This is a genomic window from Geobacillus lituanicus, assembly GCF_050994965.1.
Taxonomy (GTDB): Bacteria; Bacillota; Bacilli; order Bacillales; family Anoxybacillaceae; genus Geobacillus; species Geobacillus stearothermophilus.
On sequence record NZ_CP194773.1, the window covers coordinates 2,325,657 to 2,381,364 of the forward strand.

Annotated in this window: 63 protein-coding genes and 1 pseudogene (2 of these 64 only partly in view); 8 read left to right on the forward strand and 56 right to left on the reverse strand. The window is 56.0% G+C overall.

Features of this window, described 5'->3' with window-relative positions:
* Positions 1–43 carry the beginning of an IS701 family transposase gene (locus ACR1UW_RS11765; protein ID WP_498933466.1) on the reverse strand. Its footprint begins 1,139 nt before the window's first position, so the window shows 43 of its 1,182 coding nt (coding positions 1–43); its start codon is at positions 41–43; its stop codon lies off the left edge, out of view.
* Between the two features lie 325 nt (positions 44–368).
* Positions 369–494: a hypothetical protein gene (locus ACR1UW_RS11770; protein ID WP_256385281.1), complete on the reverse strand. Its 126-nt coding sequence runs from the start codon at positions 492–494 to the stop codon at positions 369–371.
* A 255-nt stretch (positions 495–749) separates the two neighbouring features.
* On the opposite strand from ACR1UW_RS11770, the gene ACR1UW_RS11775 reads away from it, so the two are divergent.
* On the forward strand, positions 750–1,214 hold the full coding sequence (locus tag ACR1UW_RS11775; protein WP_033014031.1) for an Hsp20/alpha crystallin family protein: 465 nt from the start codon (positions 750–752) through the stop codon (positions 1,212–1,214).
* Positions 1,215–1,298: 84 nt separating this feature from the next.
* On the opposite strand, the gene ACR1UW_RS11780 is transcribed toward ACR1UW_RS11775, so the two are convergent.
* Positions 1,299–1,439, reverse strand: coding sequence for a hypothetical protein (locus ACR1UW_RS11780; protein ID WP_162839628.1), 141 nt, complete (start codon positions 1,437–1,439; stop codon positions 1,299–1,301).
* A gap of 115 nt (positions 1,440–1,554) precedes the next feature.
* Between ACR1UW_RS11780 and ACR1UW_RS11785 the strand changes: the two genes are divergently transcribed.
* Together ACR1UW_RS11785 and ACR1UW_RS11790 are read left to right on the forward strand one after the other, a co-directional pair.
* Positions 1,555–1,740: a hypothetical protein gene (locus tag ACR1UW_RS11785; protein ID WP_237420474.1), complete on the forward strand. Its 186-nt coding sequence runs from the start codon at positions 1,555–1,557 to the stop codon at positions 1,738–1,740.
* Positions 1,740–1,994: a sigma-G-dependent sporulation-specific acid-soluble spore protein CsgA gene (locus ACR1UW_RS11790; RefSeq protein WP_033011258.1), complete on the forward strand. Its 255-nt coding sequence runs from the start codon at positions 1,740–1,742 to the stop codon at positions 1,992–1,994. Before ACR1UW_RS11785 ends, ACR1UW_RS11790 begins: the two co-directional genes overlap by 1 nt.
* A gap of 35 nt (positions 1,995–2,029) precedes the next feature.
* On the opposite strand, the gene ACR1UW_RS11795 is transcribed toward ACR1UW_RS11790, so the two are convergent.
* Positions 2,030–2,374 carry a YppG family protein gene (locus ACR1UW_RS11795; protein ID WP_050367440.1) on the reverse strand — a complete coding sequence of 115 codons (345 nt, stop codon included), beginning with the start codon at positions 2,372–2,374 and terminating at the stop codon, positions 2,030–2,032.
* A gap of 196 nt (positions 2,375–2,570) precedes the next feature.
* Between ACR1UW_RS11795 and ACR1UW_RS11800 the strand changes: the two genes are divergently transcribed.
* Complete coding sequence (locus ACR1UW_RS11800; RefSeq protein ID WP_033011260.1) at positions 2,571–2,771, forward strand: YppF family protein; 201 nt, start codon at positions 2,571–2,573, stop codon at positions 2,769–2,771.
* A gap of 84 nt (positions 2,772–2,855) precedes the next feature.
* Positions 2,856–3,026, forward strand: coding sequence for a hypothetical protein (locus ACR1UW_RS11805; protein ID WP_162839627.1), 171 nt, complete (start codon positions 2,856–2,858; stop codon positions 3,024–3,026).
* A gap of 53 nt (positions 3,027–3,079) precedes the next feature.
* On the opposite strand, the gene ACR1UW_RS11810 is transcribed toward ACR1UW_RS11805, so the two are convergent.
* Positions 3,080–3,322, reverse strand: a complete 243-nt coding sequence (locus tag ACR1UW_RS11810) for a hypothetical protein (RefSeq protein WP_498933470.1) — start codon at positions 3,320–3,322, stop codon at positions 3,080–3,082.
* Positions 3,323–3,534: 212 nt separating this feature from the next.
* On the opposite strand from ACR1UW_RS11810, the gene recU reads away from it, so the two are divergent.
* On the forward strand, positions 3,535–4,140 hold the full coding sequence (recU, locus tag ACR1UW_RS11815) for a Holliday junction resolvase RecU (protein ID WP_237420476.1): 606 nt from the start codon (positions 3,535–3,537) through the stop codon (positions 4,138–4,140).
* 33 nt (positions 4,141–4,173) lie between these two features.
* On the forward strand, positions 4,174–6,831 hold the full coding sequence (locus ACR1UW_RS11820; RefSeq protein WP_498933472.1) for a PBP1A family penicillin-binding protein: 2,658 nt from the start codon (positions 4,174–4,176) through the stop codon (positions 6,829–6,831).
* A gap of 102 nt (positions 6,832–6,933) precedes the next feature.
* On the opposite strand, the gene nth is transcribed toward ACR1UW_RS11820, so the two are convergent.
* The 17 genes from nth to ACR1UW_RS11905 form a co-directional block, all read right to left on the reverse strand.
* The gene (nth, locus tag ACR1UW_RS11825) at positions 6,934–7,605 is read right to left on the reverse strand and encodes an endonuclease III (protein WP_033010102.1); all 672 of its coding nucleotides are present in this window, start codon (positions 7,603–7,605) and stop codon (positions 6,934–6,936) included.
* A gap of 87 nt (positions 7,606–7,692) precedes the next feature.
* Positions 7,693–8,397 (reverse strand): DnaD domain protein, encoded by a 705-nt coding sequence (locus ACR1UW_RS11830; RefSeq protein WP_498933474.1) that lies wholly within the window; start codon positions 8,395–8,397, stop codon positions 7,693–7,695.
* A 64-nt stretch (positions 8,398–8,461) separates the two neighbouring features.
* The gene (asnS, locus tag ACR1UW_RS11835; RefSeq protein ID WP_033010100.1) at positions 8,462–9,754 is read right to left on the reverse strand and encodes an asparagine--tRNA ligase; all 1,293 of its coding nucleotides are present in this window, start codon (positions 9,752–9,754) and stop codon (positions 8,462–8,464) included.
* Between the two features lie 161 nt (positions 9,755–9,915).
* Positions 9,916–11,097, reverse strand: coding sequence for a pyridoxal phosphate-dependent aminotransferase (locus tag ACR1UW_RS11840; RefSeq protein WP_049624833.1), 1,182 nt, complete (start codon positions 11,095–11,097; stop codon positions 9,916–9,918).
* Between the two features lie 21 nt (positions 11,098–11,118).
* Positions 11,119–11,598 (reverse strand): cell wall elongation regulator TseB-like domain-containing protein, encoded by a 480-nt coding sequence (locus ACR1UW_RS11845; protein WP_033010097.1) that lies wholly within the window; start codon positions 11,596–11,598, stop codon positions 11,119–11,121.
* Between the two features lie 5 nt (positions 11,599–11,603).
* A complete protein-coding gene (locus ACR1UW_RS11850) occupies positions 11,604–11,774 on the reverse strand; it encodes a YpmA family protein (protein ID WP_064502496.1) in 171 nt (56 codons plus the stop codon).
* 306 nt (positions 11,775–12,080) lie between these two features.
* Positions 12,081–14,834, reverse strand: coding sequence for an ATP-dependent DNA helicase DinG (dinG, locus tag ACR1UW_RS11855; RefSeq protein WP_050367444.1), 2,754 nt, complete (start codon positions 14,832–14,834; stop codon positions 12,081–12,083).
* A gap of 50 nt (positions 14,835–14,884) precedes the next feature.
* Positions 14,885–15,268, reverse strand: coding sequence for an aspartate 1-decarboxylase (gene panD, locus ACR1UW_RS11860; protein ID WP_033010095.1), 384 nt, complete (start codon positions 15,266–15,268; stop codon positions 14,885–14,887).
* A 14-nt stretch (positions 15,269–15,282) separates the two neighbouring features.
* Complete coding sequence (panC, locus tag ACR1UW_RS11865; protein WP_033010093.1) at positions 15,283–16,152, reverse strand: pantoate--beta-alanine ligase; 870 nt, start codon at positions 16,150–16,152, stop codon at positions 15,283–15,285.
* The gene (panB, locus tag ACR1UW_RS11870) at positions 16,152–16,988 is read right to left on the reverse strand and encodes a 3-methyl-2-oxobutanoate hydroxymethyltransferase (protein WP_033010092.1); all 837 of its coding nucleotides are present in this window, start codon (positions 16,986–16,988) and stop codon (positions 16,152–16,154) included. Before panB ends, panC begins: the two co-directional genes overlap by 1 nt.
* A 265-nt stretch (positions 16,989–17,253) precedes the next feature.
* Positions 17,254–18,243, reverse strand: coding sequence for a bifunctional biotin--[acetyl-CoA-carboxylase] synthetase/biotin operon repressor (locus ACR1UW_RS11875; RefSeq protein ID WP_044742801.1), 990 nt, complete (start codon positions 18,241–18,243; stop codon positions 17,254–17,256).
* Positions 18,201–19,415: a CCA tRNA nucleotidyltransferase gene (locus ACR1UW_RS11880; RefSeq protein WP_498933479.1), complete on the reverse strand. Its 1,215-nt coding sequence runs from the start codon at positions 19,413–19,415 to the stop codon at positions 18,201–18,203. The genes ACR1UW_RS11875 and ACR1UW_RS11880 overlap by 43 nt, the downstream gene beginning before the upstream one ends.
* Complete coding sequence (gene bshA, locus ACR1UW_RS11885) at positions 19,415–20,548, reverse strand: N-acetyl-alpha-D-glucosaminyl L-malate synthase BshA (RefSeq protein WP_063210376.1); 1,134 nt, start codon at positions 20,546–20,548, stop codon at positions 19,415–19,417. The genes ACR1UW_RS11880 and bshA overlap by 1 nt, the downstream gene beginning before the upstream one ends.
* Entirely contained in the window at positions 20,545–21,255 is a 711-nt protein-coding gene (gene bshB1, locus ACR1UW_RS11890) for a bacillithiol biosynthesis deacetylase BshB1 (protein ID WP_063210378.1), read from the reverse strand. The genes bshA and bshB1 overlap by 4 nt, the downstream gene beginning before the upstream one ends.
* Positions 21,256–21,260: 5 nt before the next feature.
* Positions 21,261–21,695: a methylglyoxal synthase gene (mgsA, locus tag ACR1UW_RS11895; protein ID WP_033014018.1), complete on the reverse strand. Its 435-nt coding sequence runs from the start codon at positions 21,693–21,695 to the stop codon at positions 21,261–21,263.
* A gap of 31 nt (positions 21,696–21,726) precedes the next feature.
* Positions 21,727–22,524 carry a 4-hydroxy-tetrahydrodipicolinate reductase gene (gene dapB, locus ACR1UW_RS11900; protein WP_049626441.1) on the reverse strand — a complete coding sequence of 266 codons (798 nt, stop codon included), beginning with the start codon at positions 22,522–22,524 and terminating at the stop codon, positions 21,727–21,729.
* Complete coding sequence (locus ACR1UW_RS11905; RefSeq protein WP_033010114.1) at positions 22,521–22,856, reverse strand: nucleotide pyrophosphohydrolase; 336 nt, start codon at positions 22,854–22,856, stop codon at positions 22,521–22,523. The genes dapB and ACR1UW_RS11905 overlap by 4 nt, the downstream gene beginning before the upstream one ends.
* A 159-nt stretch (positions 22,857–23,015) precedes the next feature.
* On the opposite strand from ACR1UW_RS11905, the gene ACR1UW_RS11910 reads away from it, so the two are divergent.
* Positions 23,016–23,888, forward strand: a complete 873-nt coding sequence (locus ACR1UW_RS11910) for a YitT family protein (RefSeq protein ID WP_033014057.1) — start codon at positions 23,016–23,018, stop codon at positions 23,886–23,888.
* Between the two features lie 115 nt (positions 23,889–24,003).
* Here ACR1UW_RS11910 and ypjB read toward each other — a convergent pair whose 3' ends face one another.
* The 34 genes and pseudogenes from ypjB to ACR1UW_RS12080 all read right to left on the reverse strand — a co-directional run.
* Positions 24,004–24,792 (reverse strand): sporulation protein YpjB, encoded by a 789-nt coding sequence (gene ypjB / locus ACR1UW_RS11915; protein ID WP_033014016.1) that lies wholly within the window; start codon positions 24,790–24,792, stop codon positions 24,004–24,006.
* A gap of 89 nt (positions 24,793–24,881) precedes the next feature.
* Positions 24,882–25,505 (reverse strand): lipoprotein heptaprenylglyceryl N-acetyltransferase LhaT, encoded by a 624-nt coding sequence (gene lhaT, locus ACR1UW_RS11920; protein WP_498933483.1) that lies wholly within the window; start codon positions 25,503–25,505, stop codon positions 24,882–24,884.
* A gap of 78 nt (positions 25,506–25,583) precedes the next feature.
* The gene (locus tag ACR1UW_RS11925) at positions 25,584–26,348 is read right to left on the reverse strand and encodes a menaquinol-cytochrome c reductase cytochrome b/c subunit (RefSeq protein ID WP_063210386.1); all 765 of its coding nucleotides are present in this window, start codon (positions 26,346–26,348) and stop codon (positions 25,584–25,586) included.
* 49 nt (positions 26,349–26,397) lie between these two features.
* A complete protein-coding gene (gene qcrB, locus ACR1UW_RS11930; RefSeq protein ID WP_011231676.1) occupies positions 26,398–27,072 on the reverse strand; it encodes a menaquinol-cytochrome c reductase cytochrome b subunit in 675 nt (224 codons plus the stop codon).
* A 3-nt stretch (positions 27,073–27,075) separates the two neighbouring features.
* Positions 27,076–27,585 (reverse strand): menaquinol-cytochrome c reductase iron-sulfur subunit, encoded by a 510-nt coding sequence (qcrA, locus tag ACR1UW_RS11935; protein WP_063210387.1) that lies wholly within the window; start codon positions 27,583–27,585, stop codon positions 27,076–27,078.
* 144 nt (positions 27,586–27,729) lie between these two features.
* Positions 27,730–28,185 (reverse strand): YpiF family protein, encoded by a 456-nt coding sequence (locus ACR1UW_RS11940; protein ID WP_498933486.1) that lies wholly within the window; start codon positions 28,183–28,185, stop codon positions 27,730–27,732.
* A gap of 85 nt (positions 28,186–28,270) precedes the next feature.
* The gene (locus ACR1UW_RS11945) at positions 28,271–28,804 is read right to left on the reverse strand and encodes a ReoY family proteolytic degradation factor (RefSeq protein WP_033010081.1); all 534 of its coding nucleotides are present in this window, start codon (positions 28,802–28,804) and stop codon (positions 28,271–28,273) included.
* A 56-nt stretch (positions 28,805–28,860) separates the two neighbouring features.
* Complete coding sequence (locus ACR1UW_RS11950; protein WP_047818596.1) at positions 28,861–30,117, reverse strand: tetratricopeptide repeat protein; 1,257 nt, start codon at positions 30,115–30,117, stop codon at positions 28,861–28,863.
* 329 nt (positions 30,118–30,446) lie between these two features.
* A complete protein-coding gene (gene aroA / locus ACR1UW_RS11955; protein WP_033014008.1) occupies positions 30,447–31,736 on the reverse strand; it encodes a 3-phosphoshikimate 1-carboxyvinyltransferase in 1,290 nt (429 codons plus the stop codon).
* A gap of 28 nt (positions 31,737–31,764) precedes the next feature.
* Positions 31,765–32,868: a prephenate dehydrogenase gene (locus ACR1UW_RS11960; RefSeq protein ID WP_047818598.1), complete on the reverse strand. Its 1,104-nt coding sequence runs from the start codon at positions 32,866–32,868 to the stop codon at positions 31,765–31,767.
* 89 nt (positions 32,869–32,957) lie between these two features.
* Positions 32,958–34,055, reverse strand: coding sequence for a histidinol-phosphate transaminase (hisC, locus tag ACR1UW_RS11965; RefSeq protein WP_033014006.1), 1,098 nt, complete (start codon positions 34,053–34,055; stop codon positions 32,958–32,960).
* 32 nt (positions 34,056–34,087) lie between these two features.
* Positions 34,088–34,897, reverse strand: coding sequence for a tryptophan synthase subunit alpha (gene trpA / locus ACR1UW_RS11970; RefSeq protein WP_171698129.1), 810 nt, complete (start codon positions 34,895–34,897; stop codon positions 34,088–34,090).
* Positions 34,878–36,092: a tryptophan synthase subunit beta gene (gene trpB, locus ACR1UW_RS11975; RefSeq protein WP_064213408.1), complete on the reverse strand. Its 1,215-nt coding sequence runs from the start codon at positions 36,090–36,092 to the stop codon at positions 34,878–34,880. Before trpB ends, trpA begins: the two co-directional genes overlap by 20 nt.
* Positions 36,093–36,201: 109 nt before the next feature.
* Positions 36,202–36,825: pseudogene (locus ACR1UW_RS11980) on the reverse strand (phosphoribosylanthranilate isomerase); the annotation flags it as partial.
* On the reverse strand, positions 36,812–37,588 hold the full coding sequence (gene trpC / locus ACR1UW_RS11985) for an indole-3-glycerol phosphate synthase TrpC (RefSeq protein ID WP_053532478.1): 777 nt from the start codon (positions 37,586–37,588) through the stop codon (positions 36,812–36,814). The gene trpC and the pseudogene ACR1UW_RS11980, both read right to left, overlap by 14 nt.
* A complete protein-coding gene (trpD, locus tag ACR1UW_RS11990) occupies positions 37,581–38,600 on the reverse strand; it encodes an anthranilate phosphoribosyltransferase (RefSeq protein WP_063330384.1) in 1,020 nt (339 codons plus the stop codon). Before trpD ends, trpC begins: the two co-directional genes overlap by 8 nt.
* Positions 38,594–40,120: an anthranilate synthase component I gene (gene trpE, locus ACR1UW_RS11995; RefSeq protein WP_094238880.1), complete on the reverse strand. Its 1,527-nt coding sequence runs from the start codon at positions 40,118–40,120 to the stop codon at positions 38,594–38,596. Before trpE ends, trpD begins: the two co-directional genes overlap by 7 nt.
* A gap of 230 nt (positions 40,121–40,350) precedes the next feature.
* Complete coding sequence (gene aroH, locus ACR1UW_RS12000; protein WP_033010070.1) at positions 40,351–40,731, reverse strand: chorismate mutase; 381 nt, start codon at positions 40,729–40,731, stop codon at positions 40,351–40,353.
* Positions 40,728–41,828 (reverse strand): 3-dehydroquinate synthase, encoded by a 1,101-nt coding sequence (gene aroB, locus ACR1UW_RS12005; protein ID WP_063210395.1) that lies wholly within the window; start codon positions 41,826–41,828, stop codon positions 40,728–40,730. The genes aroH and aroB overlap by 4 nt, the downstream gene beginning before the upstream one ends.
* A 2-nt stretch (positions 41,829–41,830) precedes the next feature.
* A complete protein-coding gene (gene aroC, locus ACR1UW_RS12010) occupies positions 41,831–42,997 on the reverse strand; it encodes a chorismate synthase (protein ID WP_033014001.1) in 1,167 nt (388 codons plus the stop codon).
* Positions 42,998–43,097: 100 nt separating this feature from the next.
* Complete coding sequence (locus tag ACR1UW_RS12015; RefSeq protein WP_498933493.1) at positions 43,098–43,868, reverse strand: CheR family methyltransferase; 771 nt, start codon at positions 43,866–43,868, stop codon at positions 43,098–43,100.
* Between the two features lie 72 nt (positions 43,869–43,940).
* Positions 43,941–44,390, reverse strand: a complete 450-nt coding sequence (gene ndk, locus ACR1UW_RS12020; RefSeq protein WP_033009742.1) for a nucleoside-diphosphate kinase — start codon at positions 44,388–44,390, stop codon at positions 43,941–43,943.
* Positions 44,391–44,488: 98 nt separating this feature from the next.
* Positions 44,489–45,451, reverse strand: a complete 963-nt coding sequence (hepT, locus tag ACR1UW_RS12025) for a heptaprenyl diphosphate synthase component II (protein ID WP_237420485.1) — start codon at positions 45,449–45,451, stop codon at positions 44,489–44,491.
* 15 nt (positions 45,452–45,466) lie between these two features.
* Positions 45,467–46,171, reverse strand: a complete 705-nt coding sequence (menG, locus tag ACR1UW_RS12030; protein WP_033009739.1) for a demethylmenaquinone methyltransferase — start codon at positions 46,169–46,171, stop codon at positions 45,467–45,469.
* A gap of 4 nt (positions 46,172–46,175) precedes the next feature.
* Positions 46,176–47,006, reverse strand: a complete 831-nt coding sequence (locus ACR1UW_RS12035) for a heptaprenyl diphosphate synthase component 1 (protein WP_094238882.1) — start codon at positions 47,004–47,006, stop codon at positions 46,176–46,178.
* A 302-nt stretch (positions 47,007–47,308) separates the two neighbouring features.
* Positions 47,309–47,533: a trp RNA-binding attenuation protein MtrB gene (mtrB, locus tag ACR1UW_RS12040; RefSeq protein WP_033013997.1), complete on the reverse strand. Its 225-nt coding sequence runs from the start codon at positions 47,531–47,533 to the stop codon at positions 47,309–47,311.
* A 13-nt stretch (positions 47,534–47,546) separates the two neighbouring features.
* The gene (folE, locus tag ACR1UW_RS12045; protein ID WP_033013996.1) at positions 47,547–48,113 is read right to left on the reverse strand and encodes a GTP cyclohydrolase I FolE; all 567 of its coding nucleotides are present in this window, start codon (positions 48,111–48,113) and stop codon (positions 47,547–47,549) included.
* Positions 48,114–48,245: 132 nt separating this feature from the next.
* A complete protein-coding gene (locus ACR1UW_RS12050) occupies positions 48,246–48,518 on the reverse strand; it encodes a non-specific DNA-binding protein Hbs (protein ID WP_008879623.1) in 273 nt (90 codons plus the stop codon).
* A gap of 513 nt (positions 48,519–49,031) precedes the next feature.
* A complete protein-coding gene (gene spoIVA, locus ACR1UW_RS12055) occupies positions 49,032–50,510 on the reverse strand; it encodes a stage IV sporulation protein A (protein ID WP_094238883.1) in 1,479 nt (492 codons plus the stop codon).
* 169 nt (positions 50,511–50,679) lie between these two features.
* A complete protein-coding gene (locus ACR1UW_RS12060; RefSeq protein WP_237420491.1) occupies positions 50,680–51,402 on the reverse strand; it encodes a YphF family lipoprotein in 723 nt (240 codons plus the stop codon).
* A gap of 18 nt (positions 51,403–51,420) precedes the next feature.
* A complete protein-coding gene (locus ACR1UW_RS12065; RefSeq protein WP_049624816.1) occupies positions 51,421–51,624 on the reverse strand; it encodes a DUF2768 domain-containing protein in 204 nt (67 codons plus the stop codon).
* Positions 51,625–51,804: 180 nt separating this feature from the next.
* A complete protein-coding gene (locus tag ACR1UW_RS12070; protein WP_237420492.1) occupies positions 51,805–52,836 on the reverse strand; it encodes an NAD(P)H-dependent glycerol-3-phosphate dehydrogenase in 1,032 nt (343 codons plus the stop codon).
* Positions 52,837–52,881: 45 nt separating this feature from the next.
* Positions 52,882–54,192, reverse strand: a complete 1,311-nt coding sequence (gene der, locus ACR1UW_RS12075; RefSeq protein ID WP_053532294.1) for a ribosome biogenesis GTPase Der — start codon at positions 54,190–54,192, stop codon at positions 52,882–52,884.
* Positions 54,193–54,565: 373 nt separating this feature from the next.
* A protein-coding gene (locus ACR1UW_RS12080) for an ISLre2 family transposase (RefSeq protein WP_498932867.1) crosses the window boundary here: on the reverse strand, positions 54,566–55,708 show its 3' portion. It continues 222 nt past the right edge of the window; the window shows 1,143 of its 1,365 coding nt (coding positions 223–1,365); its start codon lies beyond the right edge, outside the window; its stop codon occupies positions 54,566–54,568.

Below are 55,708 nucleotides of genomic sequence, written 5' to 3' on the forward strand. Positions count from 1 at the left end.
TGAAAAACTTGTGAATTCCTTGATGATGTGCTAATCTATTCATGAGACATGAACCTCCTTGTGGATAGTTGTGGCACATCTATTCTAACCAAGGAATCGGGTTCATGTCTTCTTTTTTGTTTGGTTGTAAATTTATGTTAGTAAATTTGCTCATCTACAGTTAATAAAATCCGTCCGTTCACGGTCTCCGTCCCCTTTCTTGCTTCTAGTTCTTGTCCTCCATCCCGGAGCAAGGACCCGCCTTGCGCCGCTTCCACACTTTCATTTTACTACAGGCAAAGAAAAAGCCAATCGCCAACGGGGCGATCAGCAGCCAAGCGAAAGCGGACGCCGCCCCGCAAGCTTCCCGCACATCCAAAGGCAGCCGCTCACGAGTGGCGGTCCACAAACCAGTCGACAATCGCCTGAACAATTTCAAACGCTTGGTACGAAAGAAGCGATACAGCCGTTCCAGAAAAAAACAACATCACCAGCCAATGAATCCAATGCATCACGCCATCCCTCCTCGCGCTGCCGGTGGGCGGCAGCGGTATTTGTGTGCATGACCATAGATGGTGGTGTCATTATATTCCAAACGGGTTAAAACCGCATGAGAAATCGCTAAAAAAAGCGGAAAGTGACTTTTTTTCCCGTCCGTACATACATTGACAATAAAGCGGATCGCCTCTATGGCTGCCGGCCGTCCAAGCGGCGGAAACGGCGGGCGGAGGAACCTTGCCACTTTGCGGAATGGAAAGAGAGGGAGTGCAATGAACGGACCGTTTCAACCGCCTGCAAACGGAGACGGCAATCACCCGTTCCATCATTTGCGGAAACTCGTGAACCAATGGTTCGATGAACGACCATTGCAAAAACTGTTTGAAACGCTTGACGATTACTTCGCCCAAACATTTGCCGCAGCGTACATCCCGATCGAGGTGAAAGAAACGAAGCGCGACTATCAAATCATCGTCCGTCTGCCGGACATCAAGCGGGATCAAATTAGCCTGCAGTGGCATGAAGATGGGTTGCAACTTGTCATCGATCACCATGAAACGATCGAATCGTCCGACGACAGCGGCCATGTATACGAACGGCGCCAGCAGCGGCGGCGCGTGGCGAGGATGATTCCGTTTCCGTATCCGGTGGCCGAACATGAAGTGAAAGCTTCATTCCAAAACGGTACACTCGTCATTCGCCTGCCGCAAAAACGGAAATACATCGGTATCGATTAAAATCCAAAGAAGCGCCTTCCGTCCACCCAAGCCATTAAAAAGGCCGTTCCCCATGTCGGGAGCGGCTTTTTTCCTATCGGGCTTCTATTGTTTATGCGAAGGGCTTCCATACCGGTTGTTGTGTTCCGGCGTCGGATCTTTTTGGATGTCCCATTCCTTGGCGATTTCTTCACGATTGTGTGGATACTTATTTTTCCGTTCCCGGTTGTCGTTGCGGTTGGTCACTGTCTGTCACCTCCTTGCCGTCTGCGATTAGGTTGCGCGTTTTTTCGGAACATAACCGCGCCATACATACTTTCGACACTGCTAAGCTACGCTACTGTTAGGAGGTGCAAAACGAATGGCCAAACTGCCCGATTTCAAACAGTTGAACGACCGGCTGATCAATGAGCCGTCCGCTGAGCCGCGGCTTGTCATCAAAACGAATCTCGATCCAGACCGCATCACAGAAGAAAACCCGTATGCGGAAGGCAAACCAAACGTCAGTCGAACGTTTGTCTCGTTTTTTGAAGGGGGCGGATCGTGATGGAACAAACGCTCGCCTATTTGCGGGAAATTTTGTCCAATTATTTGGACTGCCATGATGAGACGCCAAAGCGTATTTACAAAAAGCTGATCAGCAAACCGTACCGGGGCGAGGGCGAGTTTGTTCGCGACTTGACGCAAGAAGAGAGCGCCTTTTTGGATCGCATTTTGCCCCATGAAATCCGCTACGCGATGGATGAGCGCGATTATGAGCGCGTCTACCAGCTGAATGAAGTGTACGAGCTGCTCATTTGACAGGGCAAAGCCGCTCCGCTGGGGGAGCGGCTTCGTTACTCTTTAAACGTGCTGAGCAGCCCTTTTAACATGCCGTTGACTTGATTGACGACATTGATCATCTGCCCCATCGTGTTCATCATTTTGTTAATATCATACGTCCCGTCACTGTTTTTTAACTGGGCGAGAAAAGACGGGCGCGGCGGCGGCAGCAGCGGCCCTGGTTTCGGGTATGGCATCGGGTGCGAAGGCGCGGCAGCGTGGAATGGCGAAGCATATGGCCAATGAATGGGCGCCGACGGAAGGTGGAAGGGCCAGCCGTATGAGTAGGGCCAATGGCCGCCGAAGCTGTATGGTCCGTGGGCGGGCGGCGGCGAAATTTGTCGCGGATAACGGTGCATGTGTGTCCTCCCCCATCTTTGATCATCGATTCCCCCAGCGAAAACAGGGGATCAGCTGCCACTAATATATGTGTGTATACTGGGCCGCGTGCGCGCGGACATGTAACCTCTTGTCGGAAGTTTTAATTTTCGGAAATCGCCCTTTCCTCCTATTTTCATGGTACGATGTAAAAAAGGGGAAGGGGGAAAAGCATCAATGAGCATCACGGAATTGAAACATAAGTTCATGGCGGTCAAACATTGCGAGCCGGCTGAGGCGAACGAACTGCTCGATTTCGCCCGTCGCCTTTATTTGCGCGGGGAAATTTCGCTTGCCCAATATCGCGACTTAGTGCGCGAGCTGGAACAAGCCGGCGCCTGTCAGCCGGACGAAACGGAAGAATACGCTGGACTTTAGGTCTCGAGGGAGTTTTTCCCTTCTTTTTTTTGCATACTTTCGGCCTGAAATCCCCATCGTAATAAGCAAGGGGGGTGTTGGGCAATGGGCCGAGGCGTCCATTTCAACCATAAATTGAAAGGACATGACCACGAAAAACCGAAACATGGCGAGCCGGCGCCGCCGAAGCATACCGAGCGGGTCGAATATGAAATCAACACAGTCGCGACGGCTGAAGGCGGCCCTGTCTCGATCACAACAGGAAAAGATACGTAAAAGGAAAACGCTGTCCCCGCAGCCGAGGGGACAGCGTTTCTGCCGCCGGCTGTTTACACAAAATACAGTTTTGACGGCAACGGCCGCTCCGCGTTCGCTTTTTTCCCATCAAGCCGCCGTTCGACGCCGGCGATCCGCCCTTCAAGATGCGCGAGGTGCTTTTTGTTTTGGGCGTACCGCTCCTCAATGACATCCGCGATCACCCTTTCCATTTTCGCGTCCACCTGCTCGATGAGCGCGACGATTTCCTGAAGCTGCTTTTCAATCTCTTCTTTTTTCACTAGCCGTTTTTCCATTTCCTCTCCCCCATTTCTGGCGTGATGATATTCCATTCGCGTCCAAGGGGATCACTCCCTGCTGCAGCGACAAAAGTAGAACAGATTCGGCAAAGAAAGCGGGATGCGGCCGCCATTCGACAACAAGAGCAGGCGCAGCCGTAGGGAAGAAAAAAGGCGCATCTTTTCCGAGCGTATGGTATAATAAAAACCATTCAAAGGAGATGAACGCGATGGCACTCAAATATCCAGGAGGAAAAGAATACCGCGGAAACGGAACGAGCGCGGTGCGACCGCCGGCGGCAGCCGGCTATGCCAACCGCGGCATGACGCTCGAAGACGACTTAAACGCGACGAATGAATATTATCGGGAGCACGGCATCGCCGTCATCCATAAAAAGCCGACTCCGGTGCAAATCGTCCGCGTCGATTATCCGAAACGGAGCGCCGCCGTCATCAAAGAGGCCTATTTCCGGCAGGCGTCGACGACCGACTACAACGGCATCTATCGCGGCAAATACATCGACTTTGAGGCAAAGGAGACGAGAAACAAAACGTCGTTTCCGCTGAAAAATTTCCACGCTCACCAAATCCGCCATATGGCGCAAGTCATGGCCCACGGCGGCATTTGCTTTGCGATTTTGCGTTTTTCCCTGCTCAATGAAACGTATTTGCTTGACGCCTCCCACTTAATTGCCCGCTGGAATGAGCAAGAAGCCGGGGGAAGAAAGTCGATCCCAAAACGGGAAATCGAACAATACGGGCATTATATCCCGCTTGGCTACCAGCCGAGAATTGATTATATTAGTGTAATAGAAAACGTGTACTTCACCGCTTAAGGTGAAAACTTGTAAGAAAGGCAGGATTTGCTTATGTCTGGTGAATATCGTTCTCGTGTGGAACGAAAGCAGGCAGCGAAACAGACGAAACAAAAGAAGGCGAAAAAGAAAAGAGGGAGGTCCTGGTTGAAAGCGATCGCCATTGCGATAGTGCTGATGATCGCCCTTGGCGCCATCGGGGGGGTGGCTGCGTTCGCCTACTTTGTCAAGGACGCCCCTCCGCTCGATGAGGCGAAAATTAAAGATCCGCTCTCGTCGACCGTGTACGATATGAGCGGAAAGAAAGTCGCCGAGCTGGGCGGTTACAAACGGACGTACATCTCATACAAGGACGTGCCGAAAGTGCTGGAAAATGCGGTATTGGCGACCGAAGACGCCCGCTTTTACGAGCATCACGGCATCGACATCGTCCGTCTAGCCGGCGCGGTCATCGCCAATATTCGCGAAGGGTTCGGCGCGGAAGGCGGTAGCACGATCACCCAGCAAGTCGTGAAAATGACGTTCCTCTCACCAAAGAAAACGTTGGAGCGGAAAGCGCAAGAAGCGTGGCTCGCCTTGCAGCTTGAGCAAAAGTATTCGAAGCACGAAATTTTGGAAATGTACTTGAACAAAATTTATTACTCAGACGGCATTTATGGCGTCGCCCGGGCGGCGGAATATTACTTCGGCAAAACGAACTTAAAAGAGCTGACGCTCCCCGAGGCAGCGCTCTTGGCCGGCATGCCGCAAAGCCCGAACCGGTACAACCCGTACGATCATCCGGAGGCGGCGAAAAAACGGCGCGACACTGTCTTGTCGCTCATGGTGAAACATGGCTTTATCAGTGCGGAAGAAGCGGAAAAAGCGAAGCAGGTGCCGATCAAATCGATGCTCACCGAGCGGAAAAAGCCGCAAAATTCCGTGCCATACGACGCCTTCATTGACGAAGTGATCAAAGAAGTGACGGACAAAGCCAATGTCAACGTCTTTGAAGACGGGCTGAAAATTTACACGACGCTTGATCAAGAGGCGCAATCGTACGTTGAAAAGCTATTAAACTCCGATCAACATTTTACCGCCAAAAAAGATTTGCAGTCGGGAATCGCCCTCGTCGACACGAAAACGGGCGCCATTCGCGCATTAGGCGGGGGACGCCACCGCGACAACATCGAGTTCGGTTTCAACTACGCAATTCAGCCTGTCGGCCAGCCCGGTTCAACGATTAAGCCGATTTTGGACTACGGGCCGGCGATCGAATATTTAAAATGGTCAACCGCGCACATTCTTGTTGACGAGCCGTATACGTACTCCGACGGCACCCCGATCCGCAACGCCGGCGGGCGCTACGCCGGACCGGTGACGGTGCGCGATGCCCTCACATGGTCGCGCAACATCCCGGCGTTAAAAACGTTCCAAGCGGTCGGCAAGGAGCGGGCGAGAGAGTTTGCCAACCGGCTCGGCATGGGCTTTGACGAAGTATATGAGCCGTACGCAATCGGCGGCGTATCGCGCTACGTATCGCCGTTGCAGATGGCCGGCGCCTACGCCGCCTTCGGCAACAACGGCGTTTACACGAAGCCGTATGCGGTGACGAAAATCGTCTTCCCAGACGGCACGGAAATGGACTTAAAGCCAAAACCGAAGCGAGTCATGCATGATTACACCGCATACATGATTACCGACATGCTTAAATCGGTCATCCGCTCTGGCACTGGGCGGTCCGCCTATGTTCCAGGGTTGGAGCTCGCCGGCAAGACCGGAACGACAAACTACGGCAAAGACGGCGCGAAGTTTGGCCTCAAACGGGACGATGTACCGGACAGCTGGATTATCGGCTATACGCCAAACTACACGGCGGCCATTTGGGTCGGCTTCAGCAAAAAAAGCGAAACAGCTACATTAGGGGATCAGGAGCAGCGCATTCCGAAGCTCTTGCTGAAAGATCTGATGTCCCATCTCGACGATGGCAGCGGAGAGTTTCAGCGGCCGGACAGCGTCGTCAAACTGCCGATCAAAAAAGGCACGAATCCGCCGAAACTTGCCGGCAAATACACGCCTGAAAGCGACATTACGTATGAATTGTTCGTGCGCGGCACCGAACCGACAGAAGTCTCAAAAGATGAGCCGGAAGAGCTCCCGGCTGTCAAAGGGTTGGCCGCTTCGTACGACCAAGCTGCCAACATGATTTCCGTCTCTTGGTCGTATGATGAGAAAACCGACGACACGCTGTTTGAAGTGCGCATCAAAGACGAGCAAGGGCATACGGAAACGGTCACGACCAAAGATTTAGGCGTGACAGTTACGAACGTGGCGCCAGGGGCTTCGTACACGATCGCCGTCTATGCCAAGGAAGGCGAGCGGATGAGCAAGCCGGCGATCACGAGCATCCGCATCCCTGGCGGCGAGCAGCCGACGGCGCCGGGCAATGGAGCGAACGGTGATGGCAACAACCGTGGCGCCGGAAATGGCGGCACGAACGGGGATAACGGCGATGATCATGGGGGCAATGGAAACAATCAAAATAACAACAATGGCGGAAATAGCGGAAACAACGGCAATGGCAACGAAGATCGCGATGATGGCGGCGAAGACAACGGCCAAGGGGATGGCGGCGCAACAACGCCGACGACACCAACAACCCCAACGACGCCGACCAATCCACAATCAGGAAACAGCGGCAATGCTGGCATGAGAAATGGAAGCCGCCAGTGAGATCACCTGCCTCAAAAAAGCGGATGGCCCGATAAGCCATCCGCTTTTTCATGGCGACTTGCCTAGAAATATGCCCGTCCGGGAAAAAGCGGGCGAGCCCATTCAGTCGGCACGCGCACGTTTGTTTTCCCTCTTTCGCATCCGCTTTTTTCCCTCGCGACATAAATGAAGAAGCGGGCATACCGGGCATTGCGGCGCCTGCGCCTTGCAATGGTAGCGGCCGAAAAAAATCATCCGGTGGTGGGTGATCGACCATTCTTCCTTTGGAATGGTTTTCATCAACGTTTGTTCCACTTCCAGAACTGACGCGTCCCAACGGCAAAAGCCGAGCCGCTTGCTGACCCGCTCGACATGCGTATCAACGGCGATGGCCGGCACGCCAAATGCCACGGAGACGACGACGTTGGCCGTCTTCCTTCCGACGCCCGGCAGCTTCATCAATTCATCGCGGTCGCGCGGCACCTCACCGTTGTACTCCTCAATCAGCATCGCGCACAACTTTTGAATATTTTTCGCTTTGTTCCGGTATAATCCGATCGATCGGATGTCTTGCTCCAGCTCTTCAAGCGGCACCGCGATGTAATCGTGCGGCGTTCGGTATTTTTCAAACAAATGTTTCGTCACCTTATTGACGAGCGCATCGGTGCATTGCGCTGACAAAACGACCGCGATCAACAGTTCGAACGGATTGCGGTGCACAAGTTCGCAATGGGCATTGGGAAACATGTCCGCCATCACGTCCAAACAGCAGCGGATTTGCTGCTTCGTCAGCATCCCTCTCTCCTCCTTTCGCGATGTTTGGCCATCCATACGAGCATTTCGCGATTTTGGCCAAACAAAAACGAGAGACTGCGCTCTCGTTTACGAGTCAAGCCAGTTGAAAAACGGAATCGTCTGCTTAAATTCTCCTGTCTCCTGTTTCGCCGGGCGGGCGAGCGGTTTCGGCTTGCGGAATTTTTTGCCGTAATCGTGCGCCTGCTCGATCGTGCGGATGCCGTTCTTTTTCCACTCAAACAAAATGCGGTCGATGTAGCGAAAGTTCAGTTTTCCCGACAGCACCGCCTCGCGCAGCGCAGCTTTAATGATGGCCGGTTCATGGCCGTCTTGGTCGATCCACATCGCGAGCGTTTCGCACTCAAACGGGGAGAGCGGGCGGCCAAATTCTTGCTCAAAAACCGTATATAGGCTTTCCTCCTCCTGCTGGCCGCCGCGCTCATCCTTGGCCGCTTCTGCATACAAATGGTGAACCAGCTGCTCCCAAAGCGGTTCGAGCGTATACTTTTCGCTGCGGATGCCGCGTTCGTCCGTATGCTCCTCAATGGCCACCATCCCCTTTCGCAAAAGGCGGCGCATCATTTCCATGCACTCCGCCGCCGGGACCGTCATTCTCTCGGCTAGCTCCGCCGGCGTCGGAAAGGTGATCCCTTGCTCAAAAAACGACTGCATATGCAAAAGTAGCACGAGTTCCGCCTCGCTCAAGCCAAGCTGTTTATAATGGTTCAATAACAGCTTTGGAACGGTGACGCTTCCTTGCGCCAACCATTCGGCCACCTTTTTCTTTTCCATGCCGATGCACCTCAACTATAGTATAACATGCCGGCGGCAAAAAAACCCCCTTTTTGCAGGGGGGTTACGGATACAAACGGTTGAGAAGGCGCGGGAATGGGATCGTTTCACGCACATGCTCGACGCCGCAAATCCAAGCGACCGTGCGCTCAAGGCCGAGCCCGAACCCAGAGTGCGGCACCGATCCGTATTTGCGCAAATCCAAATACCATTCATACGCCTCAAGCGGCAAATGGTGTTCCTCAAGGCGTTGCTTTAACAAGTCATAATCATGGATACGCTCCGAGCCGCCGATAATTTCCCCGTACCCTTCCGGGGCAATGAGGTCGGCGCACAACACAACGTCCGGCCGCTTCGGATCCGGCTGCATATAAAACGGCTTTAATGACGTCGGGTAATGAGTGATAAAGACCGGCTTCTCGAAACTTTCCGCAATGGCCGTCTCATGCGGCGCGCCGAAGTCGTCGCCCCACTCGATGTCGGTGAACCCTTTGTCGTGCAAAAGCTTGATCGCTTCGTCATACGTCAGGCGCGGAAACGGCGGCGTGACCAACTCAAGTTTGGACACATCGCGCTCAAGCCGCCCAAGCTCGAGCCGGCAGCGGCTGAGCACCGACTGCACAAGATAGGAGACGTACTCTTCCTGCAGCCGCAAGTTGTCTTCAAACTCGTAAAACGCCATTTCCGGCTCGACCATCCAAAATTCGATCAAATGGCGGCGCGTTTTCGACTTTTCAGCGCGAAACGTCGGGCCGAATGAAAATACTTTGCCGAGCGCCATCGCCGCTGCCTCCATATACAGCTGGCCGCTTTGCGACAAATACGCGTCTTCATCGAAATATTTCGTGTGGAACAGCTCGGTCGTTCCTTCCGGCGCGCTGCCGGTCAAAATCGGCGCATCGACTTTGACGAACCCGCGGTCGTTGAAAAACTCGTACGTTGCCCGAATGACCTCGTTGCGGATTTTCATAATGGCATGCTGACGCCGCGACCGAAGCCATAAATGGCGATGGTCCATCAAAAATTCGACGCCGTGCTCCTTTGGCGTAATCGGGTAATCGACCGCTTCATCGATGACTTGCAAGTCCGTAACCGACAGTTCGTAGCCGAACGGCGAGCGCTCGTCAATGCGCACTGTTCCGGTCACATACAGCGATGTTTCTTGCGTCAACGTTTTCGCGCGTTGGAATACTTCCTCTGAGACGTTCGCCTTTTCGACGACGCCTTGAATGAAGCCCGTCCCGTCGCGCAGCTGCAAAAAGGCGATTTTTCCGCTCGAGCGCTTATTGGCCAGCCAGGCGCCGATCGTGACTTGCCGGCCGACATATTGGTTTACTTCCGCAATCGTCGTTCTCACGTACTTATTCCCTCCAATGATTGACACGTCCATCATTCGCTATTATACCGTTGCGCCAACACGGCAGCAACGGCCAGGGCGGGGCGGCGAAATGCCGCGCTTTGTACTGCACCGGCCGTTGCCGCCTGACAGCATATCCACCCTGCCCCGCGTGGATTTGGTTACGCGCGCGCTTCCATGAATCGGCGGATGCGTTCCACCGCCGTTTCCAGCGCCTCAAGCGAAGTCGCATACGACAGGCGGACATTGTCCGGCGCTCCAAACCCGGAGCCGGGCACGAGGGCGACTTTCGCCTCTTCGAGCAAGACGGCGACGAACTCGTCGACCGTGCGGCAGCCCGCCATCTCCGCCGCTTTGCGGGCGTTCGGGAACAAGTAAAACGCCCCTTGCGGCTTGACGCATGTAAACCCTGGAATTTGCACAAGCTTGTCGTAAATGATATGGAGCCGCTCTTCAAACGCCCGGCGCATTTCTTCCACCGGATCCTGCGGGCCGCTGTACGCGGCGATGGCCGCGTATTGGGCGATTGACGTCGGGTTGGATGTACTGTGGCTCGCCAAGTCGGTCATCGCTTTGATGATTTCTTTTGGACCTGCCGCATACCCGATGCGCCATCCCGTCATCGAATGCGACTTCGACACCCCGTTGATGATGACGGTCTGCGCTTTCAGCTCCGGCGCCAGCTCAGCGATCGAGACATGCTTCGCTCCGCCGTAAATCAGCTTTTCATAAATTTCGTCGGAGACGATCAAGAGGCCGTATTCTAAGCAAATGTCACCGAGCGCCTTCAGTTCTTCGGCCGTGTAAATCATGCCGGTCGGGTTGCTCGGCGAGTTGATGATGACCGCCTTCGTCCGCGGCGTGATCGCCTGCTTCAGCTGCTCTGGCGTAATTTTGAAATCGTGTTGTTCCAGCCCTTCCACATAAACGGGAACGCCGCCGGCGAGCTTCACTTGTTCCGGGTAGCTGACCCAATACGGCGTCGGGATGATGACCTCATCGCCCTCGTCGAGCAGCACTTGAAAGAGGGTGTAAAGGGCGTGCTTCGCCCCGACGCATACAATCACTTCCGCCGGCTCATACTCAAGCCCTTGATCGCGGGCAAACTTTTTGATGATTTCCGCCTTCAGCGCCGGCAGCCCGCCCGAGGGCGTATATTTCGTATGCCCTTCGTTCATCGCTCTTACCGCTGCATCGAGAATGTGCCGCGGCGTATTGAAATCCGGCTCTCCGGCCCCGAGGCCGATCACGTCGTATCCAGCCGCTTTCAATTCTTTCGCTTTCGCCGTAATGGCCAATGTCGCCGATGGCGTCAGCGACGCCACCCGTTTTGCCAGTTTCATCGCTTCTTCCCCCTCATGTCCTCATCGTTGAAAACTGTACCTCTTCAAGAACGCGCCATCGGTGAAATGAAGGTAATAAAACGAATACCTTCCTTCCGAATCGATATATGTCAACTCCCAAAGAGGCACGCCTTTTTCCATGCCGAGCGTCGCGTCAATGATCTGCTGCGGGCGGCGGTCGCGCTCTAAAATGGCGCGCGCTTTTGCTTCGCTGATGCCGCTGTCCGCCCGCTTGACGACGACATTTCCTCCTTTTTCCGGCACCCAAACGACGACGTCCGTTTTTTCTTGCTTCGTCCGGCCGATGAATACAGTGTACGCTTCATCCCCATAATATGTATAGACTTTCTTGACGTCAATCAATCCGACTGCCTCCCTCGCCCGCGCAAGCGCGTGTTCCGCCATGGACCGTTTGGGCGCCATCGCCTCTCCATAAATCGACCATGCCTGCCAAATGAGGAAACCAAAAAAAAGGAGAGCCAACCATCCCCATTTTTTCATCGCGATCACGTCCGGTAAATCGTGAAGACGGCCTGTCGTTTGTCGTTCTCATCCAAAGCAAGGCCAAACATTAAATTGTTGCGCTTCAGCGTCCGGTTCAAGCAGTCGACAATTTTGTACAAATCGTCGGAATGCTGGACTTTGACGGTGGCGAGCACTTCAATTTTGCTTTCCATTTTCGTCGCTTCCTCCTGTGCGGCGCAAATTTTGTTACTTATACAGGCCGGCGGCTCCGGCAACAATACAAATACAGCAGATCTGCAGCCAGGCAGCGAAAGCCGCAGGCTGCCAGCATCGCAGTTGTGCTTCTTCCCTATTATAGCAGGTTTGTCCGACCATTTCATAACAAATTTGCCCGCCTACACCGCCAACGCAAATTTGCTTCCTTCCGCCCCGCTCGATGCGGGGAATTTTTTTGCTGCCTGCCATCTTTAGATTGCACCGTTTCCCCTCTCTTTATGAGAAGGAAGCGACGACATGCCCTAAACGCCATTGGGCCGGCGGCCTTGCCAAAGCCAGGCGTCCGCCGCATCGAGCAGCTCCAAAAGTCCACCCTCATGCACAGGAAGCGGCGGCAGCGACGCGAGAAAGTCCGCTCGGTACGGAGCGTTCGTCAACCGGCGGTCAAGGACGAACACCACTCCCTTGTCGCGCTCGGTGCGGATGAGACGGCCGACGCCTTGCTTCAATCGGAGGACGGCCTCGGGAAGCGACAGCTCATAAAACGGATCGCCTCCCCGTGCACGAATGCGTTCGCTTTTCGCTTCCATCACCGGATCGTCCGGAGGAGCAAACGGCAAACGCGCGATGATGAGCGCATCAAGCGCATCCCCCGGCAAATCGACCCCCTCCCAAAAACCGCTCGTCCCAAACAGCACAGCGCGCTCAAACTGCAAAAACGTCCGGATGAGCTTGGCCGGACTGCCGCTTTGCACCCCTTGAGCGATCAAGACAAATGGTTCGTCCGCCTCGTCGTTTTTTAACGCCTCGACGGTCATTTTCAACAATTCGTACGATGGAAACAGCACAAGCAGCCGCCGGCCGACGCGCCGGGCGACTGCTGTGATGGCCGCCGCTGCCGCCTCGGCATACGTCTCGACCGAAACAGCGGAAGCGAGCGGCATGTCCGCCGGCACAAAGAGCGCAGCCTGTTCCTCGTAGCGAAACGGCGCCGGAAACGAGCGGCACAGCGGATAAAACTCGTCCAACCCGAGGCGCCTCGTCATATACGCGAAACGCCCGCGAACCGTAAGCGTTGCGGAAGTCAAAATGACGCTCCGCTTTTTCATAAACAGCCGGTCCGCAAAAAAATCGGCGAGGTCGACCGGCTGGGAATAAAGGCGGACGGCGTTCGCCGCCCCTTTCTCATCCGCTTCGATCCAGCGGACGGCGCTGGGATCCGTTTCCGTCAACAGCCGGACAAGCGTTGCCAGCTGTCGCTCCAACGCCGCCAAATCCGCTGCCAGCGAAGCAGGCAGCGGAGAACCATCCGCGGCGGGCGCTGACACAAGCGGCATCGCGGCACCGCATAGCGCCGCTGCCGAGTCGCGCAGACGCCAGCATAACTCCGTCGCTGCCTGCCACGTCCGGCCGCCCTCGTCAGCCGGGGAAAAACGGCAGCGGCAACGGCCGGCCCGCGCCGGCTTTTTCGCAAGCGCATAGCGGCGCAGCAAACGGAACAGCTCGTCCCCTTCAAATTGCAGCTCTTCCAAACGCCGTTGGCAGCGGGCGATCGCGTCTTCCGCTTCACCGTGCTCCGCTTCCGGCCATTTTCCAAGCGTTTGCGCTATTTTGGCCGTCAGCAGACGAAAAGACACGTAGTCAATCCGTTCGCCAAACGAATGGGCGGCAGCGTCCTCGAGCCGATGGGCCTCATCAATGACAAGATGGCGAAACGGCGGCAAAAGCGGCGAAGAAGCTGTCAAATCATGAAGCAAAAACGCGTGGTTCGTAATGACAATATTCGCCCGCTCGGCGCGTTGTTTCGCTTGGGCGAAAAAATGATGCCTCCCGCCGTCTTCCCCCTCGCCAATGGCCAGCTCTGACAACAAAAGACGGGCGCCGGACGACACATTCAATTCGTCCAAATCGCCGCTGTCTGTCTCAAGCAGCCAGACGAGCAGCTGGCACTTCAACAGCGCCGCATCATACGTATCGCACGGTTCAGACAAAAACGAAACGAACTTGTCGAGGGAAAGGTAGTTTTGCTTCCCTTTCAAGACGGCGACCCGAAGCGGAAACGGCACGACTTGCCGCAGCACGGGCAAATCGCGGCGGATGAGCTGCTCTTGCAGCTGAAGCGTATGCGTGCTTACCACGACCCGCTCCTGGCGCTCACCGGCAAAAAAGGCGGCGGGAATCAAGTAGGCGAGCGATTTGCCGAGCCCGGTTCCCGCCTCAATGAGCGCATGCTGAGACGTCGACAGCGCCTCATAGACAAGCCGCATCATCTCCCACTGCCCTTCACGTCGTTTGTAGCCAGGAAGCGGAAGGGGCGGCGCCTGTTCATAAAAAGCAGCAAACGAGGCGGAAAGGGAATGCCGTCTGCCGTCATCCGGCTTTGGCGCCGGTTTTTTCAGCGCAATGCCGCGGTATACCGCGACCGTGTCATCCACTGGCGCTTCTTTTCGTTTTTCCGCAATGACGGCGTCCAAGAGCGAATAAATGTCGCTTTTCAAATGGCGGGCGAGGCGGCGCAGCTGTTCAAGCGTCAACAAGGGCAGGCGGTGCAGCCGTCCGAGCAGGGCAATGAACAGTTTGGCGGTCACTTCCGCATCGCTGTCCGCCTGGTGCGGGCGATCATGGCGAAGGCCGAGCTGTTTCGCCAAATCGCCAAGCTTGTAGCTTTCCGCCGACGGCAGCACGATGCGCGCAAGTTCCACCGTATCGATCGTCGGACCGGCAAACGGCGGACGCCCGGCCCGCTCGAGCTCCGCCTGCAAAAACGGCAAATCAAAATCGACGTTATGCGCGACGAAATACGCCCCCTTCATCATGGCGGCAATCTCGCCCGCTTTATCGGCAAACAGCGGCGCCTCTTCAACGGTCTGCTCGTCAATATTGGTCAGCTGTTGGATGAACGGCGGGATCGGCTGTTCAGGGTTGAAAAAGCTGGCAAACCGCGCCACGATCGAGCGGCCTTCCACCACCGCCATGCCGAGCTGGATGATCCGGTCGCCCTTTTTCGGCCCGTTTCCGGTTGTCTCCAAATCAATAATGACAAAGCGCATTGCCATAAACGATCACCTCAAAACGAAAAGGGGCGGAAAGCCCCTTTTTGACCACATTATAAAATCGTATGTGCCGGCTCTTCGGCGATAAGCTGCGCGATCCGGTTGTGTTCGTCCATAATGGCGATTTTCGGACGATGCGCGGCGACTTTTTCTTCCGGAACGAGCGCATACGAAATTACGATGATGATATCCCCTTTTTGCACGAGGCGGGCGGCCGCGCCGTTTAGGCAAAAGACGCCGCTGCCGCGCTCCCCGGGGATGATATACGTTTCAAAGCGGGCTCCATTATTATTGTTGACCACCTGCACTTTTTCATTAGCCACCATGCCGACGGCGTCCAAAATATCTTCATCGATGGTAATGCTGCCGACGTAATCCAGGTTCGCTTCCGTCACACGGGCGCGATGAATTTTGGCGTTCATGAGCGTACGAAACATGGACGATCCCCCCTTTACTCCCCTCGCCTGTCCGCTGCAGGCAACTCGACCATGATGTTATCGATCAAGCGGGCGCCTGCAAACCGGACGGCAACCGCAATGAGCACCGTTCCGGCGAGCGCCGAAAGCGGCGTTAAATCGGGATATGAGCATACTTCAACATAATCGATTTCCGCATGCGTATGCGCCTCAATATGCTCCCGCACGAGGCGGCGGATGGCTTCCGCGTTCCGCTCCCCGCGGTCAACAGCCGCTGCTGCGGCCTTAAGCGCCTCGTAGAGCGCCGGCGCTTCCTTTCGCTCCTGCGGCGATAAATAAACGTTGCGCGAGCTTTTCGCCAGCCCGTCGGTCTCGCGCACCGTCGGCACCGGCACGAGCTCGATCGGAAAATTAAAGTCGCGGATTAAGCCGGCGACAACGGCCACCTGCTGGGCGTCTTTCATCCCGAAATAGGCGCGGTCCGGCATGACGATATTGAACAGCTTAATGAGCACGGTCGCCACGCCGTCGAAATGACCGGGCCGCGACCGCCCACACAACACATCGGTGCGCGCCTTGACGACCGCTTGCACCGAGAGCGGCGCCGGATACATTTCGTCCGCCTCCGGGTGAAACAATACGTCCACGCCATGCTGGCCGGCGATGCGCCGGTCACGCTCAAAATCGCGCGGGTAGCGGGCAAAATCTTCGTTCGGTCCAAACTGAAGCGGGTTGACAAAAATGCTGAGCACAACGATATCGTTCTCTTCGCGCGCCCGGTCGATGAGCGCGGCGTGCCCATCGTGCAAATAGCCCATCGTCGGGACGAACCCAATCGTTTTTCCTTCGCGGCGATATTGGCGCATCAACGCCTGCATTGTCGCAATGCGGTCGACAACGATCATCATTGCTTTCCTCCGTATAACGCCACCCATTCTTCTTCCTTCATGGTAAACGCGTGCGCCGGCTCTGGAAACTGTCGCAGTTTGACATCGGCGACATAGTTGGCCAATGCCTGGACGACGGCATCTTGAATGACGGCGTATTGTTTGACAAACTTCGGCACACGGTCAACACCGTAGCCGAGCACATCATGATACACGAGCACTTGGCCGTCCACCTCGGCCCCGGCGCCGATGCCGATGACAGGAATATGAAGCTCCCGGGCAATGGCGGCGCCAAGCTGCCTTGGCACGCATTCGAGCACCAAGGCGATCGCGCCCGCTTGTTCGCACTGTTTCGCATCATCCATAAGCTTTTTGGCGCTTTCCGCATCTTTGCCTTGCACTTTGTAGCCGCCGAGGACGCCGACCGACTGCGGTGTCAGCCCGAGGTGGGCGACGACCGGCACGCCGGCTTTCGTCAGCGCGGCGATGACGCCGGTAACTTCATCGGCTCCTTCCACTTTGACGGCGTTCGCCCCCGATTGCTGCATGATGCGCCGGGCGTTTTGCAACGCTTCCTCTTTCGACGCATGGTAGGACATAAACGGCATGTCCGTGACGACAAACGTGTTGGGCGCGCCCCGCCGCACCGCCTTCGTATGATGAATCATGTCCTCAACCGTCACCGGAATCGTCGAGTCATAGCCAAGCACGACCATGCCGAGCGAGTCGCCGACCAAAATCATGTCCACCCCGGCTTGCTCCGCGAGCTTGGCCGATGGAAAATCATAGGCGGTCACCATGACGATGGGCTCGCCTGTCTGTTTCATGCGAAAAAAATCCGTTTTCGTCTTCACATTGACTCCCTCCCCTTTTGTTGCAGAGGAGGTGACGCGACCGAAACAAAACGTCCTTCTTTCCCGCCTTGAGAAAGAAGGACGCCATAAACCGCCGTCGGTTTCGTTCACCCCTCTGTCCCAGTCCTTCGAGTAAGGATCAAGGCAGATCGTCTCAACCATTTATTCATGTTGCCAGCCTCGGTGCAGCTCTTTCTTGACAAAGATACTGCCCTTTCCTCGCCTTGTATTTTAACAAAATTGTCACATTTTTTCTAGTGGCAATTTACAACTGAATATCGGCTGAGTGAATATAATGGGTGTTTTGCTCCTCATCTTCGAGAATGAGCAGCCCGTCTTCGGTGATGCCGCGGGCGATGCCGCGAATCGTGCCGCCCAGCGTTCTTGCCGTCACCGGCTTGCCGATCGAAACCGCATACCCTTCCCAAAGAAGCTTGATGGAGCGGAAGCCGTGCGCCAAATATTGCTTATACAGCCGCTCGATGCGGAGCAAAATTTCTTGAATGAGCGGCGCACGCTTGATGCGTTCGCCTTTTTCAATGGCAAGCGACGTGGCGATGGCGCGAATGTCCTCGGGAAATTGTTCCGCTGTTTGATTGACGTTAATGCCGATGCCGACGATGACCGAGTGGACGCGGTCGGGATCGGCCTGCAGCTCGGTTAAAATGCCGACGCCTTTTTTGCCGTGAAGCAAAATGTCGTTCGGCCATTTAATATCCGGGACAAGCCCGGTCACTTCTTGAATGGCTTGGCTAATGGCCACCGCCACAAGCAGCGTCAATTGCGGCGCCCGCTGCGGGGGGATGGGCGGGCGCAAAATAAGGCTCATCCAAATGCCGGTTCCTTTCGGAGAAAACCATTTCCGATCGAGGCGCCCGCGGCCGGCTTTTTGCTCTTCCGCGACGACCAGCGTCCCCTCCGGCGCCCCTTCGTACGCCAGCTTGGCGGCGATGCGCTGCGTGGAATCGACTTCCTCGAAAAAATGGATCGTATGGCCGAGCGTTTCCGTTTTCAGGCCGAGCTGGATTTCATTCGCCGTCACCTTATCCGGCGTGCTTACGATCCGATAGCCAAGGCGGCGCACCGCTTCGAGTTCAAAGCCTTCTTTGCGCAGCTCCTCGATGTGTTTCCATACGGCCGCCCGCGAACAGCCGAGCCGTTCGCTGATTTTTTGTCCCGACAAAAACTCGCCGTTCGCTTCTGCAAACAGCTCTAACAGTTTTTTTCGCGTGTCCGATTGCGCTCCATGAGCCATGCGTAAATCCGCTCCTTCTCGTTCTCGACTTCTCCGTTGACGACCGCCCGCCATATGGCGTCCAGCGCCTCTTTCACCCACGGGCCGGCCGGTTTCCCGACCCACTCGATCACGTCTTTTCCGTTGACCGCCAGCTCCCCTTTCGTTTTGATCGGCAAGGAGGCAAAGCGGCGGCGCAGTTTCTCATGCCATGGCCCAGGCGGCGCGCCGGTGAAGGCGGCGCGCACTGTTTCCACCGAGAGCGCCCGCTCAAGGCCGGCGGAAAACAGCTGTTCGTTCGTCCATGCTTCCGGCCGTGGAATGTCAGCCAACGCCGTCAAAATGGCGCCCGCTTCGTCGACCACTTTGTTCGAGAGCTTCCACGCGCGCAAAAACGGCCGGCTTTCCTGCACACCAAGCGCATGGCACAAAAGCGCCCACCGTTCTTCGCGCGCGGCAAGCCATGGCCAACGATAAGCCGCCGCCAGACGCAGTTGCTTCTCTTTCCCTGCCAAACCAGGCAAGTAAGCGTTCAATCCGGTTTCGGCCAACAGCGGCAGCGCCCTGGCGGCAAACGGACCGCCGAGCAGCTTTTCCATCTCCATCGTCATCCGCTCGACTGAAATGTGGGCCAAAAGCGGAGCGTTTTGGACGATCGCCTGTTCCGTATCCGGCGCAAGCGCAAATCCGAGCTGGCTGACAAAGCGAACGGCCCGCATCATGCGAAGCGCATCTTCACGAAACCGCTTTTCCGCCTCTCCGACGGTGCGAATGATTCGCCGGCGAATCGCCTCTCGCCCTCCAAACGGATCAATGATAGCCCCATATTCGTCCATGGCGATGGCATTCATCGTAAAATCGCGCCGTTTTAAGTCTTCCTCAAGCGAGCGGACAAACGTCACCGACTCCGGACGGCGGTAGTCCTCATAGTCGCCGTCCGTGCGAAATGTTGTCACTTCATACGCTTTTCCTTTATGGACAACGACGACCGTGCCGTGTTTCGAGCCGACATCGATCGTCTTTGGAAAAATCGCCATAACGTCTTCCGGCAAGGCGCTTGTCGCAATATCCACATCGCCGATCGGGCGTCCAAGCAGCAAATCACGCACCGCTCCGCCGACGAAATAGGCGTCATCGCCATGCTGTTTCAGCTGTTGAATGATGCCGAGCGCCTCTTGAAACGGCGGTTTCATCATTTCACCTTCCTTGCGGCGAGCGAAATGTACAGCTGTTCATATTGCCCGACGATGTCGGACGAACGAAACTTTTGCTCGACCGTTTGCACGGCCTGGCGCGCCATCTCTTGATGAAGGCGGCGGTCGGTTAGCAGCATAAGCGTCCGCCGAGCCGCTTCTTCAACATCGCCAAGCGGACATAAAAACCCGCTTTTTCCGTCTTCGATCACTTCCGGAATGCCGCCGATGGCGGTGCCGATGCACGGAACGCCGCACGCCATCGCTTCGAGCAGGACGAGCCCGAAGCTTTCTTTTTCCGACAAGAGCATCATCACATCGCTGATCGAGTACAGCTCTTCGAGTTTGTCCTGTTTCCCCAAAAATCGGACATCGCCGTTGAGCCCGAGCTCTTTGACAAGCCGGCAGACGACGGTCATTTCTGGGCCGTCGCCGACAAGCAAGAGCTTGGCCGGCATATGGCGGCGGACGATGGCAAACGCCCGCACGACATCGGGCACGCGCTTCACTTTCCGAAAGTTGGAGACATGGATCACGACCTTTTCCTGTTCACTGATGCCGTATTCCCGCCGCAAATGGCCGGCCTCCCGACGGCGGTACACGCGTTCGTCGACAAAGTTGTACACCGTATAGATCGGTTTTTGCACATCGAGCAGCTCGTACGTCTGCCGCATGAGGGCGTCAGACACCGCGGTGACGATATCGGACTGCTCAATGCCGAACTTGATCATGTCAGACAGCGACGGATCATAACCCAAGACGGTAATATCGGTGCCGTGCAGCGTCGTGACGATCGGCAGCTCGCCGACCATTTGTCGCGCCAGCACGGCGCAAACGGCGTGCGGGACGGCGTAATGGGCATGAAGCACATCGAGCCGTTCGCGCTTGGCCACCGCCGCGATTTTGTTGGCAAGGGCCAAATCGTACGGCGGATACTGAAAGACCGAATACTGATTGACGTTCACTTCATGGTAATAAATGTTTCCATATACTTTGTTCAACCGAAACGGCATGCTCGAGGAAATAAAATGGATCTCATGCCCTTTTTCGGCCAGCAGCTTGCCGAGCTCGGTGGCAACGACCCCTGAGCCTCCGACTGTCGGATAACAAACAATCCCGATTTTCAGCTTCATCGCGCCCCCTCGAATAAATCAAAAAGATGAATCGGCGTTTTGGACAAAAACCCTTCGGCATAGGCGGTGCCAATTTGCTGGCCAAACCAACGCTCGCGGCTTTCCACCGTCTCGATGTAGCCGTTTGTCAGCGGCGTGTCCACCGAACCGGGCCGCTTTTCAAATTGGCTTTCATACGCGCGCAGGCTCGCCAGCTTGTCGCCGACCGTCTCGCTAATATCGATCAGAAAATGCGGCCGTTCAAACGCATTGATCATGTAATAATACATAGCGCGGACGCGGTGGGCGTCGCCAAGCTCCCCAGCGCCGTAGCGGCGGATGCCGGCAGAAAAGACCGCCTCCTCGACAAGGCGGGCGCATTGCCCATGGTCGGGATGACGGTCGACCCAATACGGAGCAAAGACGACGCGCGGGCGGTAGCGGCGGATGACCGACACGATGCGGCGAATCGCCTCTTCCCCGATCAAAAGGCCGCGGTCCGGCAGCCCGAGGTTGAGGCGAAGCGCCACGCCAAGCCGCCGGGCCGCCTCGGCCGCCTCTTTCTGCCGCTCGTCGACCGTGCCGTTGGACGACAGCTCCGCCTTCGTCAAATCGCAAATGATCACCCGAAAACCGCGGCGCGTGTATTTGGCGATCGTTCCGCCCATGCCGATTTCAACATCATCCGGATGGGCGCCAAACGCCAATAAATCACACGTTTCCGTCATCGCTGTCACCTTTCTGTTTTCGATTCCTCCCCGCCTTTTGTTCGGCCGCGCACAATGCTGCGCCATGCCAAATCGCCGCGCTCCAACGCACGGATGAGCAGCTCGGCCGTACCGATGTTCGTCGCCAACGGCACGGCATAGACGTCGCAAAGGCGCATCAACGCGCTGATGTCCGGCTCGTGCGGCTGGGCGGTCAGCGGGTCGCGGAAAAAAATGACAAGGTCCATTTCATTGCGGGCGATCATCGCCCCAATTTCTTGGTCGCCCCCGTACGGTCCGGACTGGAAGCGGTGGACGGCAAGGCCGGTCGCCTCCTGAATGCGCAGCCCGGTCGTGCCGGTGGCATACAGTTCATGGTTGGCCAGCACGGGCGCATAGGCGGTCGCAAAGGCGACCATGTCCTCTTTTTTCTTGTCGTGGGCAATCAAGGCGATTTTCACGTTTCCCCCTCCCTCGTTTGCGCAAGCCGCGCTATTCTAAAATATGTTCAAGCCCATACACAAGCGTATGTAAATGCATGACCGTCTCGACGGCAAGCTTTACCCCGGACATAAATGAACTCCGATGAAACGAGTCATGGCGGATCGTCAACGTCTGACCGTCGCCGCCAAAAATGACTTCTTGATGGGCGACAAACCCCGGCAGGCGGACGCTGTGGATCGGAATGCCGTCGTACGCGGCTCCGCGCGCCCCTTCAAGCGTTTCTTTTTCGTCCGGATGACCTTGCTTTTTCGACGGACGGACCTCGGCGATGAGCTGCGCCGTTTTCAACGCCGTTCCGGACGGAGCATCCAGCTTTTGGTCATGGTGCAGCTCGATAATTTCTACATCCGTGAAATATTTGGCCGCCATGCGGGCGAATTTCATCATCAGCACCGCGCCGATGGCAAAGTTGGGCGCGATGATGGCGCCGATGTTGTTCGCCTCAGCGAGCTCGGTCAGCCGCTCGATCTCTTCCGGCGTGAATCCCGTCGTGCCGACAACCGGACGAACGCCGTAACGCAGCGCCAGCTCCGCATGCCGCTTTCCAACTTCCGGCGTCGTCAAATCGATGAGCACATCCGGCTTCACCTCGACAAAGCAACGGGCGGCATCGGTGTAAATGGGGGCATTGACGCCGGCAAACCCTTCGATGTCAGCCAAATTTTGGCCATCATAGCGGCGGTCAATGACCGCAGCCAGCTCGAAATGATCTGTTTTTTGCACGAGCGCCACCGCCGCGCGGCCCATGCGGCCGCGCGGCCCCGCGATGACGATGCGAATCGTCATGATTCTTCCTCCTTCCGCGTCCAGCGGTCGCGGTCGCGGGTGCGAAACTTGTCCATCACCCGATCGTGCGCCGCCTGCAAATCAATGCCGAGCGAATTGGCAAAACAAATGAGCACAAACAGCAAATCGCCCAGCTCTTCTTCCACCGTTTTTTCTTGTTCGGTCGCCTTTTTCGGTTTTTCCCCGTAGTAGTGGTTCACCTCTCGCGCCAGTTCGCCGAGCTCTTCGGTCAGCCGCGCCAGCATGGCGAGAGGGCTGAAATAGCCTTCCTTAAACTGGCTGATGTATTCGTCTACTTCACGCTGCATCTGTTTCATCGTTTTCTCCTGCATGGCCATCACCTCGCCTGTTTCCATGTTAACGAAAAGCAGCGCATTTGACAAATGTTTTCGCCTTGTGCCAAATCATCGCGCTTCCGCGCCATCATTGCCTGGGCGGACAAGTTCCTCTATAATGAAGACGCCGACTATTTTTGCGGACGGAGGGACGATATGGTTTTCGGCTTAAAGATCAAAAACAGTTTGTTTATTTTGCTCGGCGCTGCCATTTTTGCCTTTGGGCTCGTCCATTTCAACATGCAAAACAACTTGGCGGAAGGCGGCTTCACCGGCATTACGCTTCTTCTTTATTTTTTGTTTGGTTTTGATCCGGCCATCACCAACCTGGCGCTCAATATTCCGCTCTTTTTGATCGGTTGGAGGTTGCTCGGCCGCCAGACGTTTCTTTATACTGTCATCGGCACGGTCGCGGTTTCCATTTTTTTATCGATCTTCCAACGCTACATGATCCATATGCCGCTCCGTCACGACATGACGCTGGCAGCGCTGTTTGCCGGCGTGTTTATCGGCGTCGGCCTCGGCATTATTTTCCGCTACGGCGGCACAACCGGCGGCGTCGACATTATCGCCCGCCTCGTCCATAAATACAAAGGCATCAGCATGGGCAAAACGATGTTTGCCTTTGACGCCGCCGTCATCACGTTGTCGCTTCTTCTTTACCTGTCATACCGCGAGGCGATGTATACGTTGGTCGCCGTCTTTATCGCCGCCCGGGTCATTGATTTTCTGCAGGAAGGCGGCTATGCGGCAAAAGGGGCGACCATCATCTCAGAAAAAAGCGAAGAGATCGCCAACCGGATCTTGACAGAGATGGAGCGCGGCGTCACTGTGCTCAAAGGGCGCGGCTCGTATACGAAACGCGACCGTGACGTGCTGTATTGCGTCGTGGCCAAAAACGAATTGCCCCGCCTCAAAAGCGTCATTATGTCCGTCGATCCGCACGCCTTTGTCGCGGTCACCGATGTGCACGACGTGCTCGGCGAAGGGTTTACGCTCGATGAGCACAAGCGGCCGCTGGAGCAATAAGGACTAAGTCCCTGTCCTCAACATCTCGGGGCATGCCCGGCTTGCCAGGTGCCGCGCAGCCGTCAAAATAAAAAAGAGGGGGAAACCATTCCCCCTCTTGAAAGCAAGCCGGCTCCTATTCTTCCGGCTGCCGCGCCCGCTTCGCCTCTTTTTCTCCTCTGTACTTCCGCCAGCCGACATACGTCAACGTTAAGACGATCATTCCACCGGTCGAAATCATGACCCAAATGAGCGACGGGTCGGCTTCGTCCTTTTTCACCCCGTCAAACAACGCTTCTATATTGCGGCGCGCGGCAGCAAGCTGCTCGCGCTGCTCGCTTTGGCCAAGCCGCCAAAACGAAGCGCCTTGCAGCACTTCGAGGTCATGGTCGACCTTTTTCGCTTCTTCCGGAGGCACATCGATTTTCACGCTCGGCTCAATCAAGGCATAGCGATCCATAAACTGGCGAAGGGCAGCCGCATACGCCTTCCTCTCTCCGCGCTCCGCCGCCTGTTCCATCACGGCAAACGCCTCCATGACGGCGGGTTCCATCTCGGACCAGAGCGGTTGATAGGTGGAGTGAACAGCATCGACGACAAGGCGGAACTGTGTAAGAGCAGCGACCTTGCCCTCGTCTGGAATCGGCGCTGTCATGGCTTTGACGGCATGTTCGTGCGTGACAGTCACCGCCCGCAGCTCATCGGCCGTTTTCAACCGTTTTTTCGCCTCAAGGGCAAAAAATCGTTCAGAAAAATAGAGGAGCACCTCTTTTGCTTCGGCAAAACGCTCGTTTTTCCCTAACTGCAGCGCCTCGTCGGAAATATCGTCCAGCTGCTCCCAACCGCTTGGTCGTCCGGCCGCGCCAACGAGCGCTGGCCATAAAAAGATGAACGATAACAACATGGCCAGCCCGATTCGTTTCATCATCGTCCCTCCCTCATTCATTACTACAATGTATGAAGGAGTGGACAAGAGTAGACCAAGGAACCGCCATCAAGACGCGGCTGAATTTTCTATTCCGCTTTCGGACGGAAATCGATGCGGCCGCCTGGCAAAAGCGGCTGCCGCCGCACGCGGATGCCAAGCCAATACGCAGCGGCAATGGAAGCCATGCTCAACCAAAAGGTAAAATAGCCAATTTGATCGGCGTATCGTTCCAACATATGGTAACGAGGCATCATGCCAAACACGTAATCGATGACATCGTTATGCAGCGTCCAAACCGCCGCCAAGGCGAGATGGACGGAGCGAAATCGATAAAACGAAGCGTACAGTGCGCCTTCGACCGCCATCGCCCCGTGCGACACAACGAGCATCCAGCCAGCCCAATCGAGCGTCCCCGTGACGCGCCAAACGAGCACGTTCATGACGACGGCCCAAATCCCGTATTTGACAAGCGTCACCAACGCGAGCGCCTCAAACAGCGGCGAGGATCGGCCCAGCAGCCAAGCGGCGAGGACGAGCACAAAAAAAAGGCTCGCCGTCGGGCTGTCGGGAACAAACGGCAAAAAGACGGGCGGCGTCCCCGCAAGTTGATAGCGGTACCAATAATAGCCGTAAACGGTGCCGGCGGCATTCACGAACAACAGCAGCCAAACAACCGGCCGGGCGGCCAATATTGCATAAAGCCATGCCATCGTCTGCACCTCATCTCGGTTCAATGTAGGCACGAAAAAAGCTGACTAACGCGAGTCAGCTTTTCCGTGCCGAACGAATTATTCCGCTTTTAAGCCGGCGATGAATTCCGCCATTTTTTTCAGCTCTTCATCCGTGCCTTTAAAAATGCCACCTGGCATGCTGCCTTTCCCTTCTTTGGCGATCTTCGCGATCTCTTCCGGCGTCAAGCCGGTGCCGATGAGCGACGGGCCGGCGCCGCCGGACAAGTTTTGTCCGTGACACGATGTACATGTGTTCGCTTGGGCGATTTTATAGCCTTCCGCGTTCGTATCAATTTCCACTTCCGCACGAATTTTCCCTTGCTCAGCTGCTTTTTTCCAGTCGTGTGTGACGACCGCTTCCCATGTCAAATAAACAATAGAAGCGAGCGCCAACAACATCATGCCGGTTGCCACCGGGCGCTTCCAAGGACGGCGCTCCGGACCGCGATCCAAAAACGGCGCCAGCAGCAAAGCGGCAAACGCCAGCCCCGGCATGACGATCGCACCGATAACCGTATACGGACCGGACGCATACGAGTATTTGAGCAATTGGTATAAGAACAAGAAATACCAGTCAGGCAGCGGCACGTACGTCGTGTCCGTCGGGTCAGCGACCCGCTCAAGCGGCGACGGGTGGGCGACCGTCAAGCATAAGAAACCGACGAGAAAGACCGAACCGACAAGCCATTCCTTGAGCAGGAAGTTCGGCCAAAACACTTCCGTTTTCCCGGGGTACTCTGAATAGTCCTTCGGAATATTCGGTTTTCTTACCGCGGGAACACGGGAATCGCCGACAAATTTCATTCCTTTTCCGCGATGCATTGCGTGATTCCCTCCTTTTTTCTATCGCCTCGAAACGCGGGCCGACCGATCATAGCGGACCGGAAATGCCTTGTCTACGAATCATCAAAAAGTGCGCTGCCATTAAGCCGAGCAAAGCGGCCGGCAAGAAGAAGACGTGAATGGCAAAGAAGCGCGTCAACGTTTGCGCGCCGACAATTTCCGGATCTCCAGCCAACAGCGTTTTGATCGCCGGACCGATAAGCGGCGTCGCCTCCGCGATTTGCAAACCGACTTTCGTCGCGAACAGCGCTTTCATATCCCATGGCAACAAGTAACCGGTAAAGCCAAGACCCATCATCACCATAAAGATCAATACGCCGACGATCCAGTTCATCTCGCGCGGCTTTTTATACGCCCCTTGGAAAAAGACGCGCAGCGTATGTAAGAACATCATGACGATGACCAAGCTTGCCCCCCAGTGGTGCATGCCGCGCACGATCTGGCCGAACGCTACTTCGTTTTGCAAATAATACACCGATTCCCATGCGTTTTTAATATCCGGGACATAGTACATCGTCAAAAACATGCCCGACAAAATTTGAATGACCGTGACAAAAAACGTCAGTCCGCCGAAACAATAGACAAAGGCGGAAAAATGGTGGGCCGGGTTGACGTGCTCCGGAACTTCGTGATCGGCGATATCCCGCCATAAAGGCGTAATATCTAAGCGTTCATCGACCCAGTCATACAGCTTGTTTAACACGCATTACGCCTCCCCTCGTGGTTTCGCCTTGCCTAAATACAGCTTTCCGTCTTTCACTTCGAACTCGTAGCGGTCAAGCGGAGCTGTCGGCGGCGTCCCCGGAACGTTCGTGCCGTCTTTCGTATAGAGCCCGTAGTGGCACGGACAGAAGAAATGATTCGGGTTGTTTTTGTCCGTATTCCAGTCGACCGTACAGCCAAGGTGTTTACAAACCGGTGACAGGGCGATAATGTCCCCTTTTTCATCCTTATACACCCAAGCTGATCTCGGCTCTTCCGACTCGTACCAAGCGTCTTTCACCTTCACTTTAAAGTCGAAGCGCTTCGGTTCGGTCGTAATTTCTTTGACGTCCGCCACCGCGACCATCTCCGTCCCTGCTTCATCCTTCAAGACCGGATCGAAAGCAAAACGGAGCATCGGCATCAGCATCCCTGCTGCCATAAAACCGCCGACGCCGGTCAGCGTGTAGTTTAAAAACTGACGTCTCGTTACACGATGTTTGTTGTCGCTCATCGTCTTCCCCCCTCTATGCAAAGTCAAGTCCGCACCGGACGATTGTATGTATAACACATATGAAAAACTAGGACATTCTAATGATAGCTCAATTGCTGGGCAAGGTCAATATCGCAGGCGGCAAAACGTCGGACTTTGCCCAGCTTACCTTTTTGTCCAGCAGCTGACGAAAAAGCGGATCAGCTCGGCCGCCTGCTCCTTGACGAGTTCGTGCCTGTACGATTCCTCCATGCTCTCGAGCGGAACGTCCGGAACGAGCCAAACGCGGTCAGCTTCTTCGCCCTCTTGCCACGCCGGGTCACACGTCACGTAAAACACATGCTTCATCCCCTCTTGTCCAAGCCGGCTTGTCCAGCCCGCCAGCCGCTCTGCCAGCGATGGCCGCGGTTCATCGGCAAAATACACAAACGCCGGCAGCAAAAACACACGGCCTCTCAGCTGCCGCTCAGCCTCGGCGGCCACAAGCCCGACGAGCTCCCCGCCCGAGGCGAGCCGCCTCGCTCCTTGGCCGATGGCCACCGGCAAAAGCGGAATGAGTGCCGTATCAATGTAGTCGCGCTCTTTTTCGTAGATGGCGACGTCCCCGCTTGTCCATTTCATCGTTACTCCCCTTTGCCATAAAGTTCGTTCCTTATCACCATACCATATTTTTCGGCAAAAGAAAAACCTTGCCGGCGGCAAGGTGTTACAAGTTGTTCAATTCATCCGTAAGGCGGCGGAACGCCTCTTCATCATGGCGGTCGAGCGCCTCGTCAATCAGTTTCATGAGCCGTCCGCGCCGAAACTCGTAAATGGACCGCTCCAAAAATTGCTCGGCCAGGCGCTGGTCGTTTTCGCTCACTTGCGCCTGTTTGGGCGCGTACGGATTTTCCTCAAGCACGGCGACATATTGCGGCGAATGAAAAGAAGCGCGGAAATTAAGCTGAATGTAAATATCTTCGTCGCGGTTCAGGCGGATATCATGGAATGATTTCTCCGCATCGGTCGTCATCACATTCCCTTTGTAGAAGCGAAACGGCACGTCATCCACGCAATGGGTCGACATCACGATGCCGCGCGGGCAATATTGGGCGTTCTCGACAAAGTGCACCTTTTGCATCAATTGGTCGTGGCTCATCAAATAGTTTAAAATCCAGACGCATTCGCGCCGCTTCAACTGATAGTGGCTTAAAAACCAACGGATGAATTCTTTTTTTTCATTGACGGATACGTGCGTCATTGTGCGCTTCCCCCTCGATCGGTTTCCAAGAAAGAGGTTCGATCACCGCTTCTCCCCTACTCCTCGAGCTCAAGCAGCATCTCCGCCGCCTCCGTATGGCTTGGGTCGAGAGCAACAATTTGTTGAAATATTTCTCTCGCTGCGGCCCGATTTCCTTCTTCGATGAGAAAATATCCGTACTCTTCGAGAAAATCGACGTTATGCTTAAAGAAATTATATGCCTCGGCGTAATGGTTTAATGCATCATCATACAGCTCCAACCGGTGTTTGGCGCGCCCTAAATCCCACTCAAACTGCGGATCATACTCGCCGTCGGCCATCGCCCGCTCGAGGAGCGACACGACGTCCTCATAGCGTTGCTCATGAAGCCAAAGCGCCGATAACACCGTCAGCGCCTCGACATAGCCATTGTCGATTTCAAGCGCCTTTTGCAATTGCTCTTCCGCTTCGGCCGGTTTGTTCAGTTTCAGCGCGAGCTTGCCGGCATACAGGCGGAGCTCTTTGTTCCATTCATCGATGCTGATGCCTTCCCGCACCGTTTCGTAGCTTTTTTGAAGCTGTCCTTCCTGTTCATACGCTTTGGCCAAATATAAGTAAAGCGGAGCATAGTCAGGATCAAGCTCTTTTAAGGCGCCAAGCTTGTCAATGGCCGTTTGCGTATAGCCGGCCTGCAAGGCGGTGAACCCATAGGCGAACAGCGTCCGGCTGTCCGTTTTTTCGTTAAGCGCCTCCTCATAGTGCGGAAGCGCCGCCTCAAACTCCCCGATGCGGCTGAGCGACTCGGCGAGCCGTTCAGCGACCAAAACGCCGGCGATCTCCCGGTTCGTTTTCCTCACTTGTTCATAAAGCGGCACGCTTTTGGCGTACTCGCCGAGCGAAAAGTACAACTCCGCTAAGGCGAATTGCACGACTGGTTCATCCGGCGCTTTCTCGTACGCTTGTTTTAGCTTCCGTTCGCTGACTTCGGTCAGCCCTTGCATTTCATACAGGTCCGCCGCAAGCAGGCACGCCCGGACGAATTGCGGATCGTCTTCGCTGATGTCCATCAAAATGGCGAGCGCTTCGTCTTCAGCTTCAAGCTCCGTATACACTTCCGCCAAAAACAGACGGACGTCGCCGTCATCCGGATAGCGGCTGGCCAGTTCCTCGAGCAGCTCTTTTGCCTCCTCGAGCATCCCCCATGAGTATAGACAGTCGGCCAGCGTATATTTTTCCTCATCACTGCCGTACTTTTTCACTTTTGGCACAAGCGCCAACGCTTCGTCAACATTTCCGTTTTCCACTAGACGAATGATTTGTTCAACACGTGTCATGGTTTCGAAACCTCTCTTACAACGACAAGTAGGTTGCCTGACAGGGCGGCGCTTCCCGCCCTCGCTGTCCGCATTGGTATGTACCGGCACAACGGGAACATGTTTTATCATAATCGACAATCGCCGTTTCGGCAACCGAGCCGCTCGCCAACCGCGCCGCACCGGCTGTTGGGGAATGTATCCGCTTTCAAAAAGCGGCGCCAATTATTCCTCTTATTGACAACATATGAACGGACAATGCAAAATATGACCGCCCGCCCGCTTGGGGCGGGGGCATCAACAGCCGGCGGGTTTACTCCCGCTTTCGCTCCATCCTTGGACGTTCGTTCTCACCCGTTTACTAAAGAGCGCAAATCAGAGAAAAACGCCGGGTACGAGACAGCGACCGCCTCCGGACGCTCAAGACGGACCGTGCCTTTGGCGCAGCAGGCGGCGATGGCGAGCATCATGCCGATCCGGTGGTCGCCATGGCTGTCTACGACGATCCCATCGGCCGCGAGCGGCGTTTTGCCGCGGATGATCATGCCGTCATCGGTCGCTTCAATATCGGCGCCGAACTTTTTCAGCTCCGTAACAACTGTATCGATTCGGTTCGTCTCTTTTACTTTCAATTCACTGGCGTCTTTAATGACCGTCGTCCCCTCGGCTTGCGTCGCGAGCAAGGCGATGATGGGGATTTCATCGATCAACCTTGGAATCAAGTCGCCGCCAATTTCGACGGCGCCAAGCGCCGACGTGCGGACCGTGATGTCGCCGACCGGCTCTGTGTCCTCATGGCGGACATGTTCAATTGCAATCTCAGCGCCCATTTGTGTGAGCACGTCAATAATGCCGGTCCGCGTCGGATTTAGGCCGACGTTTTTCAGCGTAATTTCGCTGTTCGGCACAATGGCCCCTGCGGCAAGGAAAAAGGCGGCCGAGGAAATGTCGCCGGGAACGTAAACGTGCGTTCCGCGCAAACGCTGCGGACCGGCGACCGAGACGGTCAAGCCATCCACTTTCATCTCGCCGCCGAACAGCCGAACCATCCGCTCCGTATGATCGCGCGAGCGGTGCGGCTCGGTCACAGACGTCACCCCGTCGGCAAACAAGCCGGCAAGCAAAATCGCCGATTTCACTTGAGCGCTTGCGATCGGCGAGGTGTAGCGAAGCGGACGGAGAGCACCACCGCGGATGGAAAGCGGCGTATAATTCCCGCCATCGCGCCCGTCAATGTGCGCTCCCATTTCGCGAAGCGGCTTCGTCACTCGCGCCATCGGCCGCTTGGCGATCGACTCGTCGCCGATGAGACAGGCGTGAAACGGCTGTCCGGCCAAAATGCCTAAAAGCAGGCGCGCCGTGGTGCCGGAGTTGCCGACATCAAGCACAGCACTTGGCTCACGCAGCCCGCCCGGCCCTGCTCCTTCAACCACAACATGCGTCCCGTCCCGGCGGATGTCGACGCCAAGGCGGCGGAAACAATCGATCGTGCTTAAACAATCGGCGCCGGGCAAAAAGTGATCGATGACCGTCCGGCCGGAAGCGAGCGCCCCAAGCATGACGGCGCGGTGGGAAATCGATTTGTCGCCGGGCACTTCAAGCGTCCCCCGGAGCGATGACACGTTTGTTGGCAGCTGCATGCAACATCCCTCCATTGTTTTTTCGTTGCTATCCTTCATATGTCGCATAGTTCGTATGCTTGGCGAGGCACGCCTTCGCCCGCGCCCGGTCGTCTTCGCTTTGGAAGCTGAGGCGGAGCACCCCGTAAATTTCTTCGCGCGTCTCAATAATGCGAATGTTAGTAATGCTGATGTTTTCCTGCGCCAAATAGCCGGTCACCTCGGAAATGACGCCCGGGTAGTCCGGCACATCGACATACAAATCGTAAAACGACGGGATCGCTCCTTTCGTCCGCGCCGGCAGCCCATCGCGAAACTGCTTGGCTTCGAGAAAGTAATGGTAAATGGCGATGCTGTTTTCTTCCTCGACAAACGAGCGCAGCCGCTCCATCTCCGCCATCCAGCGGTCAAACAGCGCGAGCATCTCGCGTTTATTATGAATGAGAATATCGCGCCACATTTCCGGATTGCTCGATGCAATGCGCGTAATATCGCGGAAGCCGCCGGCCGCAAGCCGGCTGACAAGAGCGTTTTTGCTTTCGTACTCGCGCGCCTGATGGACGAGGCTGGCGGCAATCAAGTGCGGAAAATGGCTGATCACCCCGGTGATGCGGTCATGCTCTTCCGGCGTTAACACGACAAACTGCGCCTTCGTCCCGGAAAGCCATTGTTTTAGCGTTTCCACCCGTTCGAGCGGCACATCATCCGTCGGCGTCAAAATGTAAAAGGCGTTTTCAAACAAATGGGCGCGGGCGGCCGCCACTCCGCTTTTATGCGATCCGGCCATCGGATGGCCGCCGATAAACGCCACGCCCGCCTCCAACAGACGGCGCGCGCCTTGGACGATGCGCTGCTTCGTGCTGCCAACATCGGTGACGATCACACCGCGCTTCAGCTGCTCAATCGGCATGGCGGCTAAAATCGATTCAGTCTGCATGACCGGAGTGGCAAGAACAATCAAATCCGCGGCGGCAAACCCATCCTCAAGCGTGCGAGCCGTTTCGTCAATCACCTTAAGCGAACGCGCCAAACCAAGCTGATGGCCGTTGACATCGTAGCCGATGACGACTGCTGCTGGATGCGCCTTTTTAATGGCTAAGGCGATCGACCCGCCGATTAAGCCGAGGCCGACGATAAACACGTTTCCTTCCAATGGTCTCACCTTCTTTGTATGTAAACATACGCCCGCTGCTTCTGAAAAGCAACGGGCTCATCGTTCCGCCTGGGCGGCCGCGAAGCCGGTCAGGCGAGCTGTTTTTCCCGCAGCATGCTAGCAATCGTTTCAAACACTCGGTCGTTTTGCTCTTTCGTGCCAATCGTGACGCGCACACCGGTCGGCAAACCGAGGGCCCGGCCGGAGCGGACGATCACGCCCCGCTCGAGCAAATATTGAAACACCTCATTGCCATCAATGCCGAAATCGATAAATACAAAATTTGTTTGCGACGGATAGTACTTGAGGCCGTGCTCGTCGCAAAAGCGGTAATACCGCTCGAGTTCGGCGCGGTTTCGTTCGACGCAGGCGCGGAGGAACGCCTGGTCATCGAGCGCAGCCGCCGCGGCCGCTTGAGCGACGGTTGACGTGTTAAACGGCTCGCGCGCCGGTTCAACGGCGCGGATGAGCGCTTCGCTGGCGATGCCGTAGCCGATACGGAGCGCGGCGAGCCCGTACGCCTTTGAAAACGTGCGCATCACCACGAGCTGGCTGTATTCATTTAAAAGCGGCACCGTCTGTGGATAATCGGGAGCCGTGACGTATTCATAATACGCTTCATCCAACACGACAAGCACATGCGGCGGCACGCGGTCCAAAAAGGCGCGCAATTCCGTTTCGTTCACATACGTGCCGGTCGGGTTGTTCGGGTTGCAAATCCAAACGAGGCGCGTCCGTTCATCGATGGCAGACAGCATCGCCTCTAAGTCATGGCGCCCGTCGACAAGCGGCACTTCGCGCACTTCCGCCCGCTCGATGACCGCGTTATGGCGATATTGCGGAAATGTCGGCGCCGCCATCACCGTATTCGTGCCCGGCTCCAAAAAGGCGCGGCAAAAAATTTGCACAACTTCATCCGAGCCGTTGCCAAACAAAAGCTGCGTTTCCTTGACGCCAAGATGCGTTGCCACCTTTTCGCGCAGCGTGCGGGCGTAGCCGTCCGGATAAACGGCAAGACGGTCAAGCTCGGCGGCGATGGCCGCTTTGGCCGCCGGCGACGACCCATACGGATTTTCATTGGAAGCTAGTTTAATAATATCAGAAAGGCCGTATTCCCGCTTCACTTCCTCAATCGATTTTCCCGGCTGGTATGGGGGAAGTCCCCGAAGCTGCTCTTTCACTTGCATTCGCGTTGCCAACTCCTTCATCATCGGAACTTTTAGCGCAAAGAACACGGCGCGTGAAGCGGCGCGGCGAGCGAGCGGGCGTAGGCGGCAAACTCGGCGATGGCCGCTTCTTTTTCTTCCGGCGCCAGCAGCCGTTCCCCCAACTGTTCCACTTTTTGCACAAGGGCGCTGCCGATGACGACGCCATCGCACACCTCTTTCAGCATCGCCACTTGTTCGGGCGTGGAGATGCCGAACCCGACAGCGACCGGCACACGGCTATGCCGCTTGACTTCACTGACAAAATCGCCAAGCGACTCCGGCAACGTTTCGCGCACACCGGTGACGCCAAGCGAGGAAACGCAATACAAAAACCCTTGCGCTGCCGAAGCGATCCGCTCAATCCGCTGCTTTGACGTCGGCGCGACGAGCGAAATGAGCGGAAGGCCAAACCGCTCGCCCAGTTCGCGGAGCGGACCGCTTTCTTCAAACGGCAAATCGGGAATGAGCACGCCGTTGGCGCCATTTTCCCGCGCTAAAGCAAAAAAGGATTCTTCTCCTAATTGTAACACAGGATTGTAATACGTAAAGAGAATAATCGGAATGGTTACCCCCTTTTTTCGCATTTCGGCGACGAGATGAATGGCTTTCGGCAACGTCATGTTCCCGGCAAGCGCCCGGGCGGCGGCGCGCTGGATCGTCGGTCCGTCGGCGAGCGGGTCGGAGTACGGCACGCCAAGCTCCAATAGATCGGCGCCGGCCTCCTCAAGCGCCAAGGCCAAATCCACCGTCACCTCAGGCGACGGGTCGCCGGCGACAATAAAGGGAATAAACAGCGGCGGATTAACGGATAGCAGCAACATCTTCACCTTCTTTCGCGCCAAGATGGCGCATCATCGTTTGCACGTCTTTATCGCCGCGGCCGGACAGGCAAATGAGCACCGTTTCATCCGGCGACATCGCTTGGGCGAGCTCCACGGCTTTCGCCACCGCATGGGCCGACTCAATCGCCGGAATGATGCCTTCTGTTTGCGCCAGCAGCCGAAACGCCGCGACCGCTTCCTCGTCGGTCACGCTTTCGTAGCGGACGCGGCCGATGCTCGCTAAATAGGCATGCTCCGGACCGACGCCGGGGTAATCGAGGCCGGCTGAGATCGAGTACGGCTCGACAATTTGCCCGTACTCATCCTGCAGCAAGTACGTCATCGCCCCGTGGATGACCCCTTTCGTCCCTTTCGTGATCGTCGCGGCATGGTAAGGGGTGTCAATGCCTTTGCCGGCGGCTTCCACCCCGACAAGGCGGACGTCATCTTGCAAAAACGGGTAAAACATGCCGATGGCGTTGCTGCCGCCGCCAACGCAAGCGACGATGACATCGGGCAGCTTCCCTTCGCAGGCGAGAAACTGCTCTTTCGCCTCATCGCCAATGATGCGTTGAAACTCGCGCACCATTTTCGGGTACGGGTGCGGGCCGACCACCGAGCCGATCATGTAAAAATGGTCGTCGCAATGGGCGACCCAATAGCGAATCGCCTCGTTTGTCGCGTCTTTCAACGTCCGGTTGCCGCTTGAGACCGGCACCACTTCCGCGCCAAGCAGCTTCATGCGAAATACGTTCAACTCTTGCCGCTTGATGTCTTCCTCTCCCATAAAGACGATGCAGTCCATCCCGAAATGGGCCGCCACGGTCGCGGCCGCCACCCCATGTTGGCCGGCGCCGGTTTCCGCGATCAGCTTTTTCTTGCCCATCCGTTTCGCCAAAAGCGCCTGGCCGATGGCATTGTTGATTTTATGGGCGCCGGTATGGTTTAAATCTTCGCGCTTTAAATACATTTTCGCGCCGCCAAGCTGCCGTGTCAAATTCGGCGCGAACGTGAGCGGAGTCGGCCGCCCGGAGTAGTGCTGCAAAATGCGGATATATTCTTGTTTGAACGATTCGTCCGCCAGCGCTTTGTCAAGCTCGGCTTCGATTTCCTCAAGCGGAAGCATGAGCGTCTCCGGGACAAACTTGCCGCCGAAATCGCCAAACCGCCCATGTTCATTCGGAACACGTTCCATCACTCATCCCCACCTTCTTGTTTCCAAACGTGAAACATGCTCCAACGTTGTCTGGGCATGTGTTCGCTGCGGTTTCGAAAACATCCTTTGTTTCTTTAGCCCAATATGTTATTTTTTCTTCAATCTGTTTCATCTTTTTCGGATCTTTGCGCCCGTCCGTTTCAATGCCGCTGCTGATATCGATGCCATCCGGGCGGTAGAGGAGCAGTCGCTCAATATTGTCCGGTGTGACGCCGCCGGCGATGAAGCAGGGCACGCCTTGGCGCGCCGCTTCTTCCAAATAGCGCGGCACCGCCTCCCAGTCGAACGCGACGCCGGTCCCGCCCCACAAGCCGGCGACGCGGCTGTCGACAACATAGCCATCAGCCACCCCAGCGTACTGCTTCATCGCCTCAAGCGCTCCATCGTCGTGATGGATCGCCTTCCAAACAGCGCGCCGTGTCACTTCTTTCACAGCAGCCACCTCAGTTGGCGTCTCGCGGCCATGGCATTGGATGATATGAAGCGGCAATTCAGCAGTGACAGCGGCAATCTGCTCCGCCGCGGCATTGACAAACACCCCGACGAGCTGTTTGCCGCCAAGCGGCGCTGACGCCAGCCAGCGCTTCACCTCAGCAGGCGAGACGCGCCGCTTGCTGTCCGCAAAAATAAACCCGAGGTAGTCCGCCCCGCTTGCCAAGGCGGCCCGCACATCTTCGGCGGAGCGGTTGCCGCAATATTTAAGCCGGATCATGGCCGCCATCCTCCCCGAACAGCCGGTAGACAGCCCGCTCGACGTCCGCCTGGCGCATGAGCGACTCGCCGACGAGCATCGCCTGCGCCCCGTACGAGCGGACCGTTTCGACGTCGCGCCAAGAGCTGATCCCGCTTTCGCTGACGATAACGCATGACGGCGGAATAAGCGGCGCCAGCGCTTTTGTCGCCTCAAGCGCCGTCACAAACGTATGCAAGTCGCGGTTGTTAATGCCGATCACTTCCGGAGTGAACCGGTCAAGCAGCCGCTCGAGCGTCTCTTTTGCGTGCACTTCGACGAGGCATTCCAACCCGATGTCGTACGCCTCGCGGTAAAGCGCCTCGAGCGTTTCCGGCGCCAGCGCCTCGCCGATCAATAAAATCGCGTCAGCCCCGAGCCGGGCGCTTTCTTCCACTTGCCGGCGGTCGATGATGAAATCTTTGCGCAGCACCGGAATATCCACCGTTTCTTTCACAAGGCGCAAATAGCTGCGGTGTCCCTGGAAGTAACGTTCATCCGTCAACACGCTGATCGCATCGGCTCCGGCGCGCTCGTATGCTTTGGCGATGGCCGCCGGATCAAAATCGGCGCGAATGAGGCCTTTTGACGGCGACGCCTTTTTCACTTCAGCGATCAAACCGAGCGCCCGCCGCGGCCGCCGGAGCGCCGCGGCGAACGGCCGGCGCTTCGGCTCCGGCAGCGGTTCTGGCATGGTCAATGTTTCGAGTTCTTCCCGTTTGGTTGCCAAAATTTGCTCAAGCACCGTGGACCACTTCCTTTCGGCGCAGGCGCTGCAGCTGCTCGTACGCCGTTTTGGCCAAAATGGCATCTTTCGCCATCGCCACCCCAGCGGCGATCGTCTCCGCCTTGCCGGCTGCGTACAGCGCAACGCCGGCGTTGAGGGCGGTGATATCGATCGCGCTCGCCGGCGCCGTGCCGTCCATGACGGCTTCAAGCAGTGCGGCGCTTTCCTCCGAACTGCGCACTTGCACGTCAGCGAGCCCGCCGCGCCGCAGGCCGACGCTTTCCGGAGTGAGGACGAAACGGCGAATGTCACCGTCTTTCAGTTCCACAACATCCGTCTCAGCGGCGATGCTGCACTCATCGAGCCCGTCGCGGCCGGTGACAAACACCACGTGCTCAGAGCCGAGACGGCGCATCGTTTCCGCCAGCTTCTCGGCGTAGCGGGTCGAATAGACGCCGATAACTTGCCGCTTGCAACGCGCCGGATTGGCCAGCGGGCCGATCAAATTGAAGATCGTGCGAAACCCGATCTCTTTCCGCGGGCCGGCAGCATATTTCATCGCCGCATGATACAAGGGGGCGAACAAAAACGCCAATCCTTTTGTTTCGAGCGCCTGTTTGGCGGCCTCAGGCGACGCGGGAATGTCGATGCCGAGCCGCTCGAGCACATCGGCGCTTCCGCTTTTCGAGGAAACGGCGCGATTGCCGTGCTTGGCGACTTTGACCCCGAGCGACGAAACGACAATGGCCGCCGCTGTCGAGACGTTGAACGTCGCCGCCCCGTCGCCGCCCGTCCCGCACGTGTCGATGACGTCATCGCCGGCGTCGATCGTGGTCATCCGATCGCGCATCGCCCGCACAAACCCGGCGATCTCATCGACCGTCTCGCCGCGCACGCGCAAGATGGATACCAAACTCGCAATCTGGCTGTCCGTCGCCTCGCCGGACATCACGGCATTCATGGCTTCGTACGCTTCCGCTTCCGTCAATGTTTCCCCTTCCGCGCATTTGGAAAGCAACCGCTTTAACATACGATCTGTTCCCCTTTCGCAAATAATCGTTCCGCTTGTTCGATGGCGTAAATGAGGGCGCTCGCCTTGTTGCGCGTCTCTTTCCATTCAAGCTCCGGAACCGAGTCGGCGACAATGCCGGCGCCGGCCTGCACGTACGCATAACCGTCTTTAATGACCGCCGTCCGGATGGCGATGCACGAATCAATGCTGCCGTCAAAGCCGATGTACGCGATCGCTCCAGCGTACAATCCTCGGGCGGTCGGCTCGAGCTCCTGCAAGATTTGCATCGCCCGCACTTTGGGCGCCCCGCTCACCGTTCCAGCCGGAAAAGCGGCCAAGAGCGCGTCGATCGGGTGGATGTCGTCGTCAAGCACGCCGACGACTTTGGAAATTAAATGCATCACATGAGAGAACTTGCCGATTTCCATCAACACCGGCACCTCGACCGTTCCGTACTTCGCCACCCGGCCGATGTCATTGCGCGCCAAATCGACGAGCATATAATGCTCCGCCCGCTCTTTCGGGTCATGGTACAGCTCGTCGGCGAGCTTTTCATCCTCCGCCGGCGAGCGTCCGCGCCGCCTTGTTCCGGCGATCGGGTCGATCTCGGCGCGCCGGTTGCGCACTTGGATGAGCTTTTCCGGCGAACTACCGACAATTTCAATGCCGTCAAGCCGAAAATAAAACATGTACGGCGACGGGTTGATGTGGCGCAAGATGCGATAAATGGCGAACCCACCCGCTTGCACCGGGACGGAAAACCGCTGCGACAGCACCGCCTGAAACACATCGCCGGCCGCAATATACTGTTTCACCGCCTCGACGTCACGCAAAAATTGCTCTTTTTCGTAATTGGACGACGCTTTCGAGAACAAGGCGGCCCGCTCGGCCTCGTCTTCGGCCGGCAGCAGCGGCTGTTCGGCCCGGGGGCGCGCCGCTTTCGCTGCCAGCGCGGCGATGCGTTCTTCGGCGGCTCGGTATATCGCGATTTTCTCCTGCATCGTTTCATGACCCTTCAACCGGATATAATGAATGAGAGACAGCTCGCGTTTTTCGTGATCAAAAGCGAACAGCGACTCGCAAAACACAAAATGCCCGGCTTTCATGGCTAGGTCGGGGGCACGATGGCGCGGCACCTTTTCAATGGCGGAAATGAAATCATAGCCTAAAAAGCCGACCGCGCCGCCCGTAAACGGCGCCGCTTCGGCGAGCGGCTTGACGCAAAGCGCCCGCTCGACCGCTTGAAACGCTTCTTTCAACGTCGACGCCGTCATTTGGACATTTCCGTTCTCGTCTTTGATCAAAAACGTTTCTCCTGTCTCGCTCTCAAGCGTCAAAAATGGGGCCACGCCGATAAACGAATAACGCGCCCATGGCGATTCGTCGTCTTTGCTTTCAAGCAGAAACACCGCTTCCTCGCGCAAATTGGCAAACACTTGCAACGGTTCGATGACATCGGCTAAAAATTTGCGCATGATCGGGATGGTGCGAAACTGGCGAGCATCCGCTAAAAAAGCGGCTAGCCGATCAATGGACATCCCTTTCTCCTCCCTTTCTGATTCATCGGGCGGAGAATGAGAGTTTATGAGGCGAAAATGGGGAAAGAAAACGCCCAAAGACCATCGTCTTTGGGCAGATGCAAGCGAAAGGAAACCAATGCTCACCTCAGCTAAACTCGCTCATTCTCATCTACCCTGCACTCGTTCTCAGCTCTTGCTCGGCTTCTGGCAGCCCGCCGGCGGCGGGCAAAGAAGTTATTTTAACTATATTACATTTCTGTTTTTTTTGTCAACGACAAATCCGGCCGCAGCATGGCTGCATCCTTTAAATAGACGTGGCAAATCTCATCTTGCCGTTTGTCTGTCTCCACCGTCATCATGACGCGGATGCAGCGCGGCAGCGAACCGGGCACTGGAATTTCTCGCGTGCACATGACAGGCACGTACGTCCAGCCGTCAAGGCGGCGCAAAGCTTGAGCCGGAAACGCAGCCGTGATGTCGTCAGTGACGGAAATGAGCACGAACGAAACGTCATGGGCGGCAACATCGTTGGCGCGGACCATTTCGCGCAGCAACGTTTCCGTTGCCGCTATAATTTCTCCGGCCTCGTTTCGCTCCACTGTAATCGCCCCGCGAATGCCGCGGATCATCGCTCTCCCCCTTGTCCAGCAAACTCGCACAGCCACGCGAGCAGCTTGTCATCTTCGAGTTCCACGACTTCCACATCGCCGATTTCACGCAAAAGAACCATCCGCACCGTCCCAGCGTACGCCTTTTTGTCGCCTTTCATTTTCTCGAGCAACCGGTGAGGCCCCAGCCCGTCGGGGAGCGAAACCGGAAAGCCGTACGCAGCGAACCATTCGGCAAAGCGGTGCTCGGCAAATGACCGGCCGTAAAGCCGCTCGCTGACCAAGATGGCAAACAGCATGCCGACCGCCACCGCCTCCCCATGGGTCAGCACGCCGTAGCCGAGCTCGCTCTCGAGCGCATGGCCGAGCGTATGGCCGAAATTCAAATGGGCGCGCACCCCGGTTTCTTTTTCATCTTCACGCACGACAGACGCCTTAATATCAATGCCCTTTTCAATGCAATAGGCGAGCTTGCCGCCCTGCAAGTCGGCGAGCGTCTTGATTTCTGCGCGCAGCCAGTCGTAAAAGCGGCGGTCGCGGATGAGCGCATGTTTGATCACCTCGGCAAATCCTGAACGGAGCTCGCGCTCAGGCAGCGTGCGCAAAAAGGCGGTATCATAGACGACCGCTTCCGGCTGGTGGAAAGCGCCGATCATATTTTTGCCAAGCGGATGGTTGATGGCGACTTTGCCGCCGACGGCGCTGTCGTGGGCCAAAAGCGTCGTCGGCATTTGAATGTAGCGGATGCCGCGCATATAGGTGGCGGCCACAAATCCGGCCAAATCGCCAACGACGCCGCCGCCAAGCGCGACAATGAGCGAGCGGCGGTCAAGGCCGCACTGAAGAGCCGCCGTCTGGCAGGCGTAATAGTTGTCAAACGACTTCGCCGCCTCGCCGTTTGGAATGATGTAGGCATACACATCATAACCGGCAGCGGCAAGCGTGGCGCGCACTTCGTCCAAATAAAGAGGCGCCACCACATCGTCGGTGATGATCAACATCTTCGTCCCCGGCGGGCAGGAGAGCGCCCGAAGCAGGCACGGCAACGCGCGGACCGCTCCGTCGCCTAAGAGGAGCGGGTATTGCTTCGTCGCCGTTTCAATCGTCCGTTCGATCATCGTTAAAACTCCTTTGCATAGCGGCGGGCGCGCTCGATGTTTTCTTTAATCAAATCGATCCGGTCTTGCCCGAACTGGCTGACGATCGCCGCCGCCACTTCCCAGGCGACGACCGCTTCGGCGACGACGCTCGCCGCCGGCACAGCGCAGCTGTCCGACCGCTCGATGCTTGCCGCAAACGGTTCTTTCGTGTCGATGTCGACGCTTTGCAGCGGTTTGTACAGCGTCGGAATCGGCTTCATTACACCGCGCACGACGATCGGCATTCCCGTCGTCACCCCGCCTTCAAAGCCGCCCGCCCGGTTCGTCCGGCGCGAAAAGCCTTGTTCCGGACTCCAAATGATTTCGTCGTGCACTTCGCTTCCCGGGCGGCGCGCCGCTTCAAACCCGATCCCGAATTCGACGCCTTTAAAGGCGTTAATGCTGACGATCGCCGCCGCGATTTTCGCATCGAGCTTCCGGTCGTAATGAACGTAGCTGCCGACCCCGGCGGGAACGCCTTCGACAATCACTTCGACGATGCCGCCGATCGAATCACCGTTTTTCTTTGCCAAATCGATCGCTTCCATCATTTTTTGTCCCGCTTCCGGATCAAAACAGCGCACCGGCGACTCTTCTGTCACATTTTGCAATTCCTCCAGGGAGCGGTAATCAAGCTTCTCGGCGCGCACCCCGCCGATTTCGATGACATGCCCGGCGACGCGGATGCCCACTTCCTCCAAAATGCGCTTCGCCACCGCTCCGGCCGCCACGCGCACCGTCGTTTCCCTTGCCGATGAGCGTTCAAGCACATTGCGCATATCGCGATGTCCGTATTTCAGGGCGCCGTTTAAATCGGCATGACCCGGGCGCGGACGCGTCACTTTTCGTTTGATCTCCGTTTCATCATCGATCGGTTCAACGGCCATAATCGTTTGCCAATGTTTAAAATCACGGTTTTCCACAACCAGCGCAATCGGCGAGCCGAGCGTTTTCCCGTGCCGGACGCCGGCGGTGATATTCACCACGTCCTTTTCGATTTGCATGCGCCGCCCGCGCCCATACCCTTTTTGCCGGCGCGCCAGCTCCTTGTTGATATGCTCGGCGCGCAGCTCAAGCCCAGCCGGCACTCCTTCCAAAATCGCCGTCAATTGCGGCCCGTGCGACTCCCCTGCTGTCAAGTAGCGCATGTTTGTCTCTCCCTTCAGCTCTTTAACGCGTTTATGTAAAAATATATCATAAATTTGAAAAATGAAAATAGTTTCTGTAAAAAAAAGAGCGCGGCACCCGCTATTTTCTCCGATAAAAAAACGTCTCCTCGACTTCGAAACCGTATAAGGACGGGTTAAAAATTTGCTCCGTGCTCCCCACAAACAGCACGCCCCCGGGCCGGAGCGCATCATGAAATTTCCGATACAGCATCTGCTTCGCCTCTTCAGTGAAATAAATGAGCACGTTGCGGCAAACGATCAAATCCATGTTGCGCGGAAACGGATCCGCGAGCAAGTTGTGTTTTTGAAACTTGACCGTTTGTTTAATCTTTTCGTCTATTTTATAATACTCGCCTTCTTTCGTAAAAAACTTTTTTCTCATTTCCTCGGGCAACTCTACAAGCGACCGTTCGCTGTACAAACCGAGGCGCGCGCGGGCGAGCGCATTATCGTCAATGTCGGTCGCCAACACCGACACGCGGTGAAGCGGCAATCGTTTTGCGAGCACCATCGCGAGCGTATACGGCTCCTCGCCGGTTGAGCAGGCAGCGCTCCACACGTTCGGGCGCGGGTTTTCCGCCAATAGCCGCGGCAAAATGGTGTGCTCAAGCACCTCCCAACGCTTGGCGTTCCGGTAAAACTCCGAGACGTTGATCGTCATCCGATCCAAGCATTCATGCCATAGCGCCGGCTCTTTTTCCATCGCTGCAAACAGCTCGGCAAAGCTCTTTAGCCCTTTTTTCATGTACAACGACGCCAAACGCCGCCTCATCTGGGCTTCCTTATATAGCGATAAGTCAATACCTGTTTTTCGCTTCACTTTGGCAATGAACTGCGCATAATCGTCCATCGTCGCCTGTTCCTCTCCCCTGTCAATGTACAAAAACGGCAAAAACCGGCCGATGGGCGGCCGGTCTTTTTGTTAATAGAGCCATTCGTTCAACAGTTTTGTATAGTGGAGAAGCTCTTCTTCTTTGAAAAACAGGTTGATCTCGCGTTCCGCGCTTTGCGGGGAATCGGAGCCGTGAATGACGTTTTTGCCGACCGTCAAGCCGAAGTCGCCGCGAATCGTGCCCGGTGCGGCTTCCTGCGGGTTTGTTTTCCCCATCATTTGCCGGGCGGCGGCGATTACATTTTCGCCCTCCCACACCATCGCAAACACCGGCCCGGATGTAATAAAGTCGACAAGCTCGCCGAAAAACGGACGCTCTTTATGTTCGGCATAGTGCTGCTCAGCCAGCTCGCGCGACACTTGCATCAGCTTCGCGCCAACAAGCTGGAAGCCTTTTTTCTCAAAGCGCGAAACAATTTCGCCGATCAAATTGCGCTGAACCCCGTCTGGCTTTACCATTAAAAATGTCCGTTCTGCCATTCATTCTCCACCCCTACTGTCGTATGTACTAGGAAACGGATTCCCAACCACCATAGTACCATTGTTTCGCGCCATTGGCAACAACGTCCTTGAAAGCGTTAATAATCCCTTTTTCCGATGTAAAGGGCGAGGTCGCGCAACAGGCCGCGCGCCTCATTCATCGGCAGTCCGTCAAGAAGGTGAAGCGCCTTGTCAAGGTAACGGTCGCTTAACGCATACGACCGCTCAATGGCGTCCGTCCGCTTAATGGCGGAAATGACCGCCGCCATTTCCGCAACGTCCGTTTCCGGACCGACAGCTGCAATGGCCGCCTTCACCCGCTCATCGCTCAAGGCATACAGCACAGGAAGGGTGACGTTTCCTTGCAGCAAGTCGCTTCCGGCCGGTTTGCCGAGCTGTTCCTCCGTCCCAGTGAAATCGAGAATGTCGTCGGTAATTTGAAACGACATGCCGACATAATGGCCGAACCAGTACAGCCGCTTCACAATCGGCTCCGGCGCGCCAGCAGCGAGGGCGCCAAGCTGGCAGCTCGCGGCGATGAGCAGCGCCGTTTTCCGACGGATGCGCCGCAAATACGTGCGCAGCGGCTGATCAAACCGGTACTTGTCTTTAATTTGCTCAATTTCCCCGCGGCACACTTCCACGATCGTTTTCGCCAACACTTGATGGGCGCGCGGGTTGCCGAGCTCCGCCATCCGTTCGAGCGAGCGGGCAAACAAATAATCCCCTGTGTACATGGCGAACCGGTTGCTCCATTTCGCCTTGATCGTCGGCCGGCCGCGGCGCAAATCGGCGTCGTCGATCACATCGTCGTGGACGAGCGAAGCCATATGAATGAGCTCGAGCGCAACGGCAACATGCTTCATCCGATCAAGGTCATATTGGCCGAAGCGGGCGGCAAGCAAGACAAAAACGGGACGGATCCGCTTTCCGCCCGCCTGCAACAGATGGAGCGCCGCTTCCCCAAGCGGCCCGTATTCCGACTGAACCGCCCGCTCAAGCTCCTCTTCGACCGCCGCTAAATCATCGCTTAAAAACGAATACATCGCCTTTAACTTCATGTTGTTCACCTTAACTCACCGTTTATAGCCCAAGTGCATCGCCGCCACGCCAAACGTGTACGGTTTGACCTCGACATCGACAAAACCGGCGGCGCGGAACATCTCGGCCAGCTCGTCCCGCCCCGGAAACTCGCGCGCCGATTCCTGCAGCCACGAGTACTCCTCATAGCTTTTCGCCAGCAGCTTGCCAAACAGCGGCATAATAAACCGGAAGTAAAAATAGTAAAGCTGGCGAAACCCGAACAGCGTCGGCTGCGACGTTTCCAGGCAGACGGTTATGCCGCCCGGCTTCGTCACCCGGTGCATTTCCTTAAGCACGGTCATATAGTCAGGGACGTTGCGCAAACCGAAGCCGATCGTCACATAATCGAACGAATTGTCAGGAAACGGCAGTTGCATCGCATTGCCGTGAATGAGCTTCACATTATGCAACCCGCGCGCTTTTACCTTCTGTTCGCCGACTTTCAGCATGTTTTCGCTGAAATCAAGGCCGTACACTTCCCCTTCCGGACCGACCGCCTCCGCCAAGGCGATCGTCCAGTCAGCCGTCCCACAGCACACATCGAGTGCTTTTTTGCCTTTTTGCACATTCATCCGCCGCATCACGTCTTTGCGCCACTTCAAGTGGCGGCGGAAGCTGATGACGGAGTTCATCCGGTCATAATGCGCAGAAATGTTTTCAAATACGCGATGGACTCGCTCTTCTTTCGATTGATGCATCGTTCTACCCTTCTTCCACCGTCTTTTTGGCGATGGCTTGAAACCCGCCGGAAAGCTCGGCCACGCGGAGCTGCAGCAGGCCGTTGACCGGCAGTTTCGCCGCAAACAGCGCCTCCCGGCAGCCGTCGATATAGCGGCGGCAAAAGCGGAGCAAATGCCGCTTTTGCTCTTTCGTCAACGTTTTCGCGCGCGGGAACGCGATTTGCGCCATTTGCTCAAAGAGCGCCGAAGCTCCCGTGCGGATGAACGCTTCCTGCTCGAGCAGCAGGCGCCGCATCAGCAAATACGAATAGGCAAACTGCCCCCACTGCGGCGCCGCCATGCGGTCGGCGAGCTTGACAAGCAACGCCGATTCGATCGTGCCGACCGCCGCAAACAACGACTCGATCCGCTCTGCTTTTTTTTCGTAAAGCCGCACTTTTTGCTCGTTAATATCGCGGACCGCCTCGGCGAACGAGCGGATGAGCGCCGTTTCGCCCGAACGCGCCAACAACTCATAGTACAGCCCGCTGTACAAGTCGCCGGCCAGGACGACAAGCTGCCGCGCCCGCAAGTCGCCGCCGTCATCTGTCACCTCATCGTGGGTATCAAGGGCGATCTGCATGAGCATCATGGCGATGATGCACCGCTCCGCCTCACTCGGCGCCGTTGAAGCGCCATCGAGCATTGACAGCGAGAGCAGCAGGCGATCTTCATCGATCGCCGGCGCCGGCAAATGCTCGCGCAAATATGGGTGATGGAGCAACTGCTCAATTTGTTCTTTCAATGACGCCAATTTCACCGTGATGTCATCCACATGAACCACCCTTGTCCCCGAAAATATCCGCACCACCATAACGGACTCATTATAACATAATTTTGTCGAAAACGCTCTATATAGATGCAATTTAAAGCTTTAACATTTTTCGTCTTTGCCGGTCATTGCATCCGACTGTCGAGTGACCGAACAACGCCGCTTAAAGACCCATGAATGGGTCTGTGAAGCGAGTCGTTGTTCGGTCTTCCGTCACGCTAAGGCGTGACGGAGGCAAGCCACACGCTTGCCTTCGACAGTCAAAAATGGGCAAACCACTTTTCTGTCAAGGATATGTTAAACTTCTTTGTTGCATCTATATAGTTTGCTAGACATTTGCCAACTTACTTTTTCCCTTCCGACTCAATGACGCCATGGCGCGTTTGAATATACGCCTTGCCTCTCACTTTAATCGCCGACGTGTGCTCTGTAAACTGGGCGATCAACACTTCGCCTTTATCGAGCTTTTCCGAGTGATGGAACCGTGTATCCGCCCCGCGCGTCAATCCAATGACGTTCACTCCGTCTTCAAGCGCTTTAATGACAACAAAGTCGCTGTTCGTATACATCCTTTCCCCCTCCTTATGCTTTAATGAGCGAAAGCACTTCCGAACGGGCGGCAACATCCGTTTCAAACACGCCGCGCACTGCCGTTGTCACCGTTTTCGCCCCCGGCTTTTTCACGCCGCGCATCGTCATGCACATATGTTCCGCCTCGACGACGACCATCACCCCGTGCGGTTCGAGCGCTTCGACGATCGAATCGGCGACTGTCGCCGTAATGCGCTCCTGCAGCTGCGGGCGGCGCGCCACCGCTTCGACCGCCCGGGCGAGCTTGCTTAGCCCGGTCACTTTTCCTTCCCGCGGGATGTAGGCGACGTGGGCAACGCCGAAAAACGGCACTAAATGGTGCTCGCACATCGAGTAAAACGGAATATCTTTAACGAGCACAAGCTCCTCATGTTCCTCGCTGAATACGGTTTGAAAATGCTCCTTGGGGTCTTCGTGCAGTCCGGCGAACACCTCGGCGTACATTTTCGCCACTCGTTTCGGCGTGTCGACAAGCCCCTCACGGTTTGGGTCTTCCCCAATCGCTTCCAAAATCAAACGGACTGCATATTCAATTTGCGCAAAATTGATCTCCGGCATGCAAACAACATCCTCCTGCATTAGAAAAACTGCATGTAATCCGATTCTAGCATAGAGAGCAAAAAAAAACAAAAAAGAAGGGCGGTGCAACACCAACCCTTCCCTCCTAGCTCCTGCCTCAGCTATGTAGGCTTATTTTACGGCATCTTTTAACGCTTTACCCGGTTTGAATGCAGGAACTTTGCTCGCCGGAATTTCCATTTCTTCGCCCGTTTGCGGGTTGCGTCCTTTCCGGGCGGCGCGCTCGCGCACTTCAAAGTTCCCAAAGCCGATTAATTGCACTTTATCGCCTTTTCGCAACGCTTCTGTAATCGAGTCAAATACCGCATCAACGGCTTTTGTTGCATCTTTTTTGGAAAGACCGCTTGTTTCGGCTACCGCGTTGATCAATTCCGTCTTGTTCATGCCATTCACCTCCTCCCAAGGAGCTGTTCTTGTTTACTACCATTTGTGCACACTTTTCTGCTTTTCTATACATAGACGTTGACGGCTTCGGCGGCGAAAAGGCCGGCGCATGAAAGGCGTCGCACCGGTGCAGCCAATGATTCTGCCTTCGTTCAGAAAGACTGACAGAACATGCGACCGCGCCGCCGATGGAAGCGTCCCCTTGACCGTTCAGCGCCGCCCGCCGCTTTTAGGCGGAACTGCCTTGATTCCGCCAAGATGCGGTGACATGCCTAATCTTAACCAATTTATCGCGATAATTCAACATTTTTTTCGCCAAAGCGGCCAATTTTAGGCATATTTCACCAAAACAACGATTTCAGATAAAAGATTACCATAACGCCATGCGCATAATCAAGTGCCAATCCTTATTTCTCAAGGGTTTCAACGATTTTTCCCCCGTGAAAGATCCTTGATTCAAAAAAACAAAAAAAAGCCCCCGACCGGGGAGCAAATCTCGACGCCTCCGCTTTTCTATAAAATAATCGCGATGAGGCCGCCGGAGCCTTCGTTGATGATGCGTTCAAGCGTTTCTTTCAGCTTGTAGCGGGCGTTTTCCGGCATGAGCGCGAGTTTCGCCTGAATGCCTTCGCGGACGATCGAGCTGAGCGAACGGCCGAAAATGTCGGAGTTCCAAATCGACAGCGGATCGTCTTCAAAATCTTGCATCAAATAGCGGACAAGCTCTTCGCTCTGTTTTTCCGTTCCAATAATGGGAGCAAATTCGGATTCGACGTCGACTTTGATCATATGGATTGACGGAGCCACCGCCTTGAGGCGGACGCCAAAGCGCGATCCTTGGCGGATGATTTCCGGCTCATCCAAGCTCATATCCGACAAAGCAGGCGCGGCGATGCCGTAGCCGGTTTGTTTGACCATTTTCAGCGCGTCGGCGATTTGGTCATATTCCGCTTTCGCATGTGCGAAGTCTTGCATAAGCTGGAGCAGGTGGTCTTTGCCGCGGATCTCGACGCCGACGATCTCTTTTAAAATTTGGTCGTACAGTTCATCCGGCGCATACAAGTCGATTTCGGCGATCCCTTGCCCCATTTCAATGCCGGCGAGCTGCGCCTTTTCGATAAAGTCGTATTCGGCGAACTGCTGGACGACCCGGTCGACGTCGCGCAGCCGCTTGATGTCTTTGACGGTGTCGCGCACCGCCTCTTGATAGCTTTCACGCAGCCAATGGTCTTCGCGCAGCACCATCACCCAGCTCGGCAAGTTGACGTTCACCTCAAGCACTGGGAATTCATATAATGCTTCACGAAGCACGTTATACACATCGGCTTCGCGCATGCTTTCCACGCTCATAGCGAGCACCGGGATGTCGTACTTTTCGGCGAGCTCGCGGCGGAGCGCCTCCGTTTCCGGGTGATGCGGCCGGACGGTGTTGACGATCATAATGAACGGCTTGCCGACTTCTTTGAGCTCGCTAATGACCCGTTCTTCCGCTTCTACATAGGCTTGGCGCGGAATTTCCCCGATCGTGCCGTCCGTTGTGATGACGACCCCGATCGTCGAATGTTCTTGGATGACTTTTCTTGTCCCGATTTCCGCCGCCTCTTGGAACGGAATCGGCTCTTCGTACCATGGAGTGTGGATCATCCGCGGGCCGTTTTCGTCTTCGTACCCTTTCGCGCCGGAAACAGCATAGCCGACGCAATCGACAAGTCGGATGTTCACTTCAAGCCCCTCGTCGACTTTCACCGTCACCGCCTGGTTGGGCACGAACTTTGGCTCCGTCGTCATGATCGTTTTGCCCGCGGCGCTTTGCGGCAGTTCGTCCTGGGCGCGCGCCTTGTCGGCTTCGTTTTTAATGTTCGGAATGACGACAAGCTCCATAAACCGCTTAATAAACGTCGATTTCCCGGTGCGGACAGCGCCGACGACCCCTAAGTAAATGTCGCCGCCGGTCCGCTCGGCGATATCTTTAAAAATATCGACCTTTTCCAAATGACTCCCCTCCAGTTCCTCGGTCGTTATCGGAAACAACTGAATCAGCTAGTAAGCTAGTATAATAGGACACTATATGCATATGATGTTGTCCTGCTCAGTTATGACTAAAAGCCATAAATAAAAATCCCTTCTCTAGAATGTATTTTTCCAGAGAAGGGATGATGACTCATTTCGTGAAAAAAATCGGCTCGTTCGTCTTGGCGTCGATCGTGTACGGAAGGGAGTACGCCGGCACGAACAGCGAATGGTCGGTCAAAATCGGGCGAATATCGTCACCCGGCTTGTAGTGGTGCGGATATTTTTTCAACGCCGCATACAAATCAGAACGGTAGTCAATGTAAATTTCTCCATTCCCGTCGATGACAAACGGCAAGTTGTTGCCGGAAAACGGGCTGACGACATAAGGCGGCTCTTTATAGCCGAGCTTTTTGTAATCGAGCGTAAATACGCCCGGTGCGACGACATCTTGAAATGGCGGATAACGATGCCGATCCGTATACATCGAGAGCCGCAGCTTCAAATCGCGGATGCGCTCAGCGAGACGCAGGTCAAGAAGCTTGACCGTCGGGTTCGTTTCCGCATCGATGATCATATACTGGAAAACACCCCCGCTTTCATAGGCGTTTCCCGGCGGTTCCTGCATGTAGCGGGGAACGAGCTTTTGAAAGTCAACCGGATATTTTAAATACATCGGTGTTTTCATGTCGCGCGTCTTGATCGGCAGCAATCCGCCGGTCGCCTTCCGGTATTCGTCAACCGCCGATTGGACGGCCGCCACTTGGTCTTTGTATGGAATTTGGTTTTGCTTAAGCCGCTCTTGCGGATACAAGCAGCCGGAAAGCGGCACGAGAAACAAACAGGCTAAAAGAAAGCGAGCAATCCGTTTCATAGTTCCTCCATCCTTTGCCTATTGCTGCGTCGGTCCGCTGAACACGACAAAAATAATGATGATGCCAGCGAGAATCAACAGGACGTAAGCGATAACCGCCAGCAAAAAGCGAAGCCAGCGAATCTTGAGCTTGTAGCGGCTCAAATAAATGAAACCGACGGAAATAAACATGAACACCATTGAGGCGATGGCGATCCACATTTTCGCTAAAGCCGGTGACATACGTGTTCCTCCTTTTTTCGACAACTATTATATCATCGCCATAAAAAAAGCTGAAGTAAAGCGGGGCTTTCTTTACTTCAGCATTACCTTATACCCTTCCGGAAGCTCAAGCCGATGATGGTTCGTCATATTGTATGCAAAACAGGGACGACTTGTACCGCCATCCGCCTATTTTCAGCGTTACGGCTCGGCAAAAATGTTTATGACATCGTCCATTTCCTGCTTTTTTCCGCGCGCCATGAGCGAATCGACTGCTTCTTTCGGCTCTTTCCCTTCGAACAAGACTTCATAGAGCGCCTCGGTAATCGGCATTTTGACGCCGAGTTCTCCCGCCAGCTCGTACGCCGCTTTTGTCGTCCGCACCCCTTCGACAACCATCCCCATGCTTTCGAGCACCTCGTCAAGTTTTTTTCCTTGGCCAAGCATATAACCGGCCCGCCAGTTGCGGGAATGGGTGCTTGTGCACGTGACAATCAAGTCGCCGACTCCGGCCAGCCCGGAAAAGGTGAGCGGGTTGGCGCCAAGCGCGCAGCCGAGCCGGGCAATCTCGGCCAAACCTCTTGTGATGAGGGCTGCTTTCGCATTATCCCCGTAGCCGAGCCCGTCGCTGATGCCGGCGGCCAAGGCGATGATGTTTTTCAGCGCCCCGCCGACTTCGACACCGACTAAATCCGGGTTCGTATACACGCGGAAATAGTGATGGTTCATAAATAGATCTTGAATGCGCTGCGCCGCTTCCATATTCGGCGATGACACCGCCACCGTCGTCGGATGGCGGAGCACCACTTCTTCCGCATGGCTCGGCCCCGAAAGAACGACAACGTCTTCCAGCCATTCGCCCATTTCCTCAGCGACAATTTCCGATACGCGCTTGTGCGTCCCCGGCTCGATGCCTTTGCTGACGGCGACCACGGTGACCGGCGCCGCCAGGCACGCGCGCGCTTTTTGCAGCACGCCGCGGATCGCCTTTGTCGGCACAGCGAGCACCGTTACGGACACGCCGTCGAGCGCAGCGCAAAGATCATGATAACCGATGATCGCTTCCGGCAGGCGGACGCCCGGCAAATATTTTTCATTCGTCCGCCGTTTGTTGATTTCCTCGATCTGTTCAGCCCGCTGCCCCCAAAGCCGAACGCGGTGCCCGTTGTCAGCCAGAACGAGCGCCAGCGCCGTCCCCCAGCTTCCGGCGCCCAATACAGCGATGTTCTCCATCGTTTCCCACTTCCTTTATCCGATTGTCGCAGCCTTCCGCTTTTCTTATTTCCGCGGGCGGGCGATGATTTTGATCGGTGTACCCTCGAAGCCAAACGCATCGCGGATGCGGTTTTCCAAAAATCGTTCGTACGAAAAGTGCATCAATTCCGGATCGTTGACAAAGGCGACGAACGTCGGCGGCTTGACGGCGACTTGCGTCATATAATAAATTTTCAAGCGCTTGCCGTTATGCGTCGGCGTCGGGTTCATCGCCACCGCATCCATAATGACTTCATTGAGCACGTTCGTCTGAACGCGCATCGCATGGTTGTCGCTGACAAGCTGCACGAGCGGCAGCAGCTTATGGAGCCGCTGTTTCGTCTTCGCCGACACAAATAAAATCGGGGCATAGTCCAAAAATGGGAAGTGATCGCGAATCTTCCGCTCAAATTCAGCCATCGTTTTGTCATCCTTTTCGATGGCGTCCCATTTGTTGACGACGAGAATCACCCCGCGCCCGGCTTCATGCGCATAGCCAGCGATTTTTTTATCTTGCTCGAGAATGCCTTCTTCGGCGTTTAGCACGACAAGAACGACATCCGACCGTTCAATGGCCCGCAACGCGCGCAGCACGCTGTATTTTTCCGTGCTTTCGTAAATTTTTCCGCGTTTGCGCATTCCTGCCGTATCAATAATAACATATTCCTGCCCTTCACGCACAAACGACGTGTCCACCGCATCCCTTGTCGTCCCGGCAATGTCGCTGACAATGACCCGCTCTTCCCCTAAGATGGCGTTGACAAGCGACGATTTGCCGACATTCGGACGGCCGATGAGGCAAAACTTAATCACGTCCTCTTCATACTCTTCGGCGGCCCCTTTTGGAAAATGGCGGACGACGGCGTCAAGCAAATCGCCAAGCCCCGTCCCGTGCGCCCCGGAAATCGGATACGGCTCCCCGAATCCAAGCGCGTAAAAGTCGTAAATCAAATCACGCATTTCCGGATTGTCGATTTTGTTCACGGCGAGCACGACCGGCTTGTTCGACCGGCGGAGCAGCTTGGCCACCTCTTCATCAGCCGCAGTCACACCGTCGCGGCCGTTCGTCATAAAGATGATGACATCCGCCTCATCGATGGCGATTTCCGCCTGTTGGCGAATTTGCACAAGCAGCGGCTCATCGCCGATGTCGATGCCGCCGGTGTCGATTAAGTAAAATGTATGGTTCAGCCATTCGGCTCTGCTGTAAATGCGGTCGCGCGTCACCCCAGGCACGTCTTCCACAATGGAAATGCGCTCTCCGACAATGCGGTTGAAAATCGTTGATTTCCCCACATTCGGACGGCCGACAATCGCTACAACTGGATTTGCCATGCTACCACCCTTTTGATCCTCATTTTTATTTCGTTTGCTCTTGAAGAGGCACCTTTTTCCAGACCAGACATCCATCCCTGCCAAGCACGCTTGGGCGATCCGCGCCTTTGCCGCCCACCCGGCTTGAAAAGCGGGGAAGGCGCTGGGCGATGAACCAAAACGTGCTGCAACTGCTTTATTTTATCAAAAAGTGAAACACCCAACAACCGCCTAATGCTTGACGAGTCAGTCAAGACTTTGTGGAGAACATTTTTTCGGTTCACTACGGGTGTTGTCAATCACTAGTTATAGAACCATTTTCAGGAATTAATATCGTAAGCGCTTTCGGACTCTCATCCCTCATCTTGAAGTGATGATATTGTATTCCATTTTTTTACACCCAACCACCATCCCGGAGCGCCGACAACGCTTGATGGATCGGCGTCCCGGATGACCGCTGCAGACACGGTAGATTCTGACGCACCACATCTGCCCATAACCGTCCGGCCTTCCGTTTGGCCTGTTCGATCCGCTTGGACTTTGTTGAGGCCGAGACGGCCGACTGGGGCTCTTGCTCCTCCCACCGTCCCTTTCTCCACCCGATCCCGTCGATTCGGGCCGCCATCGCCCTCAGAAACGCCCGAAGCCCTTGGTCTTTCCAGCTGCGGCGGGATTTCACCCGATGCGCAAACCGGCTCATCACGCTCTCGGCGTGGCCCATCGGACGCATGCCGGTCGTCTCCACCCCTTGCTCCGACAGCCACTCCCGATAGTCCCGGATGCATCCCGGCATCGACTCGATCCGGCGAATCAAGGCGGCCAGCTGTTGTTCTTTGCCTTCGTCCTCCAACGTGCCGACCGCGCTGTTCAGCTCCACGAGAAGCCCCTCTTCGTCTTGTTTCGCCAGCTTCTTCCGCACCTCCCGCCAACGCGGATGGCCGGACAGACACTGACGCAGCTCCCGCGCCACATGAAATCGATCCAGCTGAAAGCACGCCCGCTTCCCAAAATACTCCCGGCAGGCTGTGATCCACGACGCCGCGTCGCCGTTGATGATCAAAAGGTCCCGGCACGGGTCATAGGCATATTCGTTCATCAGCCACTCCTCAAACCGTTCCCACACGTCTCCCGCCCCTTCATGGAGGTAGTGGCGCCGGTTCACGAGCTCGAGCTGCGAACCGTTTCGTTTCCATCCCTCGTGAACCGCCAGGATTTTCTCTTCTTTCGCCCGTTTCCCTTTCCCCTGGCGGGAAATGAACAGCCCATCCGCCTCCACAAACAGCACTCGGCCGTGCCGTTGGGAAACAGGGTGGTGCAGCGAGACAGGGGCCTCCAGCACCAGTTGGCGAATCGCCTCGTGGCTCATGACCGCATACCCCACGATCGACTCCAACGTACGGGCCGCTTTGCGGTAGGAAGAGCACTCTACGGCCAACTCGACCGCCGTTTCCTCGAGGCAAGGACTGATCGATCGGGCCCCATCAAAGCCTAATTCGGCATCCAGCAAGAAGGTATAGTTCCCCGTTTGCCGGTCATA

Bases quoted from the DNA above. Each gene is read 5' to 3' on its own strand.
- aroC (WP_033014001.1), bottom strand. From the start codon at position 42,997: ATGCGCTACTTGACAGCAGGGGAGTCGCACGGGCCGCAATTGACGGCG.
- ACR1UW_RS11850 (WP_064502496.1), bottom strand. From the start codon at position 11,774: ATGGAAAGCAAAATTGAAGTGCTCGCCACCGTCAAAGTCCAGCATTCC.
- ACR1UW_RS11800 (WP_033011260.1), top strand. From the start codon at position 2,571: ATGAGCATCACGGAATTGAAACATAAGTTCATGGCGGTCAAACATTGC.
- ACR1UW_RS12035 (WP_094238882.1), bottom strand. From the start codon at position 47,006: ATGGTGGTGCGGATATTTTCGGGGACAAGGGTGGTTCATGTGGATGAC.
- ACR1UW_RS11845 (WP_033010097.1), bottom strand. From the start codon at position 11,598: ATGAAAAAATGGGGATGGTTGGCTCTCCTTTTTTTTGGTTTCCTCATT.
- trpE (WP_094238880.1), bottom strand. From the start codon at position 40,120: ATGTCCATTGATCGGCTAGCCGCTTTTTTAGCGGATGCTCGCCAGTTT.
- ACR1UW_RS12015 (WP_498933493.1), bottom strand. From the start codon at position 43,868: ATGGACGATTATGCGCAGTTCATTGCCAAAGTGAAGCGAAAAACAGGT.
- ACR1UW_RS11875 (WP_044742801.1), bottom strand. From the start codon at position 18,243: ATGGCTCATGGAGCGCAATCGGACACGCGAAAAAAACTGTTAGAGCTG.
- ACR1UW_RS11785 (WP_237420474.1), top strand. From the start codon at position 1,555: ATGGCCAAACTGCCCGATTTCAAACAGTTGAACGACCGGCTGATCAAT.
- ACR1UW_RS11950 (WP_047818596.1), bottom strand. From the start codon at position 30,117: ATGACACGTGTTGAACAAATCATTCGTCTAGTGGAAAACGGAAATGTT.
- ACR1UW_RS11805 (WP_162839627.1), top strand. From the start codon at position 2,856: ATGGGCCGAGGCGTCCATTTCAACCATAAATTGAAAGGACATGACCAC.
- aroH (WP_033010070.1), bottom strand. From the start codon at position 40,731: ATGATCCGCGGCATTCGCGGGGCGATTACAGTGGAGCGAAACGAGGCC.
- ACR1UW_RS11945 (WP_033010081.1), bottom strand. From the start codon at position 28,804: ATGACGCACGTATCCGTCAATGAAAAAAAAGAATTCATCCGTTGGTTT.
- ACR1UW_RS11775 (WP_033014031.1), top strand. From the start codon at position 750: ATGAACGGACCGTTTCAACCGCCTGCAAACGGAGACGGCAATCACCCG.
- qcrA (WP_063210387.1), bottom strand. From the start codon at position 27,585: ATGAGCGACAACAAACATCGTGTAACGAGACGTCAGTTTTTAAACTAC.
- recU (WP_237420476.1), top strand. From the start codon at position 3,535: ATGGCACTCAAATATCCAGGAGGAAAAGAATACCGCGGAAACGGAACG.
- ACR1UW_RS11840 (WP_049624833.1), bottom strand. From the start codon at position 11,097: ATGAAACTGGCAAAACGGGTGGCGTCGCTGACGCCATCGGCGACATTG.
- ACR1UW_RS11790 (WP_033011258.1), top strand. From the start codon at position 1,740: ATGGAACAAACGCTCGCCTATTTGCGGGAAATTTTGTCCAATTATTTG.
- ACR1UW_RS12065 (WP_049624816.1), bottom strand. From the start codon at position 51,624: ATGTCACCGGCTTTAGCGAAAATGTGGATCGCCATCGCCTCAATGGTG.
- ACR1UW_RS11830 (WP_498933474.1), bottom strand. From the start codon at position 8,397: ATGGAAAAGAAAAAGGTGGCCGAATGGTTGGCGCAAGGAAGCGTCACC.
- panC (WP_033010093.1), bottom strand. From the start codon at position 16,152: ATGATCGTTGTCGACCGCATTGCGACAATGCAGGCGTTGATGCGCCAA.
- folE (WP_033013996.1), bottom strand. From the start codon at position 48,113: ATGCCGGAGATCAATTTTGCGCAAATTGAATATGCAGTCCGTTTGATT.
- ACR1UW_RS11820 (WP_498933472.1), top strand. From the start codon at position 4,174: ATGTCTGGTGAATATCGTTCTCGTGTGGAACGAAAGCAGGCAGCGAAA.
- trpA (WP_171698129.1), bottom strand. From the start codon at position 34,897: ATGTTGCTGCTATCCGTTAATCCGCCGCTGTTTATTCCCTTTATTGTC.
- ACR1UW_RS11905 (WP_033010114.1), bottom strand. From the start codon at position 22,856: ATGCAGGAGAAAACGATGAAACAGATGCAGCGTGAAGTAGACGAATAC.
- hepT (WP_237420485.1), bottom strand. From the start codon at position 45,451: ATGAAGTTAAAGGCGATGTATTCGTTTTTAAGCGATGATTTAGCGGCG.
- trpD (WP_063330384.1), bottom strand. From the start codon at position 38,600: ATGTTAAAGCGGTTGCTTTCCAAATGCGCGGAAGGGGAAACATTGACG.
- aroB (WP_063210395.1), bottom strand. From the start codon at position 41,828: ATGATCGAACGGACGATTGAAACGGCGACGAAGCAATACCCGCTCCTC.
- nth (WP_033010102.1), bottom strand. From the start codon at position 7,605: ATGCTGACGAAGCAGCAAATCCGCTGCTGTTTGGACGTGATGGCGGAC.
- panD (WP_033010095.1), bottom strand. From the start codon at position 15,268: ATGTTTCGTACGCTCATGAACGCCAAAATTCATCGCGCCCGTGTGACG.
- lhaT (WP_498933483.1), bottom strand. From the start codon at position 25,505: ATGGCATGGCTTTATGCAATATTGGCCGCCCGGCCGGTTGTTTGGCTG.
- hisC (WP_033014006.1), bottom strand. From the start codon at position 34,055: ATGCAAGTGAAAGAGCAGCTTCGGGGACTTCCCCCATACCAGCCGGGA.
- dinG (WP_050367444.1), bottom strand. From the start codon at position 14,834: ATGGCAATGCGCTTTGTCATTATTGATTTGGAGACAACCGGAAACGGG.
- ACR1UW_RS11940 (WP_498933486.1), bottom strand. From the start codon at position 28,185: ATGAAATGGACAAGCGGGGACGTCGCCATCTACGAAAAAGAGCGCGAC.
- mtrB (WP_033013997.1), bottom strand. From the start codon at position 47,533: ATGTATACGAACAGCGACTTTGTTGTCATTAAAGCGCTTGAAGACGGA.
- ACR1UW_RS11925 (WP_063210386.1), bottom strand. From the start codon at position 26,348: ATGCATCGCGGAAAAGGAATGAAATTTGTCGGCGATTCCCGTGTTCCC.
- ACR1UW_RS12070 (WP_237420492.1), bottom strand. From the start codon at position 52,836: ATGGAGAACATCGCTGTATTGGGCGCCGGAAGCTGGGGGACGGCGCTG.
- ACR1UW_RS11810 (WP_498933470.1), bottom strand. From the start codon at position 3,322: ATGGAAAAACGGCTAGTGAAAAAAGAAGAGATTGAAAAGCAGCTTCAG.
- aroA (WP_033014008.1), bottom strand. From the start codon at position 31,736: ATGCAGCTGCCAACAAACGTGTCATCGCTCCGGGGGACGCTTGAAGTG.
- bshA (WP_063210376.1), bottom strand. From the start codon at position 20,548: ATGAAGCTGAAAATCGGGATTGTTTGTTATCCGACAGTCGGAGGCTCA.
- der (WP_053532294.1), bottom strand. From the start codon at position 54,192: ATGGCAAATCCAGTTGTAGCGATTGTCGGCCGTCCGAATGTGGGGAAA.
- ACR1UW_RS11795 (WP_050367440.1), bottom strand. From the start codon at position 2,374: ATGCACCGTTATCCGCGACAAATTTCGCCGCCGCCCGCCCACGGACCA.
- ACR1UW_RS12050 (WP_008879623.1), bottom strand. From the start codon at position 48,518: ATGAACAAGACGGAATTGATCAACGCGGTAGCCGAAACAAGCGGTCTT.
- ACR1UW_RS12060 (WP_237420491.1), bottom strand. From the start codon at position 51,402: ATGAAACGGATTGCTCGCTTTCTTTTAGCCTGTTTGTTTCTCGTGCCG.
- ypjB (WP_033014016.1), bottom strand. From the start codon at position 24,792: ATGAAACGAATCGGGCTGGCCATGTTGTTATCGTTCATCTTTTTATGG.
- dapB (WP_049626441.1), bottom strand. From the start codon at position 22,524: ATGACGATTCGCATCGTCATCGCGGGGCCGCGCGGCCGCATGGGCCGC.
- ACR1UW_RS11880 (WP_498933479.1), bottom strand. From the start codon at position 19,415: ATGAAACCGCCGTTTCAAGAGGCGCTCGGCATCATTCAACAGCTGAAA.
- ndk (WP_033009742.1), bottom strand. From the start codon at position 44,390: ATGGCAGAACGGACATTTTTAATGGTAAAGCCAGACGGGGTTCAGCGC.
- bshB1 (WP_063210378.1), bottom strand. From the start codon at position 21,255: ATGACGGAAACGTGTGATTTATTGGCGTTTGGCGCCCATCCGGATGAT.
- menG (WP_033009739.1), bottom strand. From the start codon at position 46,171: ATGCATCAATCGAAAGAAGAGCGAGTCCATCGCGTATTTGAAAACATT.
- ACR1UW_RS11910 (WP_033014057.1), top strand. From the start codon at position 23,016: ATGGTTTTCGGCTTAAAGATCAAAAACAGTTTGTTTATTTTGCTCGGC.
- trpB (WP_064213408.1), bottom strand. From the start codon at position 36,092: ATGGAACGTGTTCCGAATGAACATGGGCGGTTTGGCGATTTCGGCGGC.